This is a genomic window from Mesorhizobium sp. CCNWLY176 (assembly GCF_037153935.1).
Taxonomy (GTDB): domain Bacteria; phylum Pseudomonadota; class Alphaproteobacteria; order Rhizobiales; family Rhizobiaceae; genus Mesorhizobium_M; species Mesorhizobium_M zhangyense.
In genome coordinates, this window is the sequence record NZ_JBBBDZ010000004.1 from 1 (window position 1) to 57,671 (window position 57,671).

At 59.5% G+C, this 57,671-nt stretch carries 51 protein-coding genes and 1 pseudogene (1 of these 52 running past the window's edge); 19 read left to right on the plus strand and 33 right to left on the minus strand.

Going from position 1 to position 57,671, the window contains the following annotated elements:
• Positions 1-187: 187 nt before the first annotated feature.
• Together WBQ96_RS07730 and WBQ96_RS07735 are read left to right on the plus strand one after the other, a co-directional pair.
• Positions 188-1,402, plus strand: coding sequence for a pyridoxal phosphate-dependent aminotransferase (locus WBQ96_RS07730; protein ID WP_336548960.1), 1,215 nt, complete (start codon positions 188-190; stop codon positions 1,400-1,402).
• On the plus strand, positions 1,399-1,833 hold the full coding sequence (locus tag WBQ96_RS07735) for a RidA family protein (protein ID WP_165119446.1): 435 nt from the start codon (positions 1,399-1,401) through the stop codon (positions 1,831-1,833). The genes WBQ96_RS07730 and WBQ96_RS07735 overlap by 4 nt, the downstream gene beginning before the upstream one ends.
• 121 nt (positions 1,834-1,954) lie before the next feature.
• Here WBQ96_RS07735 and purU read toward each other — a convergent pair whose 3' ends face one another.
• From purU to WBQ96_RS07765, 6 genes and pseudogenes are all read right to left on the minus strand, one after another.
• Entirely contained in the window at positions 1,955-2,839 is an 885-nt protein-coding gene (purU, locus tag WBQ96_RS07740; protein ID WP_165119445.1) for a formyltetrahydrofolate deformylase, read from the minus strand.
• 52 nt (positions 2,840-2,891) lie between these two features.
• Positions 2,892-3,188 (minus strand): annotated as a pseudogene (locus tag WBQ96_RS07745) (bifunctional methylenetetrahydrofolate dehydrogenase/methenyltetrahydrofolate cyclohydrolase); the annotation flags it as partial.
• 459 nt (positions 3,189-3,647) lie between these two features.
• Entirely contained in the window at positions 3,648-5,789 is a 2,142-nt protein-coding gene (gene scpA / locus WBQ96_RS07750; RefSeq protein ID WP_336548963.1) for a methylmalonyl-CoA mutase, read from the minus strand.
• Positions 5,790-5,799: 10 nt separating this feature from the next.
• Entirely contained in the window at positions 5,800-7,803 is a 2,004-nt protein-coding gene (locus tag WBQ96_RS07755) for an acetyl/propionyl/methylcrotonyl-CoA carboxylase subunit alpha (protein ID WP_336548965.1), read from the minus strand.
• An 8-nt stretch (positions 7,804-7,811) separates the two neighbouring features.
• Positions 7,812-9,344, minus strand: coding sequence for an acyl-CoA carboxylase subunit beta (locus WBQ96_RS07760; protein WP_165119442.1), 1,533 nt, complete (start codon positions 9,342-9,344; stop codon positions 7,812-7,814).
• Positions 9,344-9,925 (minus strand): biotin transporter BioY, encoded by a 582-nt coding sequence (locus WBQ96_RS07765; protein ID WP_165119441.1) that lies wholly within the window; start codon positions 9,923-9,925, stop codon positions 9,344-9,346. The genes WBQ96_RS07760 and WBQ96_RS07765 overlap by 1 nt, the downstream gene beginning before the upstream one ends.
• A gap of 132 nt (positions 9,926-10,057) precedes the next feature.
• Between WBQ96_RS07765 and WBQ96_RS07770 the strand changes: the two genes are divergently transcribed.
• Positions 10,058-11,470, plus strand: a complete 1,413-nt coding sequence (locus WBQ96_RS07770; RefSeq protein ID WP_165119440.1) for a helix-turn-helix domain-containing protein — start codon at positions 10,058-10,060, stop codon at positions 11,468-11,470.
• Between the two features lie 360 nt (positions 11,471-11,830).
• Here WBQ96_RS07770 and WBQ96_RS07775 read toward each other — a convergent pair whose 3' ends face one another.
• Both WBQ96_RS07775 and WBQ96_RS07780 read right to left on the minus strand, forming a co-directional pair.
• Positions 11,831-12,643: an SDR family NAD(P)-dependent oxidoreductase gene (locus tag WBQ96_RS07775; protein WP_165119439.1), complete on the minus strand. Its 813-nt coding sequence runs from the start codon at positions 12,641-12,643 to the stop codon at positions 11,831-11,833.
• Between the two features lie 18 nt (positions 12,644-12,661).
• On the minus strand, positions 12,662-13,090 hold the full coding sequence (locus WBQ96_RS07780) for a tautomerase family protein (RefSeq protein ID WP_336548972.1): 429 nt from the start codon (positions 13,088-13,090) through the stop codon (positions 12,662-12,664).
• 130 nt (positions 13,091-13,220) lie between these two features.
• Between WBQ96_RS07780 and WBQ96_RS07785 the strand changes: the two genes are divergently transcribed.
• Both WBQ96_RS07785 and WBQ96_RS07790 read left to right on the plus strand, forming a co-directional pair.
• Entirely contained in the window at positions 13,221-13,790 is a 570-nt protein-coding gene (locus tag WBQ96_RS07785) for a TetR/AcrR family transcriptional regulator (RefSeq protein WP_165119437.1), read from the plus strand.
• A gap of 76 nt (positions 13,791-13,866) precedes the next feature.
• Complete coding sequence (locus tag WBQ96_RS07790) at positions 13,867-14,016, plus strand: hypothetical protein (protein ID WP_165119436.1); 150 nt, start codon at positions 13,867-13,869, stop codon at positions 14,014-14,016.
• A 404-nt stretch (positions 14,017-14,420) separates the two neighbouring features.
• On the opposite strand, the gene WBQ96_RS07795 is transcribed toward WBQ96_RS07790, so the two are convergent.
• The 10 genes from WBQ96_RS07795 to WBQ96_RS07840 form a co-directional block, all read right to left on the minus strand.
• Complete coding sequence (locus WBQ96_RS07795) at positions 14,421-15,854, minus strand: aldehyde dehydrogenase family protein (protein ID WP_165119435.1); 1,434 nt, start codon at positions 15,852-15,854, stop codon at positions 14,421-14,423.
• Positions 15,855-15,936: 82 nt separating this feature from the next.
• On the minus strand, positions 15,937-16,842 hold the full coding sequence (kdgD, locus tag WBQ96_RS07800) for a 5-dehydro-4-deoxyglucarate dehydratase (protein WP_165119434.1): 906 nt from the start codon (positions 16,840-16,842) through the stop codon (positions 15,937-15,939).
• 77 nt (positions 16,843-16,919) lie between these two features.
• Entirely contained in the window at positions 16,920-18,125 is a 1,206-nt protein-coding gene (locus tag WBQ96_RS07805) for a pyridoxal phosphate-dependent aminotransferase (RefSeq protein ID WP_336548977.1), read from the minus strand.
• Between the two features lie 72 nt (positions 18,126-18,197).
• The gene (locus WBQ96_RS07810; RefSeq protein ID WP_336548978.1) at positions 18,198-19,835 is read right to left on the minus strand and encodes a hydantoinase B/oxoprolinase family protein; all 1,638 of its coding nucleotides are present in this window, start codon (positions 19,833-19,835) and stop codon (positions 18,198-18,200) included.
• A gap of 14 nt (positions 19,836-19,849) precedes the next feature.
• Entirely contained in the window at positions 19,850-21,940 is a 2,091-nt protein-coding gene (locus tag WBQ96_RS07815; protein ID WP_165119431.1) for a hydantoinase/oxoprolinase family protein, read from the minus strand.
• Between the two features lie 176 nt (positions 21,941-22,116).
• Positions 22,117-22,962 (minus strand): transporter substrate-binding domain-containing protein, encoded by an 846-nt coding sequence (locus WBQ96_RS07820; RefSeq protein ID WP_336548979.1) that lies wholly within the window; start codon positions 22,960-22,962, stop codon positions 22,117-22,119.
• A gap of 38 nt (positions 22,963-23,000) precedes the next feature.
• Positions 23,001-23,651, minus strand: coding sequence for an amino acid ABC transporter permease (locus WBQ96_RS07825; RefSeq protein ID WP_165119429.1), 651 nt, complete (start codon positions 23,649-23,651; stop codon positions 23,001-23,003).
• A 9-nt stretch (positions 23,652-23,660) separates the two neighbouring features.
• The gene (locus tag WBQ96_RS07830) at positions 23,661-24,329 is read right to left on the minus strand and encodes an amino acid ABC transporter permease (RefSeq protein ID WP_165119428.1); all 669 of its coding nucleotides are present in this window, start codon (positions 24,327-24,329) and stop codon (positions 23,661-23,663) included.
• Positions 24,330-24,339: 10 nt separating this feature from the next.
• On the minus strand, positions 24,340-25,095 hold the full coding sequence (locus WBQ96_RS07835; protein WP_165119427.1) for an amino acid ABC transporter ATP-binding protein: 756 nt from the start codon (positions 25,093-25,095) through the stop codon (positions 24,340-24,342).
• Between the two features lie 24 nt (positions 25,096-25,119).
• On the minus strand, positions 25,120-25,593 hold the full coding sequence (locus WBQ96_RS07840; protein WP_165119426.1) for a RidA family protein: 474 nt from the start codon (positions 25,591-25,593) through the stop codon (positions 25,120-25,122).
• 478 nt (positions 25,594-26,071) lie between these two features.
• Here WBQ96_RS07840 and WBQ96_RS07845 point away from each other — a divergent pair, with 478 nt between their 5' ends.
• Together WBQ96_RS07845 and WBQ96_RS07850 are read left to right on the plus strand one after the other, a co-directional pair.
• On the plus strand, positions 26,072-26,812 hold the full coding sequence (locus WBQ96_RS07845; protein WP_165119425.1) for a FadR/GntR family transcriptional regulator: 741 nt from the start codon (positions 26,072-26,074) through the stop codon (positions 26,810-26,812).
• Positions 26,813-27,077: 265 nt separating this feature from the next.
• Complete coding sequence (locus tag WBQ96_RS07850; protein ID WP_165119462.1) at positions 27,078-27,449, plus strand: nuclear transport factor 2 family protein; 372 nt, start codon at positions 27,078-27,080, stop codon at positions 27,447-27,449.
• Positions 27,450-27,499: 50 nt separating this feature from the next.
• Here WBQ96_RS07850 and WBQ96_RS07855 read toward each other — a convergent pair whose 3' ends face one another.
• The gene (locus WBQ96_RS07855) at positions 27,500-28,423 is read right to left on the minus strand and encodes a LysR family transcriptional regulator (protein WP_165119424.1); all 924 of its coding nucleotides are present in this window, start codon (positions 28,421-28,423) and stop codon (positions 27,500-27,502) included.
• Between the two features lie 266 nt (positions 28,424-28,689).
• Between WBQ96_RS07855 and WBQ96_RS07860 the strand changes: the two genes are divergently transcribed.
• From WBQ96_RS07860 to fhuB, 7 genes are all read left to right on the plus strand, one after another.
• Positions 28,690-29,835, plus strand: coding sequence for an MFS transporter (locus tag WBQ96_RS07860; protein WP_205826744.1), 1,146 nt, complete (start codon positions 28,690-28,692; stop codon positions 29,833-29,835).
• Positions 29,836-29,872: 37 nt separating this feature from the next.
• Positions 29,873-31,069: a serine hydrolase domain-containing protein gene (locus tag WBQ96_RS07865; RefSeq protein WP_165119422.1), complete on the plus strand. Its 1,197-nt coding sequence runs from the start codon at positions 29,873-29,875 to the stop codon at positions 31,067-31,069.
• A 554-nt stretch (positions 31,070-31,623) separates the two neighbouring features.
• Positions 31,624-32,112 (plus strand): RNA polymerase sigma factor, encoded by a 489-nt coding sequence (locus tag WBQ96_RS07870; protein ID WP_165119421.1) that lies wholly within the window; start codon positions 31,624-31,626, stop codon positions 32,110-32,112.
• 51 nt (positions 32,113-32,163) lie between these two features.
• The gene (locus WBQ96_RS07875) at positions 32,164-33,165 is read left to right on the plus strand and encodes a FecR family protein (protein WP_165119420.1); all 1,002 of its coding nucleotides are present in this window, start codon (positions 32,164-32,166) and stop codon (positions 33,163-33,165) included.
• A 134-nt stretch (positions 33,166-33,299) separates the two neighbouring features.
• On the plus strand, positions 33,300-35,690 hold the full coding sequence (locus tag WBQ96_RS07880; RefSeq protein WP_337035875.1) for a TonB-dependent siderophore receptor: 2,391 nt from the start codon (positions 33,300-33,302) through the stop codon (positions 35,688-35,690).
• A gap of 4 nt (positions 35,691-35,694) precedes the next feature.
• On the plus strand, positions 35,695-36,627 hold the full coding sequence (locus WBQ96_RS07885; protein WP_336548989.1) for an ABC transporter substrate-binding protein: 933 nt from the start codon (positions 35,695-35,697) through the stop codon (positions 36,625-36,627).
• The gene (gene fhuB / locus WBQ96_RS07890; protein WP_165119417.1) at positions 36,617-38,617 is read left to right on the plus strand and encodes a Fe(3+)-hydroxamate ABC transporter permease FhuB; all 2,001 of its coding nucleotides are present in this window, start codon (positions 36,617-36,619) and stop codon (positions 38,615-38,617) included. Before WBQ96_RS07885 ends, fhuB begins: the two co-directional genes overlap by 11 nt.
• A gap of 513 nt (positions 38,618-39,130) precedes the next feature.
• Here fhuB and WBQ96_RS07895 read toward each other — a convergent pair.
• Genes WBQ96_RS07895 through WBQ96_RS07905 form a run of 3 tightly spaced genes read right to left on the minus strand, consistent with a single transcriptional unit; the run spans position 39,131 to position 42,048 of the window.
• Entirely contained in the window at positions 39,131-39,928 is a 798-nt protein-coding gene (locus WBQ96_RS07895; protein WP_165119416.1) for an enoyl-CoA hydratase/isomerase family protein, read from the minus strand.
• 45 nt (positions 39,929-39,973) lie between these two features.
• Positions 39,974-40,900, minus strand: a complete 927-nt coding sequence (locus WBQ96_RS07900; RefSeq protein ID WP_165119415.1) for an acyl-CoA dehydrogenase family protein — start codon at positions 40,898-40,900, stop codon at positions 39,974-39,976.
• Positions 40,897-42,048, minus strand: coding sequence for an acyl-CoA dehydrogenase family protein (locus WBQ96_RS07905; RefSeq protein ID WP_165119414.1), 1,152 nt, complete (start codon positions 42,046-42,048; stop codon positions 40,897-40,899). Before WBQ96_RS07905 ends, WBQ96_RS07900 begins: the two co-directional genes overlap by 4 nt.
• A 231-nt stretch (positions 42,049-42,279) precedes the next feature.
• Between WBQ96_RS07905 and WBQ96_RS07910 the strand changes: the two genes are divergently transcribed.
• Positions 42,280-43,098 (plus strand): SDR family NAD(P)-dependent oxidoreductase, encoded by an 819-nt coding sequence (locus tag WBQ96_RS07910; protein ID WP_165119413.1) that lies wholly within the window; start codon positions 42,280-42,282, stop codon positions 43,096-43,098.
• A 25-nt stretch (positions 43,099-43,123) separates the two neighbouring features.
• On the opposite strand, the gene WBQ96_RS07915 is transcribed toward WBQ96_RS07910, so the two are convergent.
• From WBQ96_RS07915 to WBQ96_RS07965, 11 genes are all read right to left on the minus strand, one after another.
• The gene (locus tag WBQ96_RS07915; RefSeq protein WP_165119412.1) at positions 43,124-43,879 is read right to left on the minus strand and encodes an IclR family transcriptional regulator; all 756 of its coding nucleotides are present in this window, start codon (positions 43,877-43,879) and stop codon (positions 43,124-43,126) included.
• Between the two features lie 57 nt (positions 43,880-43,936).
• Complete coding sequence (locus tag WBQ96_RS07920) at positions 43,937-44,641, minus strand: ABC transporter ATP-binding protein (protein WP_165119411.1); 705 nt, start codon at positions 44,639-44,641, stop codon at positions 43,937-43,939.
• Positions 44,634-45,398, minus strand: a complete 765-nt coding sequence (locus WBQ96_RS07925; protein WP_165119410.1) for an ABC transporter ATP-binding protein — start codon at positions 45,396-45,398, stop codon at positions 44,634-44,636. The genes WBQ96_RS07920 and WBQ96_RS07925 overlap by 8 nt, the downstream gene beginning before the upstream one ends.
• Positions 45,395-46,387, minus strand: coding sequence for a branched-chain amino acid ABC transporter permease (locus WBQ96_RS07930; RefSeq protein WP_165119409.1), 993 nt, complete (start codon positions 46,385-46,387; stop codon positions 45,395-45,397). Before WBQ96_RS07930 ends, WBQ96_RS07925 begins: the two co-directional genes overlap by 4 nt.
• Positions 46,387-47,259: a branched-chain amino acid ABC transporter permease gene (locus WBQ96_RS07935; protein ID WP_165119408.1), complete on the minus strand. Its 873-nt coding sequence runs from the start codon at positions 47,257-47,259 to the stop codon at positions 46,387-46,389. Before WBQ96_RS07935 ends, WBQ96_RS07930 begins: the two co-directional genes overlap by 1 nt.
• Positions 47,256-48,914: an AMP-binding protein gene (locus WBQ96_RS07940; protein ID WP_165119407.1), complete on the minus strand. Its 1,659-nt coding sequence runs from the start codon at positions 48,912-48,914 to the stop codon at positions 47,256-47,258. The genes WBQ96_RS07935 and WBQ96_RS07940 overlap by 4 nt, the downstream gene beginning before the upstream one ends.
• Positions 48,915-48,980: 66 nt before the next feature.
• Positions 48,981-50,225: an ABC transporter substrate-binding protein gene (locus WBQ96_RS07945; protein WP_336549000.1), complete on the minus strand. Its 1,245-nt coding sequence runs from the start codon at positions 50,223-50,225 to the stop codon at positions 48,981-48,983.
• Between the two features lie 271 nt (positions 50,226-50,496).
• Positions 50,497-51,621: a thiolase family protein gene (locus WBQ96_RS07950; RefSeq protein WP_336549002.1), complete on the minus strand. Its 1,125-nt coding sequence runs from the start codon at positions 51,619-51,621 to the stop codon at positions 50,497-50,499.
• Between the two features lie 17 nt (positions 51,622-51,638).
• A complete protein-coding gene (locus WBQ96_RS07955) occupies positions 51,639-52,421 on the minus strand; it encodes an enoyl-CoA hydratase/isomerase family protein (protein ID WP_165119404.1) in 783 nt (260 codons plus the stop codon).
• Between the two features lie 11 nt (positions 52,422-52,432).
• Positions 52,433-53,398, minus strand: coding sequence for an NAD(P)H-dependent flavin oxidoreductase (locus WBQ96_RS07960; protein WP_336549004.1), 966 nt, complete (start codon positions 53,396-53,398; stop codon positions 52,433-52,435).
• A 10-nt stretch (positions 53,399-53,408) separates the two neighbouring features.
• Entirely contained in the window at positions 53,409-54,254 is an 846-nt protein-coding gene (locus WBQ96_RS07965) for a TetR/AcrR family transcriptional regulator (protein WP_337035876.1), read from the minus strand.
• Between WBQ96_RS07965 and WBQ96_RS07970 the strand changes: the two genes are divergently transcribed.
• The 4 genes in view from WBQ96_RS07970 to WBQ96_RS07985 are tightly spaced (at most 49 nt apart) and all read left to right on the plus strand, a layout consistent with a single transcriptional unit that may run on beyond the window.
• Complete coding sequence (locus WBQ96_RS07970; protein ID WP_165119401.1) at positions 54,229-55,368, plus strand: acyl-CoA dehydrogenase family protein; 1,140 nt, start codon at positions 54,229-54,231, stop codon at positions 55,366-55,368. The two genes, WBQ96_RS07965 and WBQ96_RS07970, sit on opposite strands and share 26 nt — an antisense overlap.
• A 23-nt stretch (positions 55,369-55,391) precedes the next feature.
• A complete protein-coding gene (locus WBQ96_RS07975) occupies positions 55,392-55,715 on the plus strand; it encodes a DUF4286 family protein (RefSeq protein WP_165119400.1) in 324 nt (107 codons plus the stop codon).
• A gap of 49 nt (positions 55,716-55,764) precedes the next feature.
• Positions 55,765-56,916: an acyl-CoA dehydrogenase family protein gene (locus WBQ96_RS07980; RefSeq protein WP_165119399.1), complete on the plus strand. Its 1,152-nt coding sequence runs from the start codon at positions 55,765-55,767 to the stop codon at positions 56,914-56,916.
• Positions 56,913-57,671, plus strand: the 5' portion of a protein-coding gene (locus WBQ96_RS07985; RefSeq protein ID WP_165119398.1) for an acyl-CoA dehydrogenase family protein. Its footprint extends 258 nt past the window's final position; 759 of the gene's 1,017 nt are visible here — the first part of the coding sequence; its start codon is at positions 56,913-56,915; the stop codon falls past the right edge of the window. Before WBQ96_RS07980 ends, WBQ96_RS07985 begins: the two co-directional genes overlap by 4 nt.

Here is a 57,671-nt window from a genome sequence, read left to right on the forward strand (position 1 = left end):
GTCTGAATTATCGTGAGTTTCGAGTGCTTTAACCGCATCATGCCATCCTAAGAGAACAAATCTCCTAGGACAGCCCCTTACTTTTTCTATCTTCTAAAGAAAGAGGCAAGCATATTTTATTGTTTCATATAGGCCATAGAGTGGCGTCGCGTTCCAGCAGCCGAAGGGCTGTCAATCGGGAGTTTCCATGACCATCCAGAGTAAATTCAGCCGCCTCGGCACTGACGCAGCGCCCGGACAAGAGGTGCGCCAACTGTCCGGCAGCCTCGACTCAGTGTTGCGTGGTGACACGATCGCCGGGCGGCCGGTGGACTTCTCGCACGGTGATGTGGACGCGTTCACCCCAACACCCCACTCATTCGAGGTCTTTTCAGCAGGTGTCGAAGCCGGCGGCAAGCAGGCTTACACAGAATACCGCGGCGATCTGGGTATCCGCGAAGAACTCGCCGAGCGGCTGGCCAGCTTCACCGGAACGCCTGTCGATGCCCGCGATGGCATGATCATTACCCCCGGCACCCAGGGCGCGCTATTCCTGGCCGTCGCCTCGACCGTATCGCAGGGCGACAAGGTGGCGATCGTCCAGCCCGATTATTTTGCCAACCGCAAACTGGTGGAATTCTGCGAAGGAAAAATGATCCCCGTTCGAATGGATTATGCGACGACCGAGGGTGCTGCGGGTCTCGATCTTGGCCAGTTGGAAGACGCGTTCAAATCGGGGGCAAAGGTGTTTCTGTTCTCGAACCCCAACAATCCGGTCGGCGTCGTCTATTCTCGCGAAGAGATTGAAGAGATTGCTGTTCTGGCGAGCCGATACAACGCGACAGTCATCGTCGATCAGCTCTATTCGCGCCTTCTGTATTCTGGCGTGAATTATACGCACCTACGCGCACAGCAGGTGGATGCGGAAAATGTCGTGACCATCATGGGCCCGTCAAAGACGGAATCGCTCAGCGGCTATCGGCTGGGGGTAGCCTTTGGCTCAAAGGAAATCATCTCCCGAATGGAGAAACTGCAGGCAATCGTATCGCTGCGTGCCGGCGGCTATAGCCAGGCCGTTTTGCGCACCTGGTTCAACGAACCGGCTGGATGGATGGACGAGCGCATTCGCAAGCACCAGGCGATCCGCGATGATCTGTTGAAGGTTTTCCGCGCGACTTCAGGCATTCAAGTCCGTACGACCGAAGCAGGTAGCTACATTTTTCCGGCACTGCCGCATCTGTCCGTGGCGGGCAACGATTTTGTCCGTATCCTGCGCCTGCAAGCAGGTGTCATAGTGACACCGGGAACAGAGTTCAGCCCGTTTTCCGAAAGCAGTGTGCGCCTGAACTTCTCGCAGGACCACGCCGCTGCCGTTGCAGCCTCCAAGCGTCTCGTAACCCTTGTCGACCGGTACCGCGCATGATCGGCAACGCGGCGGATAAAAAGAACCCGGTGCCGCAGGGGTTGTACCTCCCCGCGACACGGCACGGCAGCATGATATTCACGGCCGGAATGACCCCGCGCAAGGATGGCGTACTGCAATTTACCGGACCAGTGCTCGCCGATGCAGACCCAGGCCTACATAAGGACGCGATGATCCTGGCCTGCAGCAACGCGCTGGCGGCAGCCGAAGCGCAGCTTGCGGAGGGCGAAAGCCTTTCCGCCATCCTGAGCCTCACGGTCTACATCGCTGCCGAGCCCGGTTTTACGGCACACTCGAAGCTGGCGGACTTCGCGTCCGAGTTTCTGAAATCCAGGCTTGGCGAGCGGGGAATAGGCAGCCGCGCAGCAGTCGGCGTCGCGACGCTGCCGGGCAATTCCCCCGTGGAAGTGCAACTGGTTGCAGCGGTATAGGCCGGCTATTCGCGACTACGCCGAGCGTATGTTTTCTAAAAAAAATGCGCCGTACCTGACAAGTACGGCGCATTTTTTTATTCGGCTGTCAAAAGTCTGCCGTAGCGCTTGCCGACAGCCCTTACCCCATCCGCTCGGAAGCATAGGATCCGGGTGAGGCCGGAAAAACGACGGTTCGATCACCGTTGAGGAAGACGCGGCGATGAATATGTGCATGGATCGCACGGGCCAACACCTGGCTTTCCACATCGCGACCAAGCGAAACATAATCGCTTGGGCTCTGGGCATGCGTCACCCGGACAGTGTCCTGATCGATGATCGGACCCTCGTCGAGATCTGCGGTGACGTAATGCGACGTGGCGCCGATCAGCTTCACGCCCCGATCATGGGCCTGCTTGTAGGGATTGGCTCCCTTGAAGCTCGGCAGGAAAGAATGGTGGATATTGATGATCCGCCCCGACATCTTCCGGCACATCTCATCCGACAGCACCTGCATGTAGCGCGCGAGAACGATCAATTCCGCACCGACTTCCTCGACAATGCGCATCTGCATCATCTCGGCTTCGGTCTTGTTGGCCTTCGTCACCTTGATGCAGTGAAACGGAATATCGTGGTTCACGACCACTTTCTGGTAATCCATATGGTTGGAGATCACCGCCACGATGTCGATCGGTAATGCGCCGATCCGCCAGCGGTAGAGCAGATCGTTCAGGCAATGGCCAAAGCGCGAAACCATGATCACGACCTTCATCCTCTCGGTCTCGTCATGGAAGGCATAGGTCATGCCGAACGACTTGGCGGTCGCTGCAAATCCGGCGCGTAAGCCAGCGAGATCGGCGCCAGTTTCCGACTTGAAGCTGGTCCGCATGAAGAAATTGCCGCTCTCGCTGTCATCGAATTGCGAACTGTCGGTTATGTTGCATCCATTCTCAGTCAGGTAGGTGGTGATAGCGGCAACGATCCCGCGTGTGGACGGGCAAGTCACGGCTAGGGCAAACTGAGTCATGAAATCTCCTGGAAGGTCATCGGGCACGTCCTAGAACGGCGTAGCAGCACTTTCAAGCTGAAAGGATATCCGGCTCGCCGAGACCATGGGCACGGCAGCAGGCAGTGAGGGTGTTAACCAGCAGGCAAGCGATGGTCATGGGACCCACCCCACCGGGCACCGGGGTGATCGCACCTGCCACAGCGGCGGCACTCTCGAAATCAACGTCGCCGACCAGCTTCGGCTTTCCATCGCGCTCTATGCGATTGATACCGACATCGATTACCGTGGCACCCGGCTTCACCCAATTGCCCGGAATCATTTCAGGGCGCCCAACGGCAACCACGAGGATGTCCGCTGCGCTCACGATCGAAACCGGATCTGTCGCAAATGCACCATCTCATGACCACCAGCAGGATTTGCAATAGAAGAACGCCAGCCAAGTTGCATGCGGAGCTTGGCGAATCCTAAGCATTAGCGCAGGAAAGGTGAGAAAGGCCCTGTGTCCTCCCAAGCGTAGATATCCGTACGGAGATAGCGGAGCTCGTCGTCGTAGAGGGCCTTGTCGATTTCGACCCAGCATGCCGTCCGTCGCTACCGCCCAACCAGCGACATCCCCTGTCCTTCAGACGATCCTTCATGTCGAGGGGTGAGTTTGCGCGAACGGCGAGGCGGGCAGAGGACCAGCAGCCGAGCCATCCATACCGGTTCTTCGGGATTGACGAAAAAAGTCCGCGAGACTTGCCACCGTTAGGCGGCCTTACAGCGCATATTCGTGTCTTCCACCTCGCCGAGAACGCTAACCGTTCTTTTCCCGAATGCTTCCAGGTCAGGTGTTCCGACGCTTACCCTCCATAAGATCAAGTACGGCGCGCGCAGCGTCGAGCACATTGGTGCCAGGCCCGAACACCGCCACTACGCCATGGTCGAGCAGGAACTGATAGTCCTGGCGCGGCACGACACCGCCGCAGATCACGATGACGTTCTCAGCGCCCTTCTGCTTCAACGCGTCGACCAGTTGCGGCAGCAGCGTCTTGTGGCCGGCCGCCAGCGAAGAGACGCCGACGACATGCACTTTCGAGGCGATGGCCAGATCGGCTGCCTCAATCGGCGTCTGGAACAGCGGCCCTGCAACGACGTCGAAGCCGATATCGCCGAAGGCGGAGGCGATGATCTTGGCGCCGCGGTCATGTCCGTCCTGACCGAGCTTTGCGACCATGATCTTCGGCTTGCCACCGAGCGAGTTTGAAAAATTTTCGAGACGGGAAACCAGCGTCTTGAACTCCGGTTCGCTGTCATAGGCCTTGCCATAGACCTTGCGGACCACTTCCGGAACGGCGGTATGGTCGCCGAAGACCTTGCGCATGGCGTCGGAAATTTCCCCGACTGTGGCTCGGGCACGCACTGCCTCCACTGCCGCTTCTAGGATATTCCCTTGGCCGCTGGCCGCAACTTCGCCAAGTGCAGCGAGCGTTTCGGCTACTCGATTGGGATCGCGCTGCCGTTTCGTCCGCTCGATGCGGGCAATCTGCGACAGCCGTACGGCGGCGTTGTCGATGTCGAGAATGTCGATCTGGTCTTCGGTCTCGAGGCGGTATTTGTTGACGCCGACGATGACTTCCTCGCCTTTGTCGACGGCGGCCTGTCGGCGGGTCGCAGCTTCCTCGATCATGCGCTTGGGCAGGCCGGTGGCAACGGCCTTGGTCATGCCGCCCCTCGCCTGGACGTCCTCGATCAGCGCCCAGGCCTTTTCAGCCAGCTCATGGGTCAGGCTTTCGACATAGTAGGAACCGGCGAGGGGATCGACGACCTTGGTGACGCCAGTCTCATGCTGGAGGATGAGCTGTGTGTTGCGGGCGATGCGGGCGGAAAACTCCGTTGGCAGCGCAATCGCCTCGTCAAAGGAATTGGTGTGCAGCGACTGCGTGCCGCCAAGGGCCGCCGACATGGCCTCGAAGGCGGTGCGCACGATGTTGTTGTATGGGTCCTGCTCCTGCAGGGATACGCCGGAGGTCTGGCAATGCGTGCGCAGCATCAGCGACGACTGTTTCTTCGGCTGGAATTCTTCCATGATGCGCGACCACAGCAACCTAGCCGCCCGCAGCTTGGCAGCTTCCATGAAGAAGTTCATGCCGATGGCGAAGAAGAAGGAAAGTCGGCCGGCGAATTCATCGACATTCAGGCCCTTGGCGATGGCCGCCCGCACATATTCGCGCCCGTCGGCCAGCGTGAAAGCCAGTTCCTGTACCAGCGTCGAGCCCGCTTCCTGCATGTGATAGCCGGAGATGGAGATGGAGTTGAACTTCGGCATCTCCCTGGCTGTATATTCGATAATGTCGGCGATGATCCGCATCGAGGGCTCAGGCGGGTAGATGTAGGTGTTGCGGACCATGAACTCCTTGAGAATGTCGTTCTGGATGGTTCCCGACAGTTGAGCGCGTGGCACGCCCTGTTCTTCGCCGGCGACAATGAAACTGGCGAGGATCGGGATCACCGCGCCGTTCATTGTCATCGAAACCGACATCTCCTCGAGCGGAATGCCGTCGAACAGGATCTTCATATCCTCGACCGAGTCGATCGCGACACCTGCCTTGCCAACATCGCCTTCGACGCGCGGATGGTCCGAATCGTAGCCGCGGTGAGTGGCGAGATCGAAGGCGACGGAGAGGCCCTTCTGTCCGGCAGCGAGCGCCTTGCGGTAGAAGGCATTGGATTCTTCGGCTGTCGAAAAGCCGGCATATTGCCGGATCGTCCACGGGCGGCCGGCATACATGGTGGCACGCGGGCCGCGCAGGAACGGCTTCAGGCCGGGCAGGGAGTCAAGCTGGTTTATGCCTTCGAGATCGTCGGCCGTGTAGAGCGGCTTGACCGCGATGCCTTCCGGCGTCTGCCAGACAATGCTCTCCGGCGAGGCTTTCAACTCGCGCTCGGCGAGTTTCTGCCAGTCATCATAGGTTACGCGGTCGCTCATCGATTTGCTCTCACTCGAATTCCATGATGAGTTCGTCAACCGCCAGGCTGGCGCCGGCCTCCGCCGCAATGCGCGCCACGACGCCCCGACGCTCGGCGCGCAGCACGTTCTCCATTTTCATGGCTTCCACAGTGGCAAGTGCTTGCCCGGCCTCGACCTGGTCTCCAGCCTTTACGGTGACTGCGGTGATCACGCCGGGCATCGGACAAAGCAGCATCTTCGACGTATCCGGCGGCAGCTTTTCCGGCATCAGCAACGCCAGTTCGGCAACGCGCGGGGTGCGCACATAGGCCACGACATCCATGCCGCGCCAGCGCAGGCGCATACCTGTTGCAGCAGGCACGGTCTTCACACCGATCGTCTCATTATCGACGGTGAATTGCGCGTGGCTGCGGCCGGGAAGCCAATCGCTGGCGACCGAGATCGAAGGGCCGTCGCCGAAACTGACGATGGTCTTGCCGCCTTCTTCCCTGACCGTGATTGCAAAGCTGTCGCCGGCCAGCGTCGCCACCCAGTCGCTGCCAATGATGCGGCGGTGATTATCCATTGACCCGGAAATCAGCACGCTGCGCTTCTGAGCCCTGAGATTGATGAAAGCAGCGATTGCCGCGAGCTTCCTTGCATCGTCCGATGACGGCTCGACGCCTGCAAAGCCGTCCGGATATTCCTCGGCGATGAAGGCGGTGGTGAGCCGGCCTTCGCGAAAACGCGGATGGTCCATGACTGCCGACAGGAATGGCAGATTGTGGCCGATGCCTTCGACCTCGAAATCGTCGAGAGCCTTGCCCATGGCGTTGATGGCTGTCAGCCTGTCGGGCGCCCATGTGCACAGCTTGGCGATCATCGGGTCGTAATACATCGATATCTCGCCGCCTTCGAAGACGCCGGTGTCGTTGCGCACGACGATGCTATTTTCGCGAATACCCTCCGCAGGCGGACGATAGCGGCTCAGCCGTCCGATCGACGGCAGGAAATTGCGATAGGGATCCTCCGCATAGAGCCGGCTTTCCATCGCCCAGCCATTCAGCTTCACATCAGACTGGGTGAGGCGCAGCTTTTCGCCAGCGGCAACGCGGATCATCTCTTCGACCAGATCGATGCCGGTGATCAGCTCCGTCACCGGATGCTCGACCTGAAGCCGTGTGTTCATTTCGAGGAAGTAGAATTTCTTATCGGCATCGACGATGAACTCGACCGTGCCTGCCGAGAAATAGCCGACAGCCTTGGCCAGCGCCACCGCCTGCTCGCCCATGGCTTTGCGTGTTGCAGCATCCAGAAATGGCGAGGGAGCTTCCTCGATGACCTTCTGGTTGCGCCGCTGGATCGAGCATTCACGCTCGCCGAGATAGATGAGATTACCATGCTGGTCGCCCAACACCTGAATCTCGATATGGCGCGGCTGGGTGACGAACTTTTCGATGAAGATGCGATCGTCGCCGAAGGAAGATTTCGCCTCATTTTTCGACGACTGGAAACCTTCACGGGCCTCGGCGTCGTTCCAGGCAATACGCATGCCCTTGCCGCCGCCGCCAGCCGAGGCCTTGATCATCACGGGATAGCCGATCTCGCCGGCGATCTTGACGGCCTCGTCCGCGTCCGCGATCAGGCCCATATGGCCGGGCACCGTCGAGACACCGGCCGATGCGGCGATCTTCTTGGAGGTGATCTTGTCGCCCATCGCCTCGATCGCCACCGGCGGCGGGCCGATGAAGGCAACGCCTTCAGCCTTCAGTGCCTCGGCGAAATTGGCGTTCTCCGACAGGAAGCCGTAGCCCGGATGCACGGCATCCGCCCCGGTTGCCTTCACCGCATCAAGGATCTTGCCGATGACGATGTAGGATTGGTTGGACGGCGGCGGGCCGATATGCACGGCCTCGTCGGCCATCTTCACATGCAGCGCCTCGCGGTCGGCATCCGAATAGACGGCGACGGTGGCGATGCCGAGCTTCTGCGCCGTCTTGATGACCCGGCAGGCGATTTCGCCGCGATTGGCGATGAGGATTTTCTTGAACATCTGCGGCCTCACAGCGGTATCGTGTCGTGCTTCTTCCAGCGCGTCTCGACGCTCTTGCCGCGTAGCGCAGCAAAGGCGCGGGCGATGCGTCGGCGCGAGGAATGCGGCATGATCACCTCGTCGATGAAGCCGCGTTCGGCGGCCACGAAGGGATTGGCGAAACGCTCTTCATATTCCCTGGTACGGGCGGCGATCTTGTCCTTGTCGCCAAGTTCGGAGCGATAGAGGATTTCGGTCGCGCCCTTGGCGCCCATCACCGCGATTTCTGCGGTTGGCCAGGCGTAGTTGACGTCGGCGCCGATATGTTTCGAGGCCATGACGTCGTAAGCGCCGCCATAGGCTTTGCGCGTGATCAGCGTCACCATCGGCACGGTCGCTTGGCTATAAGCGAAGAGCAGCTTCGCCCCATGCTTTATGACGCCGCCATATTCCTGTGCCGTTCCCGGCAGGAAACCCGGCACGTCGACCAGCGTCAGGATCGGGATGGAGAAGGCGTCGCAAAAGCGCACGAAGCGTGCTGCCTTGCGCGAACTGTCGATGTCGAGGCAACCGGCGAGTACCATCGGCTGGTTGGCGACAACGCCGACCGTCTGGCCTTCGATGCGCAGGAAGCCGGTGATGATGTTTCTGGCGAATGCTTCCTGGATTTCGAAGAAATCGCTCTCGTCGGCCAGCGCCAGAATAAGCTCGCGCATGTCGTAAGGCTTGTTGGCGCTGTCCGGCACGAGCGTATCGAGCCGCATTTCCAGCCGCGACGGGTCGTCGTAGAATGGGCGAAGCGGCGGCTTTTCACGGTTGTTGAGCGGCAGGAAATCGAACAGCGCGCGCACCTGCTCCAGCGCCTCGATGTCGTTGTCGTAGGCGCCGTCGGCGACCGACGATTTTGCCGTATGGGTGCGTGCGCCGCCGAGCTCTTCGGCCGTCACGATCTCGTTGGTGACCGTCTTCACCACGTCCGGACCGGTGACGAACATGTAGGAACTGTCGCGCACCATGAAGATGAAATCGGTCATGGCGGGCGAGTAGACCGCACCGCCCGCACATGGTCCCATGATGACCGAGATCTGCGGCACGACGCCCGAGGCATCGACATTGCGCTTGAACACGTCGGCATAGCCGGCGAGCGAAGCCACGCCTTCCTGGATGCGGGCGCCGCCGCTGTCGTTCAGTCCGATCACCGGCGCGCCGTTGCGCACGGCCATGTCCATGATCTTGCATATCTTCTGGGCGTGGGTTTCCGACAGCGAGCCGCCGAGAACGGTGAAATCCTGGGAGAAGACATAGACCAGACGGCCGTTGATCGTTCCCCAGCCGGTGACCACACCGTCGCCGGCGACCTTCTGGCCGGCCATGCCGAAATCGGTGGCGCGGTGGGTGACGTACATGTCGTATTCCTCGAACGATCCCTCATCGAGGAGAACGTCGAGGCGTTCGCGTGCGGTCAGCTTGCCCTTGGCATGCTGTGCATCGATTCGCTTTTGCCCGCCGCCGAACCGGGCTTCTGAACGGCGGTCTTCAAGCTGTTCGAGAACGGCGCGCATCAGCGGTTGCCCCGCGCGTCGAGCCACTTCCAGGCGACCGGAAATACGAGAGCTGCCAGCAATGCCTTGGCGATGTCGCCGGGGATGAAAGGGATAAGGCCGAATTGCATAACCGGCCTGTCGAAACCGATTACACTGCCCAGCCAGATCAGGCCCGGCACATAGATGACAGCGGCAGCCAGAAGAGCAGCAGCCATTGCGGTCAAAGGGTTGCGATCCCATCCCCGCTCAGCAAGCCAGCCGGCCAGGGCGGCTGCCAGCAGAAAACCGATCAGGAAGCCGCCTGTCGGTCCCGTCATATAGGCAAGGCCCAGACCTTTCTCCGGTGTGCCGGCGAAAACCGGCAGACCAGCCGCACCTTCGGCAAGATAGAGCAGCACGGTGCACCACCCCAGGCTTGAACCAAGAGCCAAACCAAGGCCGATGACGACGAATGTCTGCATGGACATGGGGATTGGATAGAACGGCACCTGAATCTTGGCTGAAAGCGCAAGGAGAAGCGATCCCGCCACAACGACAAGAACATTGGTCGCAGTGAGGCGGGCGCCGGATTTCGCCGTGATTGCGGTGTAGAGGGTCATCGTTTCGCTCCCCGAGATAGGATTGGCCACCGAGTGGCTTCCATAAATCGCGGTCGGCTAGGCGGAAATGGTTGAAGAGGTATGCTTGTGTAATGTAAGGTTTTGAAAATTGTAAATTGCGAAATTGCAAACATGGCGACTCGAAAACTTTATGTAGGCCGCAAGATCCGGGAAATCCGCGAATCTCATAAGGTTACGCAAGCCGTCTTTGCCGAGCGCATCGGCATCTCGACCAGCTACCTCAACCAGATCGAGAATAATCAGCGGCCGGTTTCGGCGGCAGTGCTCCTAGCTTTAGCCGAGAACTTCCAGATCGATATCGGCGCCATCTCACTGGGAGACGACGACCGGCTGCTTTCGGCAGTCACCGAGGCGCTGGCCGATCCCGTATTCGACAACTACAAGCCCAATCTCCAGGAATTGAAGCTGATCACCCAGAATGCGCCGGGGTTGGCGCGCGCGCTGATTGCCTGTCATCAGGCCTTTCGGCGAAGCAGCGAGCAGCTTGCAAGCCTCGATGATCGTTTCGGCCAATCGAGCGCATTCAACGAGCCGACCCCTTACGAGGAGGTGCGCGACTTCTTCCATTTCGTCGACAATTATATTCACGAGCTCGATATCGCAGCCGAGCGGCTGGCCGGCGAATTGGGCATCGGCGAACGGGAGACCGGAGCTGCCCTTGGCGCCCATCTTGAAAGCCGGCACGGGGTACGTGTGGCACGCGCGGCGGCAGACGAGGATATCATCCGGCGCTTCGATGCCAGGTCAAAGCTGCTCTTCCTGAACCCTTATTCGCCAACTGCAACCCGCAATTTCCAAATAGCTTTCCAGATCGCCGAGTTGGAAATGGGTGAAGAAGTGACGGCATTGGCGCGAAAGGCGAACTTCCGCTCCGCTGAAGCTTTCGAGATATGCAGGATTGGCCTCTACAACTATTTTGCCGGCGCACTGATCCTGCCATACCAGTTGTTCCTTTCTGAGGCCAAGGAACTGCGTCATGATCTGGAACTTCTGGCCGCGCGCTTCGGCGCAAGCATCGAACAGGTCGCACATCGCCTTTCGACCCTGCAGCGACCGGAACTGAAAGGCGTTCCGGTCTTCTTCGCCCGCATCGACCGGGCCGGCAACATAACCAAGCGTCACAGTGCTGCGAAATTGCAGTTCGCCCGTTTCGGCGGAGCCTGTCCCCTATGGAATGTCCATCAGGCATTCGAAACTCCGGGCCGCCTCATCCGTCAATTGGCCGAGACCCCGGACGGCGTGCGCTATCTCAGCGTCGCGACCGAACTGGCCAAGGCCGGTGGCGGCTTCAACGCGCCGCAGCGCCGCTACGCCATCGCGCTCGGATGCGAGATCGCCTATGCCGGCGCCTTCGTCTACGCCGACAAGATCGACCTCGGAAACCGGGCAGCGTTCGATCCGATCGGCATCTCCTGCCGCATCTGCGAGCGCACCAACTGCCAGCAGCGTGCCGTACCACCATTGAAACGCAAGATCATGGTCACTCCACACAGTCGAGGTGCAATACCTTACGAGATCGTCTGAGTGAAAATATCACTGCGGCATTTGGGTCATAGTACGAATTTCGACGACAAGATGGACTGATCGATTCAGTAAGGACGCTTCGCAGACCACAGTCGGCTTGCGAATGCGTAGTTTGAGGCACGATTCCAGGAGCAAAGGACGATCCGGCCGCGTGCGACGACTGTCCTGACGTTCGCAGCGAGGGAACGACGAAAAAGCCGTGCACCCCAAAATATCCTCTGCTCGTGGTCGGATAACGCCCTGCGCCTATACAATAGAGTTTCAGAGCGCTTTCGAAGTTGCGCATCCGAGCACCGGGCCGCCGGGGCGGGTTTGTCGCCACTCAAACCCGTAGCGATCGTTTTGCAAGCTAACTGTCACTTATTCCAAAGCTGGGTCTCCAGCCCCATATCGGTCAGCGACTTTGCCTGACATCGTCGCGGCCAGGAATTCCCGTCGAATGGTCTCCAGGCGTTCCCAGCTTTGCAGGTCAGGAAGAGACGGTACGGTAACAAGCTCCCGATTCTCCAGACCCGCCAACGCCGCTTCGACGAGTTCATCAGCACTGAGGTAGGCGGCGGCGGGAAAGACAGATCCGTCCATTCCCTGACTGGAAAAGAATTCAGTCCGGACAGGCCCCGGCATGACAAGCTGGATACTCACATCCGTCTCGGCAAATTCCATTTGCAGGGAACGTGTGAAGTTCAGCACAAATGCTTTCGAGCCGCTGTAGATGGCACCGCCTGGAGACGGCGCATGCGCAAGCACTGAGCCGATATTTACGAGCAACCCTGCGTTCTTGCGTTTGAAAGCAATCAGAGCGGCCCGTGACAACCGCGTAAGAGCAACGATATTCAACGTAACGGTTCGCTCGACACTTTGCGTGGACGAGTCTGCAAGGAAACCGAGACCGCCAGCACCGGCATTGTTTATAACGCCAGAGAAGTCGTCGCGGGTAAGGCGCTCTTCTAGGCGGCCGAGATGAACGGCGTCTTCGAGGTCAGCGACAATGGTTTCCGCATCAGCGCTGAAATCGGACCTCAGCCTTTGTGCCAGCGCTTCAAGGCGATCCTTTCTCCGCGCGAGAAGGCTCAGTTTGTGCCCGCGTCCGGCAAGTTTTATGGCGTACGCTTCTCCGATCCCGGAAGATGCGCCGGTGATGAGAATGCGACCGTCTTTTGGTATGATAGACATCTGTGTCTCCCAGAAGAACTATGCGTGGGTGCGGGGAGAAGCGCGGTTCTCGCTCATCCAGCGCTTTTCATCTTCGGTGCCTTCCCGTGGTGGAAAATGCCCCTGGATGGTCCAGAGATCGAACGGCGTTTCATCGATGTGGATTTCCCAGTCGTAACCGCGTTGCGAGATCCAGGGAGCCAGGATTTCGTTGATCCTGTTGAAGAAGCCGACCTTCATTGCATCGGATGTGAAGGTCCGGGCAACATGATCGACCCAGATACGGACAAACTGTGCGTTAGGCTCTCCCCCAATGTAGAAATTGTCGGCACTGACCTCCTGGAAGATCACGCCGACATAGAAGCGCGGCATCATGCGGCCATAGAGGTCAGACAGCGACTGCGAGATCGCCTTCTTGTCTTTCTGCGAATAGGCGCCGACCGGATGATAAACTTTCCAAAGTGGCATTCTCGTTCTCCACGCATGTTGAATGGGTGCCCCGCTTCAGCACCTGCGGGGACCACAAGCATCCTTAAAGATGTTGTTTGACATCTAAATATCTGTTAGATGTCAGTCAACATCTTTTTGGAGCAAGGCCATGCGCGTGAGCCGTGAACAAGCCCGCCAGAACCGGGAACGAGTTGTATCTATGTCCAGCGCCCTCTTTCGCGAGAAGGGCATGGATGGCGTGGCTATCAATGATCTGATGAGCGAGGCCGGACTGACCCATGGCGGCTTCTACAAGCAGTTCAATTCCAAAGCGCAACTCGTTGAGGAGGCTTGTACGGCTGCGCTTGCGCAGACATTTGGCTTCTGGGAAGACTATCTGGAGGACACTGCGGATCGTCGCGCCGCGTTCATCCACGCTTACCTGTCGGACAGGCACCGCGACAATGTAGCTCAGGGATGTCTTCTGCCGGCGCTGGCAGGCGAGGCAGCCCGACAGCCGGAAAACATCCGCAGTGTATTCACGCAGGCGATTCAAGCCTATGCCAGCTTGCTGGACGCGCCATCCGAAGAGCAGACAAAGGACAGTCGTTCACAAGCCCTCCGGACCCTCTCTGAGATGGTAGGCGCGGTCTTGCTGTCCCGCACCTCAAATGATGCAGCGCTATCGCAAGAACTGCTTCAAGCGGTTCGGACGCATCGTAACGGGGCTGCTGGTTGAAGCGGATGTCGCGCGAGGACGGCAGGACGATTTTCTGAGTAGCAGTAGCCATCGGGATAATCTCGATTCGGAAAAGATGCTCGAAGCTCTCAAAGCAGCCTACGATCACCTCATCAAGACAAGCGACTATACGAAAATCCTTGAGAAAACCGACACAGCCTACGGCGCCACGGACGCCGCAGTGATCTACAAGGAAGGATCGACACCGCCGAAATACGGGTTCTAAAGATCGGAGGCCCCATCCATCGGCGGGGCCTTTCGATGTTGATTTTCGCAGAGAGCTGATACCGCACCAAAAAGCCATACAGCTTACTGACCTCGCGTCGGGAAATAGAGAAAAGATGCTTGGCTGCGAACTGCGGCGCACCCAGCATGCTGATCAGATCGCGGGAGATTTCTGTAGCGAAGATTGCCTTCCACACTGCATTTTATGCGACTTTCGAGTGCAAATCACGAGCACGGAAGGCGTGATGGGTTGGATTCCAATTCGCCACTTAAGTTAGCTTCGAGCCCGACAGCAGCCAAGCGGGCCTAGCACCTTCAACGGAATCGAACGGCCACTAGGATTACTTGGCACCGGGATGGCTAAGCGAGTTTCGCTTTTGCTCTGCTTCTGCGCCTGCTCAGGCTTCACGCCAAAGTGTAGGCGGTCTTGATGGTTGTATAGAACTCGTTGGCGTTTTTGCCCTGCTCGCGCGACCCGTACGACGAGCCTTTGCGGCCCCCGAACGGCACATGGAAGTCGACCCCCGCCGTCGGCAGGTTAACCATCACCATGCCGGCTTCCGCATTGCGTTTGAAATGCGTCGCATGCTTGAGGCTCGTCGTGGCGATGCCGGAGGAAAGGCCGAATGGCGTGTCGTTGGCGACGGCCAGCGCCTCCTCATAATCCTTGACGCGGATGACCGCGGCAACTGGGCCAAAAATCTCTTCGCGCGAGATACGCATGTCGTTCGTCGCCTCAGTGAAGAGTGCCGGCTGAAGGTAGAAGCCAGGCGTATCGCGCTTCAGAAGCTCGCCGCCGAAGGCAAGCTTTGCGCCTTCTTGTCTGCCGATTTCGATGTAATCCGTGTCCTGTTTCAACTGCGTCTCATCGACGACCGGACCGATATGGGTGCCTGCCTTCAGGGCATCGTCGATTACGACGCTTTTCAGGCGCTCGCCCGCGGCGGCAACGAACCGGTCATGGATAGCTTCCGTGACGATGATTCGCGAGGAGGCCGTGCAACGCTGGCCGGTCGAGAAAAAGGCCGAGTTGACGGCAGCTTCGACCGCGACATTGAGATCCGCATCGTCGAGCACGACGAAAGGATTCTTGCCGCCCATTTCGAGCTGGTACTTGCGGTTATGTTCTACGGAGGCAGTGGCGACGCGCTTGCCGGTACCGGTAGAGCCGGTGAACGTGACGGCATGGACGTCTGGACTGTCGAGCATCGTCTGGCCGACGACGGAGCCCTTGCCCATGACAAGGTTCAGCACCCCCTTCGGCAGGCCGGCGCGGACCAAAATGTCGACGATCGCCCAAGAGCAGCCCGGGACGAGTTCGGCCGGCTTGAAGACGACCGTGTTGCCGTAGCAGAGCGCGGGCGCGATCTTCCAGGCGGGGATGGCGATCGGGAAGTTCCACGGCGTAATGACGCCGACGACGCCGACCGGCTCACGGGTAATCTCGACGCCGATGTTCGGGCGCACCGAGGGCAGCAACTCGCCGGCAAGGCGCAGGCACTCGCCTGCGAAAAAATCAAAGATCTGGCCGGCGCGCACGGTCTCGCCGATTCCTTCAGCGAGCGTCTTGCCTTCTTCTCGCGACAGCAGGCGACCGATTTCGTCCCTGCGAGCGAGAATCTCGTCGGCGGTCTTGCGCAGGATGGCATGGCGCTCGAGGATGCCGGAGCGCGACCAGGATGGGAAGGCAGCCTTGGCCGCCGCGATTGCCGCCTTGGTATCTTCAACAGAGCCCCGAGCGTACTCGCCCACTACGTCGCCGGTATTGGACGGGTTGATGTTTTTGGTCGCATCGCTGCCGACCCATTCGCCGGCAATCAGGTTCTGGTGGATCGTCATGTTATCTCCGACTGCTGGGTGAACTGGCGCATAGCGGCAGGCCGAGCCGCCCCTGTCAATGACATGGATGGCCCTTTCCTGGCTAGCGCTTGTGTTGCTCAATCAAGGCTTCCATCATCGAAATTTCCTCGGCTGTCAGATCCTGCAGCGGCGAGCGAACGGGACCTGCATCAAAGCCCTGAAGGCGTACGCCGGCCTTGATGGCGGACACGGCATAACCCTTCGCACGGTTGCGGATCGCCATAAACGGGTAGAAGAAGCCGTTCAAGATTTCCTCGCATCTGGCGCGCTCACCGGCACGCAGTGCCTTGTAGAATTCCAGCGCCAGGCCCGGGACGAAGTTGAAGACGGCGGAAGAATAAGTGGTGAAGCCGGCTCCGAGATAGGCTTCGGCAAAGAGTTCAGCCGTCGGCATGCCGCCCAGATAGGTCAGGCGATCACCCATCTTCGCGGTAATCTGGCGGACGAGGCCGATGTCGCCAGTGCCGTCTTTGAAGCCGACGAGGTTCGGGCATTCATCGCAAAGCCGAGCAAGGGTATCGGCCTGAAGAACGGAATTGTCGCGGTTGTAGACCATCACACCCATGCCGGTGGCCTGGCACACCGCCTTGATATGCCGGTAAAGACCTTCTTGCGGCGCATCGATGAGATAGTGCGGCAGCAGCAAGATGCCATCTGCACCCGCCTTTTCGACGGATTTGGCAATCGAGACAGCAATATTGGTGCCGTAGCCACAGCCGGATACGATTGGCGTCTTGCCGGCTGCTTCCTTGGCGACACGTACGATCTGCGGAATTTCCTCCGGCGTCAGCGAAAAGAACTCGCCCGTCCCGCCGGCGGCAAACAGCGTGGCCGCCTCGAAGCCGGAAAGCCAATTGACATGCTCCGCATAGCTTTTGGCGTTGAAGTTTCCCTCGGCATCGAAATGCGTTACCGGGAATGAGAGAAGGCCGGCGCCCAGCGCGTGCTTCAGGTCTTCGGTTTTCATGGATGTAACCCTCCGTTAGAGGCCGCAGCGAAGAATGCCGATGCGGCCTGATTGAAACTGGTTGTTGTCGACTTTGCTCAGCCCTCGAGTGAACGCACCATGGTGGCAAGGCGCGCGCAGGCGCTCTCCAATTCAAGGTCGGAGGCCGCGATCGAGAGGCGTATGAACCCCGGTGCGCCGAACGCGGCACCGGGCACGCTCGACAGGCCGAAACGATGCAGAAGATGCGAGGCGAACGCCGTGTCGTCGGCGATGATCTCTCCATTCGCCGTCTTCTTGCCGAGCAGCCTTTCGACGCCGATGAAAGCGTAAAAGGCACCGTCCGGCGGGGTAAAGTCGAGCTCTTCGATCTTGCTTAGATGTCCGACAATGATTTTCGCCCGTTTGGCGAAGGTTTCTGCGGCCTTGCCGACAAATGCCTGATCACCGGTGATCGCCGCCAGGGCAGCCGCCTGCGCTACGGTCGAAACCGATGAGACGCTCTGCGATTGCATCTTGTTGAGCGCTGCGATCAAGGCCTTCGGGCCTGCGGCATAGCCGACGCGCCATCCGGTCATCGCATAGGCCTTGGAAACGCCGTTGACGATCAGCGTACGTTCCCGCAACTCCGGGCAGGCTTGGCCGAAAGAAACGAACGGGACGTCCTTGAGAAGGATGTGCTCGTATATCTCATCCGAGACCACCAGCACCTGAGGGTGGCGTTCCAGAACGCCGGCAAGTGCCCGGTATTCATCAGCCGTATAGATCGCACCGGTCGGGTTGGACGGCGAATTCAGCATCAGCCAGCGGGTCTTTGGCGTGATCGCTGCGTCGAGTTTCTCGGCGGTGAGCTTGAAGCCGGCATCAGGTCCGCAATTGATATAGACCGGCTCGCCACCATGCAGGGAGACGATGTCGCCGTAGGATACCCAGCACGGCGTGGGAATGATGACCTCGTCGCCCGGCTCCAGCGTGGCCAGAAACACGTCAAACAGTATCTGCTTGGCACCGTTAGCCACCGTGACCTCGTCGACCGTGTAATCAAGGTCATTCTCGGTCTTGAATTTACCGACGATCGCCTGGCGCAGGCTCTCCATGCCTGCCGGCGCGCCGTAGCGCACCCTGCCCCTGCGAATGGCTTCGCAGGCTGCTTCGGTAACATGGACCGGCGGCTCGAAATCCGGCTCGCCCAGAGACAGATCGATAATGTCGTGGCCTTCAGCCGGCAGTTTCTTGGCGGCCATGGCGATTGCCATGCTTGGCGACGACTTTATGCCCGCTGCACGCTTGTTCTCGAATTTCATCTCCGGTTCCCCTAGTTATTCCGGTATCTGGGACCGGGCGAAGCCTGCGCTCCTCCCGGCCTCCGGAAGGTCTTACTTGGCGATGACGTAGTCGAAATCTCTGTCACGCCGGGCAGCATCCGGATCGCGCTTTTCGGCTGGGCCATAGCCGCCGCCACCCGGCAGCTGCAGGATCAGCCTGCGTCCGGCGGGCACATGCTGGCGCCCCTTGGATGCAAGACGGGTCCCGTCGTCAAGCAGTACGGCACCGGCTGCGCCGCTTTCTCCGCCCTCGCGACCGCATGCCGGATGCTCGACGCGGTCGAACATGGCATTGAAATGCATTTCGTGGCCTTTGGTCGGCGAGATTTCCACCACCTGGCCGAGCCCACCGCGGAACTGGCCGGCGCCACCGGAACCGTCACGCAGCTCCTTGCGCCAGAAGATGACCGGGCCGACATGCTCCGTCGCTTCGATCGACATCGAATGCACGCCGCTAGGGAAAGCCGTGGCGCTCAGACCGTCGAGCGCCGGACGGGCACCCGCGCCGCCGCTGTTGAACAACAGGACCTCTGCGCGCTGGCCGCCGTCGGCCGGCGCCTGCTCGCCATGCAGCGGGCGAACGCTGACATGCAGGTTCCAGAGCGCGCCCGCCCCTTCCGCCGGCACGCGACCGGGCAGCATCTTGTGCACGGCGCCCAGCACGGCGTCGGGAACGAGGTGACCGAGCACGTGGCGCACCGACACCGGTGCCGGATGCTGCGCGTTCAGAATGCAGTTTTCAGGCGCGGTTACGCGAAACGGCAGCAAGGACGCGTGGTTGTTCGGGATTTCCGGTGCGATCGAGCACTTCAGGCCATAGCAGGCATAGGCCGCGGCATAGATGATCGGGCAGTTGATACCCTTCGGGCTTGGCGGCGAGGTTCCCTCGAAATCGGCGAGGATGTGGTCCTCTGCCACGTCGAGGCGAACCGCGATATCGATCGGCGAACCGTAGCCGTCGACGCGCATGACGTTCGAATAGGTGCCCTTCGGCAGCGCTGCGATCAGTTCCAGCGTGGCATCGTAGCTGCGCTTGAAGATAAATTCGCCCAGCGTCTCCAGATCCGCAAGATCGAACTCGCCCATCATGTCCATCAAGCGGCGATGGCCGATCTCGTTGCAGGCAGCGAGCGAATAGACGTCGCCGACCACCTGGTGGCTCTCGCGCACATTGTTGCGCAGGATGTTGACCAGGTCCTTGTTGACCTTGCCGCGCTCCGCGAACTTCATAATCGGAACGAAGATGCCCTCTTCATACACCTCGTTGGCATCCGGGCCGAAACCACGGCCGCCGACATCGACGACATGCGCCGTGCAGGCGAAGTAGCCGACCAGCGCTCCATTGCGGAAGCTGGGCGAGACGACGGTGAAGTCGTGCAGGTGGCCGGTGCCCTTCCAAGGGTCGTTGGTGATGTAGACGTCACCTTCGAAGATGTTTTCAGGGCCGATGTCACGGATGAAGTGGCCGACTGCCTCGGCCATGGCGTTGACGTGGCCGGGCGTGCCGGTCACGGCTTGGGCGATCATCTTGCCGCCGCGGTTGAAGACGCCGGCCGAAAGATCCCCCGATTCACGCACGCTGGTGCTGAAGGCGGTGCGGATGAGGGTGACGGCCTGCTCCTCGACCACGGAGATCAACCGGTTCCACATGATCTGCATGTGAACGTCGGAAAGTACGTTGGTTTTCATGGGTAATCCTCCGTTCAAGCTGTCTGCTTGACGCGTAACAGCAGGCAGCCATCGGCCTGCATGATGACTTCGCGGCTCGCCGTGATGATGGTCGAGGTCTCGCGTTCGGTGATGACGGCGGGACCCGAGACCCAGTCGCCCGGCTGCATTTCGTTACGGGAGACGATCGAGGCCTTCTGGAACTTGCCCTCCTGGACATCGAAGATTTCACGGTTGCCGCGGACGGCCGCCGCGGCTCTCCCGGCAGTCTTGCCGATCCGTTGCGGCGCGGTCACCTTGGAGGCCGCGCGCAGCGACCAGCTGACGATTTCGACGTCGAGACCATCGATAACGCGGCCGAAGAAATGTTCGTACTGTTCATCGAACAGCTCGCGGAACAATGCGCCGTCGCCATCTACGTAGTCACGCACCGCGATCGTGACCGGCACCTCCCAGCCCTGCCCGACGTAACGCATGTAGGCCGTGCATTCGAGATCGGGATCGGCATCCGGCGCGCCGGAGCGCACGAAGGATGTTGCTTCCGCAATCAGGTCCGCGATCGTCTGGTTGATACCTGCCGCATCGAAACGGCTAAGGCGGCTATAGGCGCTGCGGACGGATTCGAAACCGAAGGGGGCACGCAGGAAGCCGATTGCGGAACCCACGCCTGCGCCCGGCGGGATCAGCAGTTCCGATATGCCGAGCTTTTCGCAAAGGCGGGCGGCATGAATGGGTGCGGCACCGCCGAAAGCAATCATGGTGAATTCGGAGAGTTCCTTGCCGTTTTCCACCGCATGCATGCGGGCGGCATTGCTCATGTTCTCGTCGACCACCTCGCTGAGGCCGTAAGCGGCCGTCACCTCATCCATGTCGAGTTTGACCGCCAGGCCAGCGCGCATGGCCTGGTCGGAAGCGGGCCGGTCGAGCTTCATTGCGCCACCGGCAAATTCCTCGGCATCAAGACGGCCGAGGATCAGGTCCGCATCGGTAACCGTCGGGTTCGCACCGCCGCGGCCATAGCAGGCGGGGCCCGGTTCGGAGCCAGCGCTGTGTGGACCGACGCGGATCTGGCGCATGCTGTCGACCGTCGCGATCGAGCCTCCACCAGCGCCGATCTCGACCATCTCGATGACCGGGATGGAGATCGGCATACCGCTGCCCTTCTTGAAGCGCCAGGTTCGGGCGACCTCAAACGTCTTCGATGTCTTCGGCGTCTGCTTCTCGATCAGGCAGATCTTGGCGGTCGTTCCGCCCATGTCATAGGAGAGCACCTGGTCGAGACCATAGCTGTTAGCGATGTGGGCCGCGAAGATCGCGCCGCCGGCCGGGCCGGATTCGAGCAGGCGAACCGGAAATTCGACAGCGCTCTCGATACTGATGATGCCGCCACCGGAATGGATCATGAAGACCTGGCAGCGCGTGCCTTCTTCGGTCAACCGCCCGACGAGGCGATTGAGGTAAGATGCCATCAACGGCTTGACGAAGGCGTTAGCGCAGACCGTGTTGAAACGCTGGAATTCGCGCATCTGCGGCGAGACTTCCGAGGAGATGGAGACGGAAATGTCCGGTTTCCTGGCCAGCAGCCGCTCGCGCACCACCTTTTCGTGAGCGCCGTTGAGGTAAGAATGGATGAAACCGATCGCCACGCTTTCGTAGCCGGCGGCGATGATGCGGTCGCAAAGGGCATCGACCTCGAGGAGGTCCAGTGCCTTCAACACTGATCCGTCGGCCCCGATACGCTCGTCGAGCACGAAGCGCTCATCTCGCGAAACCAGAGGCGCCGGCAGGACGATGTTGAGGTCGTACTGCTCGAAGCGGCTTTCGGTCCGCATCTCGATGACGTCGCGAAAACCCTTGGTGGTGATGAAGGCGGTCCTGGCGCCGCGCCGCTCTATCAGAGCATTGGTGGCGAGCGTCGTGCCGTGGATGATCGTGTCGATTTCGGAGAGCTCCACTCCCGCGACCTCGGCAACCTGATGTATCCCCTTGACGATCGCATTTTCAGGGAAGGAATAGTCCGTCAGCACTTTGATCGAATGGAGCGTGACGCCTACCTCCATTGCAACGTCGGTGAAGGTGCCGCCGATATCGACACCGACCCTGATCTGCTTGCCATCTTTCGCCATTTTCTTGCTCATGCTCCGTAAGCGAGCTTTTGTTGCGCCGCGCCCGTGAAGGCTTAGTTTCGACGTGCAGCGGCCTACCCCCGCCCGCACCAACAGGCGGGGGCCAAAAACTCTTCAGTGGTTGATGTATCTGGTGCCCTGCGCGGCAGTCCTCGCGGTCGCGCAGGGCTCCAGCGTTACTGCTTGCCGGTGAAATCGACCCCCGGCAGCGTGGTGGGAAGCTTCGCGCGGTCGACACCGATCCACTTCTTGTAGAGCGCGTCCAGCGAACCATCAGCGGTATGACGGGTCACGAAATCCGTGAGAAGGTCGAGCATCTCCTGATCGCCCTTGCGCACTGCCATGCCTTGGAAATTGTCGGCAACCTTGTACTTGCGCTCGAACTGGGCATCGTTTCCGGTCTGCTTGATGACGAGCCCGTAGGTCACACTGCCCAGGATCGCATCGACCTGGCCGGAAAGAAGCGCCTGGACGGTCGTCGCATCGTCGTCGAACCGCTTGATCTTCGTGTTCGGCGGCGCGACCTTCACGAGCAGCGGTTCGAAGGCACTGCCGCGATTGACGCCGATGACATATTTCTCAAGATCGTCGTTCCCCTTGATGGCGGCATCCGTCTTGCCCCAGACCGTGATATCGTTCGACGAATAGGGAATGACATACTGGATGACCTTGGCACGCTCTTCGGTGATCGTCATCGACGGCACCAGGAAATCGACATTGCCGTTGATGAGGAGAGGAATGCGGTTCTGGCCGGTGATGCGCTCGAACTTCGCGTCAACGCCGAGCTCCTTGGCGATCATCCTGGCGATCTCGATGTCGAAGCCGTCATTCTGACCGTTCTGGTCGATGAAGCCCCATGGAAACTGATCCATCTGCACGCCGATGGTGGCGGTACCCTTGGCCTTGAGTTCTTCGGGCGTTACGGCCAGCGCCGTCGTTGCGAAGGAGGACGCCGCGAGAAGCACGGCGGCAAACCCGCCCAGCACTTTCGAACGCGAAAGGATCAATGCTGTATTCAACATGTAGTCACCTCTGGTTGGTTTTTGTGATGCGTTCTTGTTTACCGCACGGCGTGGAGGCGCCGTTCGATGCGTGCACTGCAGTAGGTCAGGGGCAGGCAGATGAAGAAGTAGATGAGCGCAACTGCGCCGTAGACCTGCAGCGGCTGAAACGTGATGTTCGCCATCAACTGACCGGAGCGCGTGAGTTCCGTCAGGCCAAGCAGAGCGGCGAGTGCGGTGCCCTTGATCAGGTTGACGAGGAAGCTGATGGTCGCCGGAAGACCAATACGGAAGGCTTGCGGCAGAACGACATCGACCATCCTGTGCACATAACCGATGCCCAGAGCGCGGGCAGCTTCGCTTTGGCCGTCTGGCACCGCCTGGATGCTGCCGCGCCAGATCTCGCCGAGAAACGCGCTGGTATGGAGCGACAGACCGATGGTCAGCGCCACCCAGACATCCACCTTCATGCCCAGCATGGGCAGCCCGAAATAGACGAAGAACAGCTGGACCAGCAGCGGCGTGCCCTGGAAAATCTGAATGTACGTCGCCATCAGGACGCGCAATATCTTCCACTTGCTGGTGCGGCCGAGCGCCACGGCCAGCCCGAGCGCGCCGCCGACGGTAAAGGCGAGAAGCGAGAGAACGATGGTCCACCGCGCTCCTTCGAGCAGGAAGACGAATTCTCCCCAACCAAATTGACGGATCATCGCAGTGCCTCACTTTGCCGGGTAGGAGAAATAGACCCTGCCGATCATGCTCAGAGCGGCAGAGAAGAACTGGGACAGAACGAGATAGATGACACCGAGCGTGAGATAGATCTCGAAGCTTCGGAAGGTCTGTGAATCCAGGGTTTGAGCAAAGTAGGTCAACTCTTCCGCGGAGACCGATGAGACGAGGCTGGAATTCAGCATCATCAGGATGAACTGGCTGCAAAGCGCGGGATAAACGGCCCGGATCGCCGGCCTGAAAACGATGAAGCGGTAGATGTCGGCCGTATGCATGCCGAGTGCCCTGCCCGCTTCGATCTGGCCGGGCCGGATGGATTGAACCCCGCCGCGCACGATCTCCGCCGCGTAGGCCGCGCAGTTCAGCGTCATTGCAAGGATCGCCGCTTGCTCTCCGCTGAGCCGGATGCCTATCGCCGGCATGCCGAAGAAGACGAAAAAGACCTGGACGAGGATCGGCGTGTTGCGGATCAGCTCGATGTAACCGATGGCAATGATGCGCAGGACTTTCTGATTGCTCAGGCGCATCAGCATGAACACGATACCGAGGCTCAATCCAAAGACCATGGAGAGCGACGACATCCTCAGCGTCCCGATGACGCCTTCCAGAAGTGTTGGCCATGCAGCAAGAACCGGGCTGAAGTCGAATGTGTAGTTCATCGCCCGCTCCTCAATGATCGAGGATCTGGCTGAGGAACGCCCTGGTGCGTTCATGGCTCGGATTGCCGAAGAACGCGGCGGGCTCGGCGCTTTCGATGATCTCGCCACGGTCCATGAAAATGACACGGTGGGCCACCGCACGGGCGAAACCCATTTCGTGCGTGACGCAGATCATAGTGATCCCGTCGTCGGCAAGGGAGATCATGGTGTCCAACACCTCCTTGACCATTTCCGGATCAAGCGCCGAGGTGGGCTCATCGAACAGCATGATCTTCGGATCCATGCAGAGCGCCCGCGCAATCGCCACGCGCTGCTGCTGACCACCGGAGAGTTGCGCGGGATATTTCAAGGCCTGTTCGGCGATATGGACGCGCTCCAGGTGGCGCATCGCCTTTTCCCTGGCCTCGGCGACGGAGACCTTGCGCACACGCCGCTGAGCCAGCATGCAGTTTTCGAGTACGGTCAGATGGGGAAAGAGGTTGAACTGCTGAAACACCATGCCGACGTCGCGCCGGATATGGTCGGCATTCGCGCCGCTCTGGCTGAGCTGCGTGCCATTGACGAAGATGGTGCCTTCCTGAATTTCCTCCAGGTGATTGATGCACCGGATCAGCGTCGACTTTCCGGAACCCGACGGACCACACAAAACGATATGCTCGCCGCGCGCGACGTTCAGGTTTATGCCCTTCAATACCTGCAGGGAGCCATACCACTTGTTGACGCCGATCATATCGATGGCTTTTTCGGACTTCGCGATCTCGCTCATGGCCAGTTCCCCTTCCTGTTATCATCAGGATTGCGTTGCGACTTCAAACACGCCGTCGACCTCTACGGATGAGCCGCGTGGGAGTGACCCGGCGCCGAGCGCCGTGCGCACATGGCGACCGCTTTCTCCAAAGATTTCGACGAGCAGATCGGAAGCGCCGTCAATTACCGCCGGATGCCCCTTAAAATCCGGCAGCGCATTCACGAAACCGCGAAGCTGCACGCAGGCGAGCACTCGATCGAGGTTTCCGTCGAGCGCCGCATTCACCCGTGCCACCAGATTCAATGCGCAAAGGCGTGCAGCTCGGTAGCCGTCTTCGGGCGACACGTCCTGCCCGACCACGCCGACGAAATGCTCGACGCCATCGATACGCGGGATCTGGCCCGATACGAACAGAAGGGACCCGGCGATCCGGTGAGCAATGTAGTTGCCAGAGGCCGGGGCAATCGAAGGCAACACGATGCCGAGCTCGGAGAGGCGCGCAGAGACGACACCCATAGCAGTTTTCCACCTGTTTTGTGCGCGCGACACGGCGCAAATATCGTTCCCGGAACCATTCATCACAGTCGCCCTACCGGTCGAACTGCGTCACAGGCCCTCTTTTCTGACACCAAAGATTATTGAAATAGTATCTCTTGTCAATATGAAATTTAGAGATACTACCTCTTGAGATTACCAAGAGTCGCCATCTGAAAAACCCCTTTATTTTCAATTATATGTACGAAAGTAGATCGGCGCCGACAGAACTGAACGCCTCCTTACGGAAAAAAATTAATTTGCGGCTTAGTGTAAAAAATCTGAAGTGTGCGTGCCGTCAGAGAGGCGATCTCAACAGGTGTGCGCACACGTGGGAAAAATCCACATATCAGAGGTAGCATCTCTTATCCAGGTAGTGATACCTTGTCAGAGAAGTCGCGAATCCTTATCAATCGAATGAAGGTCAAGGAGACGGCGGCACTAGTTAAACGGGTGAACCTTGGACACACTGACAAGCCGGACAATACAGGCACTGAAAGCCCTTATTATCGAGGGTCAACTCGACAAGGGACACAAGCTTGGGTCGCTGAATGAATTATCCCAGCAGTTCGGCGTGAGCCGTACTGTTATTCGCGAGGCAATCTCCGCACTGCGGTCCGATGGGGTCGTCGAAGCACGCCATGGCGTTGGCGTGTTCGTACACGATGTGCCGCAGCCGGAAGATTCGAGCGGTTATGATTCCGAGCTTACGCTGGCACCGCTACGCCAGCTGAAGACTTCGTTCATGGACCTCCTGGAGCTGCGGATGGCGTTCGAGGTGCACGCCGCCGGTCTTGCCGCGACCCGGCGCTCTTGGGCGCAGGAATCGAATATCTGGAACGCCGCTCGCCAGTTCGAAGCATCGATCGATGACGAAGCTGCGCTTGACCATCTCGACTTTGTCTTTCATCGCGCGATCGCAGAAGCGACGAATAACGGCGCCTTCATCGAGTTCTTCAACTTGATGAGCCTTCAGATAATTCCCCAGCCCGCCTTCTCGAAAGAGCTCAATCCAGCGCTCATCACCCCCGAATACATTCAGAACACGGTAAGAGAGCACAGGGCCATCTGTGAAGCGATCAGCAGTGGAAATTCCGGCGAGGCGCGCGAAGCGATGCGCGCGCATCTGAACCGCAGCCACCTCCGGTATAGGGGCTTTTCGGACGGAGGCTCCTCGCCATTGAGCAATCTGGCCCAATAAGCACTTACGCCGAAGCTGTTCTGACTTTCGCTCAACCGTGAAAGGGGAAATCGTGGCGTTTCATCAAGGTCTGACGATTTTTCGGATTCGACCGACGGGAGAACGACGCCCTTCATCTCGACTACTTGCACTAAGACCGCCAATCCAGGTCAGACCGTTGCGACCCAGCGGCATGCCCGCATGACAGCGGACCCCTTTACAGGAAGCTTCGACTTTGACCTATTTCGGAGATCGAACGCTCACGGACAATGGCTGGACAGCGCAAATGGACATTCGATCGACACTGAAGGAGCTAAGTGAGGCCTTCAACGCGCACGATCTTGATCGTATTATGGCGTTCTTTTCCGACGATTGTGTCCTCGAGATGCCGAGGGGAAACAAGCCTTGGGGATCTCGGTTCGAGGGCAAACGCACCGTACGGGAAGCGCTGGCAGCACGCTTTGAAGGCCTGCCTGATGTCCATTATGGCACTGACGAGCATTTTGTGGATTCGGCTGCCGATACTGGTATCTCGAAATGGACCCTCACCGGCACGACCCGCGACGGGACGACGGTGGAAGTCCGAGGTTGTGACTTCTACACCTTTCGAAACGGCAAGGTGATCCGCAAGGACTCATACTGGAAAATTGTGGAGTAAGAGTCGGATGCTGATGCTGTCCGGCCGCGGCCGATTGATGGCAAACCGGCTTATATGTGGGCGACCTCCATGTCAGCCACGGCGCTTGGCAGCGAAAAAAGATTATCGGCCAGGAAGTCGACGAATACGCGAAGCTTGGGAGAAAGCTGCCTTGTTGACGGCCATAGCATCCGGAACGTGACGGAGTGGTCGATATAATCCTCCAGCACACTCACGAGCGTGCCGTCGGCAAGCTGGCGGTGGATCGCAAACTCGGGAACATAGATCAGGCCCAGGTCCTGCTCGGCCATAAAGATCAGAGGCTCGAGACCGCTTGAGACGGCGGCCGTCGATATCTCGACCTCCGCCTTCCGCCGTTTGCTTCCCAACGGCCACGGCTCGATGAGCCCGGTGCTCGGATAACGGTGCCGCAAGCCGATGTGATTCTTAAGATCGGCCGGATTTGCGGGAAAGCCACGTTGATCGAAATAGCCGGGCGAGCCCGCCAACAGATAGGGCGAGGCCCCGAGAACGCGTGTCATTAAGCGCGAGTCAGTGGCGTCACCGGTCCGCACGACCGCATCGAAGCCTTCCTCAACAACGTTCACCAGACGATCGTTGAAGTCGAGATCGAGTTCGATCTCGGTATAAGTCCGTACGAAAGCGCTGATCGTCGGCATCATCAACATTCCCACGATGGGCAGGCTGACGCGCAGCTTGCCCTTTGGCGCACCTCGGGTCTGTGAAAGTTCGAGTTCGGCAGCCTCGATCTCGCCGAAGATCCGCCGGCAACGTTCCAGGAAGAGGCTGCCCTCCGGTGTAAGCGCGATCGATCGGGTGCTGCGGTGGAACAGCCGAACGCCGAGATGTTCCTCCAGCCGCGCGACGGCCTTTCCGGCCGCTGAGGGCGAGATGCCGAGATGCCGGCCGGCGATGGTGAAACTGCGCGCTTCGGCTGTGAGCACGAACGCTCTCAGTGAGCCCAGGCTCTCCAATTTACACCTCAGATTATGGTCAAAAATGTCCAGCTAGTTATGAATTCTAGCACAATTCTCTTTCATCGATAGTGAATTTATCCTGCCGGTCAATGCTGTAGCCGGAACTCTCTCATCGTTGAGTGATGTGGAATTTCGGTTGCAGGCGAACATTCACCTTTATCCTGGACGGCCTCATGACTTCTACCAGCGACCCGATTTGCGCCAATTCTCCATCACTTGGGCCCGCTAAATCCTCCGGTCCGGCGGTAACCGAACGCCTACCGATGTCGGGCCTCCTTGCGCTGGCGATGGCTGGGTTCATCACCATCCTGACAGAGGCCCTTCCGGCCGGACTGCTTCCGATGATGAGCGCGGATCTCCAAGTCTCGGAGGCGCTGGTCGGTCAACTCATCACGATATACGCGACTGGATCGCTGGTGGCGGCAATCCCATTGACTGCAGCCACGCAAGGGTGGCGGCGGCGCCCCCTCCTGTTGATTGCTATCGGTGGTTTTGCCGTTGTAAATACGGTAACGACGATATCCGACAGCTATGTGCTGACTCTAGTCGCACGCTTCTTCGCCGGCGTCTTCGCTGGCCTGCTTTGGGCACTACTGGCTGGTTACGCAAGCCGCATGGTTGCGGACCACCTGAAGGGACGCGCCATCGCGGTTGCAATGGTCGGGACGCCGATGGCCCTGTCGCTCGGCATCCCAGCGGGCACGTTGCTCGGCGGCACCGTCGGCTGGCGCCTCACCTTCGGCATCATGAGTGTCCTGACCGCGGTGCTTATCGTCTGGGTGTTGGCGAAGGTGCCGGACTTCCCCGGACAGGCGAAAAACAAGCGCTGGTCGCTCGGCAAAGCCTTCACCCTGCCGGGTATCCGGCCAGTGCTGTTCGTCACGCTGGCCTTCGTGCTCGCACACAACATCCTCTACACCTACATCGCCCCCTTTCTCGTTCCGGCCGGTCTCGCAGACAGGGTCGACGCAGTCCTGCTTGTCTTCGGCGTGACGGCGTTACTCGGCATCTGGGGTGTCGGTGTACTTATCGATCGTTGGCTGCGCGAGCTGGTGCTGGTCAGTACGCTTCTCTTTGGGCTCGCGGCGCTGGCGCTGGGGTTTTGGAATACCGTCCCAGCAGTCGTCTATGGCGCGGTGGGTGTATGGGGTCTCGCATTCGGCGGCGCTGCAACACTATTCCAGACTGCTTCGGCCAAGACTGCGGGCGATGCAGCCGATGTGGCACAGTCCATGCTCGTTACTGCCTGGAATACTGCGATTGCCGGTGGCGGTCTGGTTGGCGGCGTTCTCCTTGAAACCCTCGGCGTCGCTTCCTTCCCGTGGGCGCTGCTGACGTTGCTGGCTGCAACGCTCGTGGTTGCGTGGGCCGCGAGCGGCCACGGTTCTCCAGCAGCAATGCCGAAGTAATCACCGCAACTCCAACAATGACCAGAAGGAAACCCTCATGTCTCACGACGCAAAGACGCTTGCCCTCCTCAACCCGACTAGCGATCCGCAGCCCATTTCGGAGCGTATAAATGCTGTAATCGACGCAGCGTTGGCGGAACAGCGGATCGTCGGAGCGACTGTCCTCGTGGCTCTCGACAGCCAGAGTATCTATGCCCGCGCGGCCGGCCTTGCCGACCGGGAAGAGCAACGTCCCATGCGTCTCGACACCCTGTTCAGGCTGTCCTCGGTATCGAAAGTGTATGTCTCTGTCGCCGCTCTGGTACTCGTCCGGCAGGGGCGCCTCACATTGGACGCGCCCGTCACGGCCTGGCTTCCGGAGTTCACGCCCGAGGGACCGAGCGGCACTGTGCCTTCAATCACTGTGCGCCATCTGCTCAGTCACACTGCCGGTCTCGGCTATGGCTTTCTCGAGCCCGCCGACGGCCCTTATCATCGCGCTGGCGTTTCGGATGGCATGGATCGAGCCGAAGTCACGCTAGCCGAGAATGTCCGGCGCATCGGCACAGTGCCGCTGCTGTTCGAACCGGGGACATCCTGGGGCTATTCGCTTGCAACGGATGTGCTCGGGGCCCTGGTGGAGCGCGTCAGCGGCCTGCCGCTCGACGAGGCGGTCAAAATTCTCGTCACCGGACCGCTCGGCATTGCGGATACCGGCTTCACGGCTGCCGATCCCACCCGGCTGGCGACCGGCTATGTCAGCGAACCTTCGAGACCGCGCCGAATGGCGGGCATGGAGATCGTTCCGCTACCCTTCATGCCGGAAGCCGAGGGGCTGCGGATGGCTCTCGACCGGGCGTTCGATAGCAAGGCTTTCCCTTCGGGTGGAGCCGGAATGATCGGCACGGCCGGCGATCTGCTGCTTTTGCTTGAAGTGCTTCGCACCGGCGGCGAGCCTTTGCTGACTGGTGCGCTGATCGATGAGATGACAACCGATCACACAGTTGGAATGGACCTGTTGCCCTGGCCCGGACGCGGCTTCGGTCTCGGTTTCACAATCCTGCGCAACCCAGGGATCGCGCACTCGGCGGAAACCGCGGGGACGTGGCGTCTCGGCGGGGCCTATGGCCACTCATGGTTTGTCGATCCAGACCGGAAGCTTACGATGGTGGCCTTCACCAATGCGGGCCTGGAGGGGCAATCTCCCGGCGGTCGCTTTCCCGACGAACTTGCCAAGGCTCTCTACGCAGCGTGATGCACGCTCCAAATGGGAAGCTTGCGGATGCGTGACTGAGATCTTCTGATATGCATCAGACGAGTGGGAGGAGACATTTGACACATCCGCCGACGGCGCAAGAAGAACTCTACGGCCAGTGGATGATAGAGGAACTTGCGCGGCATGGTTACAAGCTCAGCGCCGGGACGCTTTATTCGGTCTGGACCAGCGCCGTCCTTGGACCGCACGATTTTGCCCTTGCGCTTGCTGGCATTCTTCTACTTACCGTGTGGAAGGCTCCACCATCTACCGCTCGGATCAACGCGTGCACTTGCGGCAAAGGAAGGCGTCTCCCAAATGCAACACTCCGCTTGATAATTCACCCGGCTCGAGTGTCTCGTGGTGCGCTCCGCTCCGGTCAAAATCAGAAACGTGAGCGATTTCACATAATTGCTGAGTATTTAACACAAGTTTATCATAGGGGATTGAAATCATTAGAATTCTTCCAAAAGATAGCAGTTGAAGGAGCGCGCCGGGGTCACTAAACGGGAATCGGCACCTCTACGAAAGACGGGTGCATGGAGCCAGCACCGTTGACCAGCAGCCGTGAAGATATCGAGCATCTATATATTTCGGAGCGAAGTCGCCTTGAACGCGTCGCCCTTCGCAGGGTCGGCGAAGCCCACGCGGCGGATATCGTTCAGGACGTCTTTGCCGCTCTTTGGTCGCGTGCGGTCGAGCACATCACACTAACGCCCGCCTATCTTTCCCGAGCGACAAAATATGGCGCCATAAGCCACTTTCGAGCCGAGCAGCGGAAAAGGAAGTTCTTTGGTGCGATTACCGAAGAGCAATATTCAGTGCCTGTGGCAACGCCCGACCAGATAGTGTCTGCGCGGCAGGATTTGCAGCGGCTTGCAGAGACCATCCACACATTGCCGGCACGCACGCGCCAGATTTTCATTCTGAACCGATTGCACAATTGCACCTATGACGAGATCGCTGAAAGTCTTGGCCTGTCTTATAGTACAGTCGAGCGCGAAATAGCCCGGGCGATTGTCGCGTGCAAAGCTTGCCAGTAACCGCTTCACACCATTGAGAGTTCATTTTATCGCATATCCGGAACGATCCGAATGATGACCGGCGGCGAACCCGCATCGCGAGACAAGGCGCTCATCGAAAAGGAAGCGGTGGCTTGGTTCACTCGCCTGAACGGCAAGCCGTCGGGCCGCGAGGAGCGTGATTTCAGGACATGGATCAAGGCCTCGACACAGCACGAACAAGCGTTCGAAGAGGTTCGGACGCTTTGGTCGGCTCTCGGGCCTGTCGCCGATATCGTTGGGCGCAGGCCGGATGACAATTTGGCTGAACCGCTCGAAAAAATCAGAAAATTGCGGGAAGGACACCGGGTAAACAAGGCCGGTGCGGCGGTCGTTGTCGGTCTTGCCACGCTTCTCGTTGGGTCCTGGGTCTGGCTGGAGCACCCGCATATACTTGAGGACCTGGAAGCGGACTATGTAACGGCACGCGCTGAAAGACGCAGCATCGCGCTTTCGGACGGCTCCGAGGTGCTTATGGACGCCGACACCGCTCTTGAAGTCGAGATGACCGGGAGCGAACGCCGGGTGCATCTCTTGCGGGGAACGGCCTATTTCCGCGTCAATCGAGCGGACGTCCCATTCATCGTCGAAGCCGAAAATGGCGAAGCTCGCGTGCTCGGAACCGAGTTCGATGTCGCCCTTGGCGGCGAACGCGAGGTTACGATCACTCTTGCCAGCGGCAGTCTTGAAGTCAGTCTCCTCAACAAGCAACAGGAGACCGTTCTCAAGCCGGGAGAAAGCGTCGATTATGGTCGAACCGGGTTGGGGGAAATCCGTTCGGTCAGCATAGACGAGAGCACCGCCTGGCACTCAGGCCGGCTGATTTTCACCAATGCCCGCTTAGGGGACGTTCTGGCGAAGATCGGAAGGTATCGCAGCGGGCGCATCGTCGTTCTAGGTTCTTCCGTCGGCGAAACGCGCGTCAGCGGAAATATCTCTCTCGAAAATACCGATGCCGCCCTGGCCGCGGTACAATCCTCCGTTGGGTTTCGGATGACGGCAATCGGCGGGATGGTGACCGTCATCGGCCCTTGAAACCGTCATTGCATAAATTTTTACCGGCGATGTGAGGGTAGCCCCGTTCCTCGAACGATAAGGAAAGTGAGAGGGCAAGGACGCTTCTTCGGAACGGTTCCTTCCACAGGTTTTCGAGGAAAAAGGGGCGTCCGATGAAGGGCAGGCTTATGAGCGGCAGAATGGTTTTTCTGCTGGCAACAACGGTGTTTGTGGGGATCGCTGGCGACAGGGGCATTGGCCAGAAAGCATTCGCCCAGACCGCCAAACAGAAGACCCATAATTTCAATATTCCGGCAAAACCGGTTCGTCAGGCAATGAACGATATCGTCCGCATTTCCGGCATCGATGTTGTTTTCCCGGAAACCTCCGCAGCATCGTCGACGGGCAAACCGGTGCGCGGTTCAATGACTACCGGACAGGCTATCGCTACGCTTCTTGCAGGCACGAACCTCAGTTACTCCTTTGTCAACGACAACACGGTAACAATTACCAGCCGGGCGCAAGAGAGCGGCGCCGGCATCAGCCAAGATGGCTCGATACTGCTCGATGCGGTCACGATCAGCGGGCAGGGTTCGGGAACAAACGGTTATGTCGCAGGCAGCAGTTCGACCGGCAGCAAGACGGACACCCCTTTGGTCGAGGTGCCGCAAGCGATTTCCATCGTTACCAAGGACCAGATTCGCGACCAGGGAGCACAGACGGTTTCGGAAGCACTGCGCTATACGGCCGGTGTGACAACCGGATTGTTTGGAACCGACCCGCGTTTCGACCAGATGATGCTGCGCGGTTTCAATTCGCATCCTTCAGGCGATTTCAAGAACGGTTTGCGGCAGCCAACCTATTCCTTCTCCTATTTCAAGACCGAAGCCTACGGGCTTGAACGCATCGACGTCCTGAAAGGCCCATCCTCTGTCCTCTACGGGCAAGGTGCTCCCGGCGGCGTCGTTGACCGCGTCACCAAGAAGCCGACTGAAGAGGTGATCCGCGAAGTGCAGGGGCAGATCGGCAGCAACGACCGGTATCAGGGGGCATTTGATTTCAGCGGCCCGGTCGACGCGAACAAGGAGTTCCTCTACCGGCTGACAGGCGTCTTGCGAGATGCCGATAGTTTTCAACACGGCGATATGCCCGATGACCGCCGTTACATCGCGCCTTCACTTTCGTGGCAGCCTTCCAGCGATACGAAACTGACGATTCTTGGCGACTACATGAAGGATAATGTCGGCTGGAATTTTTATCATACGCGACCGGACGGAACGCCAACGCACATATTTGTGGGCGAACCGTCATTCGACCGATACGCCCAGGAACAATACTCCGGTGGATATGAGTTTGAACACCGGTTCAGTGAGGTCTGGCAAGTCAAACAGAATCTGCGATGGGGACGCATAGATTTCGACGGCCGGTATGTAGTTCCCGGCCCGCTCGCAAGCGACGGGCACACGCTCAACCGCTTCTGGGAGCACCGCGAGGAGAACCTTACCTCCTTCACGGTCGATAATCAGGCGATCGCCACCTTCGATACCGCAAGTCTCAGCCACAAAGTTCTTCTGGGTCTCGACTACCAGCGGATGGATGGAAAATCGAATGTCCATAATGGCTATGGGCCGTCGCTTGATCTGGACAATCCGGTTTACGGACAACCGGTCTCAACCGACTTCTCGATCGAGATGGCAAATACCCGGCAGAAGCTGAGTCAAGTCGGCATCTATTTGCAGGATCAGATCAAATACCAGGATCGTTGGGTGCTGACGCTGGGCGGCCGTCATGACTGGGCCGATCTCGACACCAGCAATTTTCTCACATCCGAGACTTTGAAAACGACAGACAGCGCGTTTACCGGCCGCGTTGGCCTTACCTATCTGTCCGATATCGGACTGGCACCTTACGTCAGCTACTCGACCTCGTTCCTGCCCCAGGTCGGAACGACATCTGCCGCCCGGGGCAGCAAGCCGTTCGAGCCGACGACGGGAGAACAGTACGAGGCCGGCATCAAGTATGAGCCGACAGCCGATAGTCTCGTGACACTTTCGGTATTCTCTTTGACGCAAGGCAACATGCTGTCGTCCGACCCAGATGATGCCAATCAGAAAATCCAGACAGGAAAGGTACGTTCGCGCGGCGTTGAGCTCGAAGGAGCAGCCAACCTGACAGAAAATCTGCGGCTCAAGGCGTCGTACACCTACCAGGACATGAAGGTTGTCGAGAGCACGGACGGCGATGTCGGAAAATGGCCGGTCAGCGTTCCCGCCAATCAGGCATCGCTCTGGGCCGATTACACGGTGAACGAAGGCATGTTCGACGGCCTTGGCTTTGGTGCCGGCGTACGGTTTACCGGCAAGACCTACGCGGATGCACAAAACACCCAGAAGAACGACTCCTCGGCATTCGTCGATGCGTCGATCCACTACGAGCGCGACGGACTGCGATTGGCTGTTAACGCAACCAATCTCTTCGACAAGCAAGTGGCCACCTGCTCCTTTGGCTATTGCTACTGGCAGGAGGGACGCACCATTCTGGGCACGCTGACACGTCGCTGGTAGCGGTATGAAGGCCGGCAAACATAGCGGGCACGCCATGTCATCAACGCAGACCCGCCGCGATTTCATCGCTGCAGGTATCATGGCAGCCTCCGCCGTTCTTGCACCCGCATCCGGGTTTTGCGTCGAGCAGGCGAGCGGTCCACAGCGTATCATCGCGCTCGATTGGGGGCTCGCGGAAACGCTGCTCGCACTGGGTGTCAAACCACTGGCGATCCCCGAGGTCCGTGGCTATCGGAACCTCGTCGATCCAGACCTGCCGGAGACAGTTCAGGATATCGGCCTGCGTACGGAGCCCAACCTCGAACTGATGCGCCGGCTCGATCCGGACCTTATCCTCGTTAATCCCGGTTATGCCGGTATCGCAGACATTCTGGGCCGCATTGCCTCTGTCGAAACCTATTCGATCTTTGACGGGAGCGGAAAGCCATTCGACAACGCCCGCAAGGCGCTTGTGCAAATAGCCACCGTTACCGGACGGTCCGAGCAGGCGCGGCTCTATCTAGAGGAGACGACAGTTGCGCTTGAACAACTGAAGGCTTCCGCCAACGATTTTAGGGGTCGGCCGGTATATCTTGTCACGATGATCGACGAACGCCACTTAATGATCCATGGCAACAACGGGCTGTTTCAGCATGTCCTTGATGTCGCGGGTTTGCGCAATGCATGGGACCAGGCGGGAAATATCTGGGGCTACTCCAACGCCGGCATCGAGCGGCTAAAGAGCGAACCGGACGCACTGGTCATCAATCTGGGACCGGTTCCGGCCTATGTTCAGATCGCGCTGAAATCCAGCCGATTGTGGAGCAGCCTTCCTTTCAATCGAAGAGGACAGTTTCATACCATCCCGTCGCTCTGGACTTTTGGGGCGCTTCCAAGTGCAGTTCGCTTTTCCTGGTCGCTGACAGATATTTTGCGGGGCATTCCCCATGCCGGGTGAGGTGGCGTACCGGCAACGGGCCCAATGGCGAAGCTTCGGGTTTGGAGGGCCAGCTTTTCTCACCGTATTTTTCGGCGGATTGGCGGCGTTTCTTACCACTCTCAACGGGCCAAATTTAGCGAACTGGGCCGCTGGAACAGCCGTGCAAGGCGAGTATGAGCGGGTCTTGTTTTATTATAGCGATCTCCCACGGTTTTTCGTCAGCTTGCTTGCCGGCGCATCGCTTGCTTTAGCCGGTGCGATTTCTCAGATGGCCTTGCGAAATCCGCTGGCCTCTCCGACAACGCTCGGGACGGCCTCCGGCGCGCAACTAGCTCTCACCCTTGCATTCACATTCGCGCCTTCCGCCCTTTCCTATGGCAGCCCGTTGATTGCATTCGCCGGCGCGGCCGCCGCGACCGCGCTTGCCTTTGGGCTGGCCTCACGTCGAGGTTTCTCCCCTGTCGTATTGATCCTGGCAGGGCTTCTCATCAACTTGTACTGCGGTTCGGCTCAATATGCCCTTAGCTTGTTCCGGCAAGAGGAAGCGTTGAGCGTCTATATCTGGAGCGCCGGTTCTCTCCTTCAGAATGGTTGGTCGGGAGCAATCATTCTGACACCGGCTTTTCTCGTTGCCGCTCTTGTCACTGCGATATTCCTTCGTCCACTAGCGCTGATCGGGCTTGGGGATGACAGCGCGCATAGCCTCGGCATCTCGGTCCGGACAGTCCGGCTCGCCCTGCTGCTTGTCGCAACGGTGCTCACCGGGCTGGTGGTCAGTGTCGTCGGCGTGGTCGGTTTTGTCGGGCTGCTCGCGCCCTGGCTCGCCCGTCTGACCGGAGCCCGGACGGCGTCGAGCCAGTTGCTCTGGTCTCCTGCTATCGGTGCAGTATTCTTGTGGGTTGCCGATCAGGCCGCCCAACTGGCCGGCGGTGGGCACTACGAAGTTCCTACCGGCATTATTACCGCCTTTCTGGGCGCACCGATCCTTCTCGTTCTCCTGTCGAGGCTCAAGAGGGAGCAGTCCGTCGAAAGCGAAGGTTCGAATCTCGTCAGAAAGCTGCCCCATCCTTGGCTATGGATCGCGAGCATCCTCACCCTGCTCGTTCCTGCGATTCTGTTCGGCCTGTCGGCAAATTGGGTGCCTGCAAGTTTCGGGTTTGTCTTCGACCCGGTCTTCGGCGATCTTTTCGAATGGCGTGCGCCACGCTTGTTCGCGGCACTGCTGGCCGGAATGCTGCTGCCTTTCGCCGGCACCGCGCTACAGCGCTTGTTCAGCAACTCCATGGCCAGCCCCGAGCTTCTTGGTGTGTCGTCAGGCGCCGCTATGGGCATGGTGCTGGTCCTGCTGCTGGTTCCCTCGGCGGAATACCAATTACAGCTTGGCGGCGGCGTAGCCGGTGCGGTCATTCCCTTGGCGATGATGCTCCTTCTCGGTGCGCGCAGCAAATTCGCTCCGGAGCGCATGCTGCTCGCAGGGGTTGCCACAACGACAGTGTGCGGCGCTGTGCTCACAGCCCTCATGGCTTCCGGTGATCCACGATTGTGGTCGATCAGAGGCTTGTTGGCCGGCTCGACCTATCAGACGACATGGGATCAGCTTCTTGCGGTATCGGCGGTGGCTTTCCCCGCAATGTTCGGCGTTGTCCTTTGCTTTCGCTGGCTGGATATCCTGCCGCTTGGCGTGCCGACCGCTTCCGCCCTGGGAGTGAGAATCTCAGGGACCCGGATCGCTATTCTTCTTATTTCGTCGGTACTGTCCACGGGCGCTACCTTGCTGGTCGGCCCGATCAGCTTCATTGGGCTGATGGCGCCTCAGATCGCGCGCCTTCTTGGATTACGAGGGTCTCTCCAGCAACTTGCCGGGTCGGCTGCCGTCGGCATGATGATTATGGTACTCGCCGACTGGTTTGGCCGGTATTTGATGTTTCCATACCAGATACCTCTCGGACTCGTTACGACCTTTATTGGTGGTCCCTATCTGATATGGCTCCTTTGGATACGCCGATGACAAGAAATGTCAGCCCAATATTGAATCGCTGTTCTGGAAATAAAAATTCGACTTTTAGAGACTCTATTCTCACATCTCCATCCTGCATATTATGCAACTCGAGATGAATTAATCTTAAATCCCACGTCGGGATTGGCGATTCCGGAACGATGCTGTCTCGCTAGATAGGCGGCGGCCTCTTCGAAAGACAGATCGTTCGTCATGGATCAGGCTGCCTCGTTCAGATGACAAGCCGACCAACGATCCGGAGCAGTTTATTTCAGTACTGGGACAACCTCCCGGCAGCGCGTCATTGTCTGCGGGCAACGCGGATGGAAGGGCGTCCTGAGGGCGGATCGAGGGGGAAGGCAGTTCGCCCGGTAAGGGACAATAGTCGCGTCGATCGCGTTAAAGGTCCAGATCCAATTGAGCGTGGCTGTCAAGCCGTTGAGCGAGACGGGAAATGTCGGCAAGACGTTCGAGGCGTTTCCACCAGGCCGGGTGTAGGCCTGAGAAGGACGCTATCAATGCCATTCACTTGAACACAGGAGGCCGCTTCTCCCGGAAGGCGGCAACGGCGGCGGCGTGATCGGCGGAGTAGGCCGTGACCGTCTCATAGGCCATGCCGGCCTGCATCACCGCGGCGGCAATCCGCTTGAGTTCGATGTTGACGATGGTCTTCGTCCAGCGAATGGCTTGGGTAGAACCGGCGGCGAGACGGTCGCAGAAGGTGTCGATCGCTTCATCCAACCTGTCAGCGTCCACCGCATGATTGACGAGACCGATCTCGGCAGCGCGCGCAGCGTCAAGCAGATCACCGGTCATCAGGAATTCCTTGGCGCGCGAAAACCCGACAAGATGAGGCCAGACGACGGCCCCGCCGTCGCCTGCCACGAGGCCAATGCCGACGTGAGGGTCGCCGATTTTGGCTTTTCGCGACATGAAGGTTACATCGCACATCAAGGCAAGCGTGGCGCCGAGACCGACGGCGTGGCCGTTGATCTTCGCTATGATCGGCTTCTCCAGGTCGAGCAGCGAAAAGATGATCCGCTTGGCAATTTCGGCCTCGTGGAGAAAGAGCTCTGGCTTATCGACGACGGCCTGCATATGGGCGATGTCCCCTCCGGCGGAGAATGCGCGGCCCGCTCCGGTCAAGACGATGATATCACTTTCCTCGTCAGCCGCCGCGTCGGCAAACACGCAACCGAGTTCATCGTGCATCTGCTTGCCGACGGCGTTCAGGCTGTCCGGATTGTTCAACTGTATGGTGAGGATCCGGCCGCGACGCGAAAATGCAATCGCGGCGTACTTGTCCTGCCAGTTCTCCGACATACAATGCTCCTGCTCAAAAATGTATTCAACCAGCCGTGCGATTGACTAGGCGGTCTCTGGCCAGGTTATTGCCGCGACATCACGCAACTGCCGCGATGCCCCACCCAGATCGGACAGAAGCAGCTTTGCCCGATACGACCACCGGTATAGTGGGTGTTCAAGCGTCAGCCCCATTGCTCCCATGAACTGATGCAGATCGTAGAGTATGCGGCTGGTGCTTTCCTGAAGATAGCCGGCGGCCATGACAGCATCCTCCAAGGAACCGGAAACAGCGGCCCTGCGTGCGAGCCACTCGCCTGCCGCAATCGTGCTCGCACACATTGCAAGCCGATGCTGGACTGCCTGAAACGACCCGATCGCGCGACCGAACTGGCGGCGGTTCTTGACGTAGTCTGTGACACTGAACAAAGCGCCTTTGAGGATGCCACTCAGTTCGCATGCCGTCGCCACAAGCAGCAACCGCCGCACGAGCGCTGCGTCCGCCACCACCTCGGACCGCGCCAGGCATGCGGCAGGGTCCGCCAGCCGCGCCATCGGGTATGCGAAGAACGGCGCGGTGGCGATCGTGTCCTTGCCTTCGATCCGGCAAACCCGCGCCTCGTTTTCGCCGAGCAGGACGACCGATCGCGCCACACCGAGAAATCTGGTCGCCTGGTCGAACTTACCCGTCAACACGGCGACCGGACGCGGCCACTCGGGCAATGCCAGCGCCCGCAAGAACGAAGAATGGGCGGCCTCGACAATCACAGGCCTTGAGGAAATCTCCTGAACGACCATGGCGGCGGCCATCGGCCCGAACTCTTCGAGCCCCGCCGCATCGAGGAAGCCTGAGTCCTCAAGTGCCGAATCAAGATCGCGACTAAAGAACGACCTGCTTCCGTCGACAGGCGCAGCTGTCGCTTCCGCCTGCATAAGCAGCTTCTCAAGAGCGCTGATGAGCGCGGTACACTCCTCCGGGACAGCAAAATTCACGCGCGAGGCTCCCAAGGAAGTTCCAGGTAAGATTGAGCGACAATGCCAAGCTGGATTTCCGCTGCCCCCGAGGCGATCCCCGATGCGATCGCGCGTTCATGGTGGGGCTTCAGCGAGGGTATGTCGTCGTTCGAATATGAAGCCGGCAGGAACTCGAGACCGAAATTCGAGACGGCATGATCGGCGGTAATGACGGCAAAGCGGGCGAGGCTCGACTCCGCGCTCGGCGGCGCGCCCCGGGACCGCTCATCCACCACCCGGTAGACAAGCAGGCGTGCTGCTTCGCATGCCGAAAGCGCCTGCCCCGCGCGGTAGCGGATATATTCGTCGTTCCACCGACCTTCTTCCTTCAATCGCGCGACAAGCGCGTCGAGGGTGCGGCGTGAAAACTCATAACGAGGAATGCCGACGCGCTCATTGCCCAAAGAGTAGGTGATGATCGACCAGGCCTTGCCCTCTTCGCCGAGCATCGCCGATGCCGGAACAGTCACATCGTTGAAGAACACCTCATGGATATCGCCTTCGCCGACGAGACTGGGGATCGGCCGTACGGAAATGCCAGGCGTGTCCATCGGCACGATGAAGATGCAGATGCCGTCCTTGCGCTTGCCCGATGTACGCGCGAGCAGGAAGCAGTGATCCGCCAGGCCCGCATAAGACGTCCAGATCTTCGAGCCGTTGACGACGAAGTTGTCCCCGTCGCGCTCGGCTGATGTTCGCAGCGACACGAGGTCGGATCCCGCCGAAGGTTCCGAGAAGCCCTGACACCAGATGGCTTGACCCTTGGCCGCACGCGGCAGATGCAACTCTTTCTGCTCATCGGTACCGAAGCGCATGATCGTCGGGCCGATCCAGTTGACGTTCATATATTGCGGCCCGCGCGGCTCGCCGGCCGCCCACATCTCTTCGCCAAGAATGAAGTGCTCCCAAACGGTTGCGCCTTCACCGCCGAATTCCTTTGGCCAGTGCGGAACCAGCAAGCCGGCCTCGGCAAGCTTGGGGCAGAAGCGGAGGGAGAAATCCGTCTGCTGACGCGATCCCGGTCCGTGCCGCGCGATCTCGCTCCAGTCGTCGGGCAGTTCCGACTTCAGAAAGTCAACGACACGCGCGCGAAATGCGCTTTGCGGACCAGACCAGGAAAAGTCCATAACTCAAAACCTGTCTCATATAATGGTACATCGCCAATCAACGGATTGAACTCGAAAATCAGCATAATTTGCTTCTATGTCAATAGAACTTCTGCTAGCAATATCAATCAGGCGAAAACAATCATCATATATTTGTCCTACTATACGGGATGATCCATACAAAGCGCTACAAGTTGGCGGTGCGAAGCAACCAGCGTTAGACAGACAGCTTCAAGAGGGAGGTTCTGGAATATGAAAGTGGCACTCATAACGGGAGCGGGAAGCGGCATTGGCCTGACAACCGCGCTGGCCTTTGTGAATTCCGGCATTGCCGTCGTTGGTTTGGGCCGTCGCAGCGAGAAGCTTGACGCGCTGGTTTCGGCCGCCGGCGAACGGCGCGACCTGGTCGCTGTGCTGGCCGCAGACGCCACCCTGGACGACACTCCATCCCGCGCCGTTCAGCTGGCCATGTCGCGCTTCGGCCGCCTCGACTACCTCGTCAACAATGCAGGCAGTGGCCGGCCAAAGCCGGTGCATGAAACCGACGACGCTACGCTCGACGCCAGCCTGAACCTGATGCTGCGCGCGCCGTTCCGGTTCATTCGCGAAGCCTTGACCGTCATGCAGCCGGGCTCGGCTATCGTGAACGTATCCTCGACATACGCTTTGGTCGGCGGGCTTCGGGGTGGAGCCTATTCGGCTGCCAAGGCAGGTCTGCTTGGCCTGACGTCGCATGTCGCCTGCCAGTATGGCAGCAGCGGTATTCGCTGCAACGCCATCGCCCCGGGAGTCATTCCGACGGAAATGACGGAAGGCCGCTTCGAGGACGAGCGGTTCAAGCGCATGAACAACGATATGACGCCGTCGCCGCGCCTGGGCACTGCCGATGACGTCGCCAACACGATTGCCTTCCTGTGTTCGGACGCCGCCGGCTGGATCAACGGTCAGTGCATCGCAATCGACGGAGGCTGGTCGGCTACCAAGTTTCTTTCAGAGACGGCGCTCGTTGCCACCCGCACCGAAGTGCAGCCGGATTTCAGCCATTCGGGAAAGCCCGTGGTTCACGGTTGACATCAAATCCCGATGAGGAACCTGATCACTGAAGGGAAGCAGCGGCTTTCAGAAGGCGCTTCCACTTCTGGATATTCTCTTCCGTAGCAAGCGACTGATGGGTGGCGATGCTGAGAGCCAGCATGCCGCCTTTGTCCGACGGTACGGCGATGCCGAGGCCATAGACCCCTTCGACCACCTTTCCCCAGCTCTCTGCGACACCGCTGGCCCGCGCGTCTGCGACGGCCTTTCGCAAATCGTCGGCAGTGGCACGCCCATATCGATGCAGATGGGGCTCGATTGCGGCGATCGTGGCTTCGCATTCGGCTTCGGGCATTGCCGCCAGAATGGCCGTCGCGCCGGCACCGAGGCCGAGCGGGCGGCGCTGGCCGACCTCGACCGGAATGACCCTTATCACCGAAGAGCCTTCCGCCTTGTCCAGGCACACGGACTCGCTGCCGCTGCGTCCCATGAGATAGGTGGTCGCCCCGGTATCTCTTGCCAGCGCTTCAATGGCGGGCCGCCACGTCAGGATAACGTCTTTTCGTCCCCTCACGGCCAGGCCAAGCTCGGCCGCCAATTCACCGATCGAGTAACGCTTGGCGTCGTCGCTCTGGGCTACGAGCTTTTCGCTGACAAGACATTTCAGAATTCGGTGCGTCGTCGAACGCGAGAGTTCCATCGCTTCCGAAAGCTCGCGCAGGGTGGACCCGGTCTGGGGCGTTTTGGCAATCTGCTTCAGGATCGAGGCAGCGCGGCGTATCGCCTGCGTGCCATCATTAGGGACATCCGTTTTGGTCACCGGTCGCACCACACTGCCATGCCGGCGCAATGAACATGATTGCTCTTGTTGTCTGCGCTAAATCGCAAGATGCCGCTGCACCCTCTCTGCATTTTCATCGAAGTCCTGCCAGCTGCCCGAAAAGACAATCCGCCCCGTGTCTATAACCAAAACCCGCTCGGTACATTGCCGCGAAAACCAGATACTCTGTTCAGCGAGCAGGAGACCAATTCCGTAGTCCCGGCAACAGGCGGCCACCTCATGTGCAAGTTCCGCCACGATAACAGGCGCCAACCCTTCCGTAGGCTCATCCAGTAGCATTATGTGCGGACGTGCCGCAATTCCCCGCGCAACCGCAAGCATCTGCTGTTGCCCGCCACTCATCTGCGATCCTGGGCGATTCCTGAGCGGCACAAGCATGGGGAAGCGGCCAATCAAATCGTCGATCGGCACCTTCTCGCGTTCGGGCGATGCACCATACTGCGCGATCTTCAGGTTTTCGTAGGAGGTCAGGTGTCCGAACACGCGCCGATCTTCCGGAACGAAAGCCAGCCCGAGACGCGCCCGCTCATCCGGCGAAGCATTCGCCAGCGCCCTGGACTTGAAGCGGATTCCCCCCTGCACCCGAGGCCCGGCATTCATGATGCTCTTCAGAAGCGTGGTCTTGCCGGCGCCATTGCGGCCGAGAATGGCAACGCGGCCGCCCTCCTCCATCGAGAAACCGATGTCGTGCAGAATATGGCTCTGGTCGTAGAATGCGTTCACGCCTTCCAGTTCAAGCATGCCCGACACCTTTCCCGAGGTAGACCTGCTTGACCATCTCGTCCTCGCGCACCGTGACCGGATCGCCCTGGCTGACCACCGCACCGTAGTTCAAGACCATGAGACGGTCGGCGAGATCGAAAATGACGTCCATGTCATGCTCGGTCATAATGATCGTTATCCCCTTCGCCTTCAGGTCGCGAAGCAGATTGGTCGTGCTTTTGCGATCAGCAGCCGACATGCCCGCCGTGGGCTCATCAAGCATGAGAATGCGCGGCTTGCCGGCAAGAGTGACGGCAAATTCGAGGCGCTTTTTATCGCCATGTGACAGCAGGCCCGCTTCCTCGTCGCCCTGACGACCCAGGCCGACACTCTCAAGCAGTGAACGTGCTTCGTCGCTTGTATCTGCCGATGGGCGCCAATCCCACCAGCGGCCGCACGACTCGCCGCCGTTCACCTTGCGCGCTTCGATGGCCAGTACGACGTTGGTAAAGATCGACAGCTCCCCGAACACGCGAGCGACCTGAAACGTCCGGCCAAACCCCATGCGGGCGCGAACGAATGCCGGCAGCCTGGTGACATCCTTGCCGTCAAAACTGACCGATCCACCCTGCGCGCTGACCTCTCCCGTCAGCACCTTGAACAAGGTCGTCTTGCCGGCACCGTTTGGCCCGATGATGGCAAAGGTTTCCCCGGCCCCGACCGAAAGATCGACACCCTTGAGCACTTCCAGACTGCCATAGGTCTTGCGAATGCCCTTCGCGACCAGAACGCTCATTGGTTGTGCTCCCGGGCACTGGCGGTGCGGGTTCGATTGCGCATCCTGCGGAGCATTTCAAAGAACCCGGCAATACCCGACGGGGCGAGCAACACGACGAAGAGAAGAATGCCACCGACCATGAACTCGGACAGGCCGACAAAAGTCCTCGTGAAGTAGTTCACGAGGATCAGGCCGAAGGCCCCTATCACCGGCCCCCAATAGGAGCCAGCGCCACCAAGCAGCGTGGCGAGCATGGGCTGCGCGGAATTGAACCACGACATGCTGTCGGTGGATATGATCTGCGCCCACGGAGCGGCCAGCGCGCCGGCAAAGGAGGCGATGGCGCCTGCCAGTGTAAAGACGAAAATACGTTTGCGCCGAACATCCACGCCCAGGAATGCGGCGCGCTCGCTGTCGATGCGAACGGCAAGCAGAACGCGCCCGAAGCGCCCCGAGACGAACCACAACAGGCCGGCAGTCACCAGGGCGAATGCAACCATGATGAAGTAGTAGAATGCGGTCGGGGACCGGAGATCGAGAGTGAAAAAACCGAAATCGAGAACCGGGCGCGCAAGGCCCGAAAGGCCGTCATCGCGTCCGAGGAAGTCGGTGTAGCTGACGAAGAGAAGTACCAGCTGCGACAGCGCCAATGTAAGAACCGCGAGCTGAATTCCCGCCGCTCGCTGGAGAACGATCAGCGCGACAACAAACGCAACGACGGCCCCGATTGCCGTCGAGAGCAGGATTGCGAGAAGAAACGGCAGCGGGAACCCATGAAAGATGATGGCCGCGACCGCATAGCCACCGATGCCATAGAACATCGCATGCCCGAACGATGCCAGGCCGGCATAGCGGAACATGAGATTCCACGAGAGCGCAAACATCGCCTGCAGCATCGCGATGCCAATGAGGAACAATAGCCCCTGATTAACCGCAAATGGGGCGGCAGCGAGAGCGGCAACGAAGAGCAAGATAACGGCTGGACGCATGAATGAGCTGCCGTTCATTATGTCCGCTCCGGGAAAAGGCCTTCGGGCTTCAACAGGATCACCGCGATGAGAACCATGTAGGACACGGTTCCCGGCATCGACGGAAGAAGGAGCGAGTTGAAGCTTTCGAACAGGCCGAAAATCAGTGCGGCAACAAAGGCGCCGCGTATGCTTCCAAGCCCGCCGACGATGACCGAGTTGAAGGCGAGCAGAAGGTATGAGTGTCCAAGGCTAAGCGAAAGGCTCTGGTTGGCTACCAGAAGACCACCGGCAAGACCGGCCAGCGCAAAGCTGACGCCGACGCTGACGAGCTTCAGGCGCTGCACGCGCAGCCCGATCACACCAGCCATCCACGGGTCTCGCGCCACCGTCTGAACGAGCTTGCCGAACCACAGCCTGTTGAGCCCCAGTTCCAGCAGCACGAACACGATTATCCCGCAGGCGACGATGAATACGGAATAATAGGTCAGCAGGATTCCGACATCCATCGTCTGATCGAGTACCGCTGGGGGATAGACAGCATAGATATCCTGGCCGAAGACCATTTTCGTGGCGCCGTCGCACAGAAGAAGAATGGCGAAGGTCGCAATCAGCGTATAGTCGTTCGCGACGCTGGAGAGGCGGCGCAGCACCAAGGTGTCGGTAGCGATCCCCATCGCACCAACGGCAAGCGCTGCAACGAAAGCCGCAAAAAGAAAATACGGTAGCGAGGAAGGATCCTGGCCGGTAATCGCATGTGCGATATAGGCACCAATCATGAAAAAGCTTCCATGAGCGAAATTGAAGACCTTCAGAATTCCGAAGACCAGCGTGAGGCCGGCGGCGACGAGGAATACCGCCATGCCAAGGACAATGCCGTTGGCTGCGGCGAACGCGATCTGCGCAGTCACTGTGATGCCTCCCAGCTGCCCACATCAGGCCGAGCAGGCCGGACCAGACTCGCCTTCAACTGCTCCTTGAGGATCTTTCCAATCGAATTCGTCGGCAGGCGATCCATGATGTGAAGTTCCTCCGGGAATTTCTGGCGGGCCATGCCAAACTCGGAAAGAAACGACCGCATCGCTTCCATCGAAAACGCCTTCTCCGGCTTAAGCGCAACGAACGCCACGGCGCGCTCGCCGGTTCTGGCATCCGGCACGCCGACGACGGCAGCACTTGAGATCGCCTCATGTGAGAGCAGCGCGTTTTCGATTTCGCGAGGGCTGATGTTCTCGCCGTGCCGAATGATGATTTCTTTCTTGCGGCCGGTGATCTCGAGAAACCGGCCGTCGATCCTGCGCCCGACATCGCCCATGACGAAATAACCGTCCGGGGTGAACTGTCCCGCCTCATCGTCGGTATCGATATATCCGAGAAACATCCGCGACGATCGCGCGAGAATGTCGCCGCTGTCGCCCGCCTTGACAGGCCTGCCGTCGGAGTCCACGATCACCAGCTCGACCCTGATCTCTCCATCCGTTGTTTGGCCATGGACCGCATCGTTACGCGTAAATATGCCCGGGCAGATGATGGGGACTTCGGACGAGCCGTAGGCGCGCGAGATGACCGCATTGCGGAAGTGGTCCTGCGCGCGGGCGATCAGGGAAACCGGCACGCTCGCGCCGCCGCAGACGAAACGCCTGAGAGTGGGAAGATGGCTGCCCCGAGATGACGCGGCATCCAGCAATCCTTGCAGGAAGGGCGTGGCCCCAGCAAAGAAAGTCGCACCTTCAGCGTCGATGACATCGACCGCTTGGTCCGCGTCCCACGTATCCGCCAGTATGGCGGTTGCTCCGGTGAACCACGGCATTTCGAAAGCGTAGATCGATCCGCCGACATGGCCCACCGGCGAGGGTATGAACATGCGATCGTTGCCATCGATGCCCCAGAAGCGCGCGCCCTCCTGCACGAACGCGTGCAGCGTATGGTGACTGTGCAGCACGCCTTTCGGCCGGCCGGTGCTGCCGGATGTGTAGATGACTATCTTCACATCCGCATTGTCCACTGCGGGCGGCTCGATAATATCATCACCTTCGCTCAGCAGAGCCTCGAAGGTGGGGACGTCCTCCCGCCCGCTCCTGACCCGGAATATGCGATCCTCGCGCTTCGTCTCGAAATCGACCCGCGCTAACAGCGCTTCGAAATCCGTGTTTCGAAAACTGGCCGGAATAAAAAGCGCGTCGCAACGGCATTGCGACAGGATGAAGCTCAACTCGTGCTCGCGATACATTGGCAGCAAGGGGTTGAGAACAAACCCGTAAAGTGCGCTCGCCAGGCCGATAACGCAGGCCTCGTGCCAGTTCGGCAGCTGAAACGACACCACCGAGCCAGGCCCGAGCCCCCGCCCGACAAGAGCGCTGCCAAGACGAAGTGCATCGGAATAGAGCGCGCTTCTGGTCATTCTGACGCGATCGTCGATCACCGCCAGATGATCGGGATCTTCACCGAGGCGCCTGAGCACGATGTCATGGAGGCTTTCAGAACTCCATTCGCCGGAAGAGAGATATTCCTGCGCACGCGCGCCAGCCTCCGGCAGCACCCAGCCAGTATCGGTTCGTCTCAGCATGAAGGGTCACTTACCCGTGTGCAGGACGGATAGCAGGCCTGGTCAAGGCCCGCTATCCAGCTCTGTCTATTGGAACTTGATTGCCACACCCGGCGTCGCCGGACCTGCGAGATCGGTGCCGTCCGTCTTGTAGAAGTCGGACACTTTCCAACCCAATTCGCCGTCATCCGGGCCGAGCTTGACATAGTTGACATCACAGAGCGCCTGGTGATCCTCGGCACGAAGCGTCACCTTGCCTTTGACGCCCTCGAAGGTCAGCCCTTCTAGCGCACCGACCAGTGCTTTGGTGGAAAGATCTTTGGCCTTGGCAGCAGCGGTAGCGACCGCCGTGATCGCGGTATGACCCATGCCGATGAAGCCGTCGGGGAATTTGTCGCCGGTGTCGGCCACATACTGATCGTAGAGAGCCTTGGAAACAGGGTTGTCCTGATACGCACCGAAATACCAATGGTGCCCGCTCCAGTAGTTTTCCGGAGTGCGCTTGCCCAAGGCCTTGGCAACCTGAAAATCGCTGCCGGAGCTCACGTAGACCTTTACCTTCTTCGACAGGCCAAGCTGCCCGGCCTGCTGAAGGAAGCCGACCTCGTCACCCCCGCCGACACCAATGAAAATTCCGTCGACATCGGAACTCATCAGCGTGGAAACGGCGTTGCGGAAATCCGTCGCTCCGAACTTGACCACCACAGGGTCGTTGATCGAGACCTCCTGGTTGTTCAGTTCCTTGTGATATTTCGGCAATCCATATTGGAAGGTAGCCATCGTCGAACGTCCGATCTCGGCGTCCGGGATGATCGCACCCCATTTCGTCACATGGGGATATTTCTCCGCCATGAGGCGCGATGCAGCGGAGATGCGCATTGCCGAATAATCGGTCACGCGGAAGTAATTCTTGCGGAAATTCTCATGCGTAAGGTTGTTTCCGTGAGAGGCCGCGTTGAGGAACACGACGTCCAGCTCTTCAGCGATGCCGCTAATGGCCAAAGCCACCGGACTTGCCAGAACACCGGCGAAGATGTTGACGCCATCGCCAGCGAGTTCACGAACGGCTGCAACCGCAATATCCGGCTTCGACTGATCGTCACGAACGACGATCTCGACCTGGCGTCCGAGAATGCCGCCCGCCTCATTCAACTTCCTGGCGGCAATCTCCATGCCCATATGCTGGGGCTTGCCGAGAATGCTGGCAGCACCCGAAAGCGTGGTTATGCAGCCGATACGAATGGGCCCGGATTGCGCGATCGCAGGAAACCCGCGCGCGACTGCCAAGGCCCCGACTGACGTCGCGATAAAAGACCGACGAGATAACTTCACCTGCACTCCCTCCCAAAAGTCGTAGCGTCAGTTTGTTCCAATATATGGTACGACTGAAAAGCAAATCTGCATCAATTCATCTATTCCGTCAACGGTATTTTGCCGAATCATGCCTCGAACGCGCGATCTCACGGCCAAGAGAAGAAGTTACAGCGCTCCAATTGTCCCACTATATGAACATCCTTCCTGCGGGCGAACACAGGCGTCCCCCGGAGCTCTCAACCCCGGATATAAAAGTGCTTTTGCGAGCCTGAGAACGCGAAACCGGCGACTAGGCAGCTTCCAGGATCATCGCGATCCCCATGCCGCCGCCGATACATTGCGTGGCAAGCGCGCGCTTTGCCTTCTCGCGCTTCAGCAGCATCGCGGATTTGCCCACCAGCCGACCTCCCGTCGCACCGAGCGGATGGCCGAGCGCAATGGCCCCGCCATCGATGTTGAGCTTTTCCTCGGCTATGCCGAGTTCACGGCGGCAGGCTTCGGCCTGCGCGGCAAACGCCTCGTTCATCTCAACGAGATCGATATCGCGCATTGAAATGCCGGCGCGTGCCATCGCCTTGCGCGAGGATTCGACAGGCCCCATCCCCATGATGCCAGGCGCGCAGCCCGAAACCGCGAATGCTTCGACGCGCGCCAGCAACTCAAGACTATGCCGCAGCGCGAATTCCTCGCTGCAGACGAGCACCGCCGTAGCGCCATCGGTCATTGGCGAAGACGAACCTGCGGTTACACTCCCCTCTTCCATGAACACCGTCTTGAGTTGAGCAAGGCGCTCCATCGATGTTTCGCGCACGCAACCGTCCTGCGTGACCTCGCCCACCGCAGAAATCTCTGCAGCAAGCCGCCCGTCCCGCTGCGCCGCGAGCGCCTTGGAATGGCTCGCAAAGGCGAAGCTGTCCTGCTGTTCACGCGACACCGCGAATTGCCGCGCCACGCGCTCGGCCGTGAGGCCGACATTCATGTAGGCTTCTGTCGCTTGCTGATCCCAGCTCGGGTGAGGCTGTGGGTTGAAACCCATCATCGGCACGCGCGACATGCTTTCCGAGCCTCCGCAGATGAAGGCCTCACCCGCATTCATTGCCAGCATGCCGGCAGCCATCTGCACCGCCTGGATCGACGAGCCGCACCAGCGGTTGACGGTCGCGCCGGCGACCTGTTCGGGTAAGCCCGCGAGCATACCGACGATCCGGCCCATATTCAGGCCCTGTTCGCCCTCGGGAAAGGCGCAGCCCCAAATCACATCCTCGATCTCTTCGCCGGGCGCACCGGTTCGTTTCAGCAATTCGCGAACGGCATGCGCACCGAGATCGTCCGGGCGCACCGACGAAAGCGCGCCCTTGTTTGCAAAAGTGAAGGGCGTGCGGACATAGCCGGCGATAAAGGCGTGTTTGGTCATGAATTTGATCCCGTGTGCTAGCGTCCGGTAAAGACAGGCTTGCGCTTTGCGAAAAACGCATCGATTCCTTCGGCGAAATCCGCCGTCGATGCGCAAGCCGCGAATGCGTCCGCCTCGGCATCGAGTTGTTCGGCAAAACTGCTTTCCAGGCTTGAACGGAACAGCCGCTTGATATGCGCCTGCGCCGCTGGTGCGCCTGCCGCCAGTTTTTCCGCCAGCTGCCTGGTCGCGGTTTCGAGCTCTGCGCGGGGCATAACGCGGTTCACGAGGCCGAGCCTTAGCGCCTCGTCGGCACTGATGGTTTCAGACAGCAGCGCGATTTCCAACGCGCGCCGATACCCTATCAGCCGGGGCAAACTCCATGACCCCCCGCAGTCCGGTGATGTTCCGAGCCGCGCATAGGCAAGATTGAACGCCGTATCGTCGGCGGCTACGAGCAGATCGAGACTGAGTGCCAGAGACATGCCGCCGCCCGCGACCGCGCCTTTCAGACTGCCGATGACGATCTGTGGGGCCGCCGCCAACATCTTGATCGCCCCGTGCATGGAGCTGATAAGTTCATCAGCCGCCCTGCTCTTGTCATCCGCGGCTTGGAAATGGCCCAGGTCTCCGCCTGCGACGAAGCCGCGGCCTTCCGCCGATACGACGATGACACGCACCGACGGCTCGGCAAGCGTCGCAATGACCGCATCGGCAAAACCGTCTGCCAAATCCCGGTCCAGTGCATTCAACCGCTCGGGACGGTTGAAACGTATCTCGGCGATTCCGGCTTCGACCGACAGCAGGACAGGCTTTGTCATTTCAGCTCCATTCAGCCGATAGCCATTTTTTCGCGACGGCGTGAAAAGGGGTCGTTGCGGAACTGGCCGATTGCGGCATCGTACTCCGCGATGAGCCGCTCGCAGAGATCGGCTGCCCCCGGAATGTCGGCAACGCCGCCGACACCCTGCCCGGCAGACCAGACAGTCTTCCAGGCTCTGGCTTCATTGCTCATGTCGAGCTTTCCATGCGCGGGCAGATTGTCAGGATCCAGGCCAGCGGAAACGATGCTCTGCCGCAGGAAATTGGCGTGAATGCCTGAAATGTTTGGCGTGTACAGGATGTCGCTCGCCCGGCTTTCGACCATCATCTGCTTCTGCGCATCAGCTATCATCGACTCCTTGGTGGCAAGGAACCGCGTGCCCAGATATGCCATGTCGGCGCCCATAGCGCGCACCGCCGCGATCTGCCTGCCATTGCTCAATGCGCCCGAAAGAATGATGGTGCCGTCGAAGAACGACGCAATCTCCGACACCAGGGCGAAAGGACTTAGCGTTCCGGCATGGCCGCCCGCACCGGCGCTGACGGCGATTATGCCATCGACACCCGCTTCCGCCGCCTTTTGCGCGTGCCGCAGGTTGACGACGTCGTGGAACACCAACCCGCCATAGGAATGCACTGCCTCGACAATATCCTTCACCGCGCCCAACGACGTGATCACCAGCGGCACCTTGTGGCGGATGGTCACCTCAAGGTCGGCGGCAAGGCGTGGATTTGATTTGTGAACGATGAGATTGACGCCATGCGGCGCGGCGTGCGGGGCCGGAGCCAGCCGCGCTTCAATCTCTTCGAGCCATTCCGCGTAGCCGGCGCTGCTGCGCTGGTTCAACGCTGGAAAGGTGCCGACCAGACCCGAGCGGCAGACTTCCACCACGAGATCGGGCCCGGAAGCCAGGAACATCGGCGCCGCGATTGCGGGAAGCTTGAGGCGGCCTTCGAAATTCTGGGGAACCGGCATGAGACTGTCCTTAGGATCGCGGAGCCAGGCCCTGCACAAGGGTCTTTACGCATGAATCGGCGATCTGCTCAGCGGTCAAAGGCCCGTTCGGCTCGTACCATCTGGCGATCCAATTCAATGCGCCCGCCAGCGTAAATGTCGTGAGACGCGCATCGTCGGATGCGATCGAGCCGTCGGCAATTCCATCCTCAACGACGCGCCGAACGGTGATGTCGATTTCGCGCTTGAGCGCACGGAAGCGGGACCGGCTTTCCTCGGACAGTTCGTGATCGGCAGTGCGGGTCACGCACATGCCGAAATCCTTTGTCATGATGACTGCATACCCGCGCATCAAAGCCGTAAGCCGGTCCAGCCCGCTGCCGCCGGCATTTTCGACCGCCTCGGCGATCTGCCGAATCCCATCCAGCCCGAGCCGGACGCACTCGAAGAGGATCTCATCCTTGTTGGCGAAGTAATAATAGATTGTCGGCTTCGTGACGTTCAGCGAAGCCGCCACATCGTCGAGCGAGGTGGCATGGAAACCACGCTCGTTGAAGGAACGGACTGCCGCACTGAGAAGCGCATTGCGTTTCTCGCCACGCTCGCGTTCGCGGTCGGCGGCATTTGGCCAGGGCGATTTCTGCGGGCTTGCGTTCATTGGTTCTGTCGTGAAAAGGCAAGATTGATTTCTTCTTGTCAGTAGGTCATATACTGAGAAGTAAATAACCGTCAATCGCCGTCGGCGAATTTCTCGACAGGCCTTCACATGCGTCTCGATATGGATCTCGCCATTACTGCCTCCACCCGAACCATTGCAGTCGAACTGATTTGAAGAACCGGAGATCGTTGCGATGCTGCTAACGGAAGAACAAGCCATGGTGCGCGATATGGCGCGCCGTTTCGCGCAGGAGAGGCTGAAGCCATTCTCCGCCGAATGGGATCGTACGAAGACATTTCCGCGCGACCGCATACAGGAGATGGGCGAGCTTGGCCTGATGGGCATGCTCGTGCCCGAAACGCTGGGCGGCTCGAAGACAGATTTCGTATCCTATGCCTTGGCAATCGAGGAAATCGCTGCAGGCGACGGCGCTTTATCAACGGTGATGAGCGTTCATAATTCGGTCGGCTGCGGACCGATCCTGAGTTTTGGAACTCCGGCCCAGCAAGAGCGCTTCCTACAGCCCATGGCGCGCGGCGAATGGCTGGGTGCGTTCTGCCTGACCGAACCACAGGCTGGATCGGACGCTTCCGCAATCACGACGCGCGCGAAAAAGATTGGCGATCGATACATCGTCAACGGCGTCAAGCAGTTCATCACGTCCGGAAAGAATGCCGACGTGGCGATCGTCTTCGCCGTCACCGATCCTGCTGCGGGAAAGAAGGGCATCAGCGCCTTCATCGTTCCCACGAACACGCCCGGATATCGTGTAGCCAGCATCGAGCACAAGCTTGGCCAACACCTTTCGGATACTGCCCAGATCGCCTTTGACGATATGGAACTGACGCCGGATCTGCTGCTGGGCGAAGAAGGCCAGGGCTACAGAATCGCGCTGTCCAATCTGGAGAGCGGGCGCATCGGGATTGCCGCCCAGTCTGTCGGGATGGCGCGGGCAGCACTGGACGCTGCGATAGCTTACGCCGGAGAGCGGCGCAGTTTTGGCGTCAGGATCGCCGAGCACCAGGCCGTCTCCTTCCGGCTTGCCGACATGGCGACGCGGCTTGAGGCAGCACGGCAATTGGTTCTGCACGCCGCAGCGCTGAAGGAAGCGGGGCAACCTGTCCTGAAAGAGGCCTCGATGGCCAAACTGTTCGCTTCCGAGATGGCCGAAAAAATCTGCTCCGATGCGATCCAGATCCATGGCGGATACGGCTATGTGGCGGACTACCCAGTCGAGAAGATCTACCGCGATGTTCGCGTCTGCCAGATCTACGAAGGCACCAGCGACATTCAGCGGATGGTCATTGGCCGGGCTCTGATGTCTCAGGCCTGACGTTCACAGGGGAGGAGCGATCCATGGAAAAGAAAGCCTATAAATTCGTCGTCCTGACCAACGCCGTTGAAGGCAGGGATGGCGAGTTCAACGATTGGTATTCCAGCACCCACGTTCCCGACGTTCTGGCGGTTCCGGGTATCGTGAAAGCTGAGCGGTTCGAACTGGCCGAAGTTCAGCGCAGTGCGTTGCCCCTGCCCTACCGCTATCTCGCCATCTATGAGATCGAGACCGACGACCTGAAATCCGTCTCCGACGAGATCGGCAAGCGCGCCGGCACGGATGCGATGGTCCTTTCCAGCGCCATGGCGCTGGAAAAACTCGCGGCAATATTCAAGCCGCTCTGATCGCAGCGATGAACACCAGCAGCATCGAGACTTAAACGGAACATCGGATATGCAGTTTGAATTCTCCGAAGAGGACGTGTCGTTCCGGAAGTCGGCCAGGCGATGGCTGCTTGAGAATGTGCCCACTGAAACACCTCCTCACAGCGGTATCGAAGCGCGCGAATTCGCCCTCGCATGGCTACGCAAGCGCCATGCCGGCGGGTGGTCCGGCATCTCCTGGCCGGCGGAATTCGGCGGGCGCGGGCTTTCGTTCGAACGGCAGATCATCTGGCACGAAGAGTATGTACGCTCCGGTGCGCCGACGCCGCTCGACTCGACATTCGTGGCGCTGAACCATGCCGGACCGACGGTGATGGAATGCGGGACCGAAGAGCAGAAGACCTTTCATCTCCCGCGCATCCTCTCGGGCAACTCCATCTGGTGCCAGGGCTTTTCCGAGCCGGGTGCCGGCTCCGATCTTGCCGGCATCAGGACCAGCGGCAGGATCGACGGCGAGGACCTCGTCGTGAATGGCCAGAAGATATGGACGAGTTTCGCCGATATCGCCGACTATCAGGAACTGCTGATCCGCACCGACCCCGGCTCTCAGCGTCACAAGGGTTTGAGCTGGGTCATCTGCGACATGACCCTGCCAGGCATCACCGTGCGCCCCATCAAGAACCTTGCCGGCGCCACGCATTTCGCCGAGGTCTTCTACGACAACGTTCGCATCCCCTTGTCGAATGTTGTCGGAGCCCTGCATGACGGCTGGAACGTGGCGATGACCACGCTGGGCTTCGAACGCCGGACCGCTGCGATCACCTTGCAATTGATGATGGAGCAGAAGATCGAGTCTCTCGCCACCCTGTTTCTTTCGCGAGGCGGCGACGCAGCCTGCTCGTCGATTGGCCGCGACATAGCGATCGCACGCGCGGAAGCTGCAGCATTGCGCGCACTGACCTACCGGACCCTCTTCAAGGACCCTGCTACTGCATTCGACGGCTCGATCGTCCGTCTATTCTTTGCCGAACTCAGCCAGAGAATTTACGGCATAGCGATGGAGGTGCTTGGCCCCCGCAATGCCGAGGCAGAGCAGGATCAGGAGTGGGTGTATTCCTATCTGGAGGCGTTCAGCGAAACCATCGCCGGTGGGACCGCCGAGATCCAGCGCAACATCATAGGCGAGCGGATTCTCGGTCTTCCGCGCGGAGGTGCCCGATGATCGATCTTAACAACTCGGTCGAGCAGACACAGATCGTGGATTCGGTTCGCGCGATGCTGGCAGAGTCCTATCCTGTTGCCCGGCTCCGGGAAGGCAGCAGATCTGCAGTCGACAATCTCGACGTGATTGCACAATTCGGCGGCTTCACAATGTCGCTCCCCGAAGATGATGGCGGGGCGGGACTTTCCGTGGTCGAGGATGTGTTGCTTCATACGGAACTTGGGCGGCATATCGTTTCGCCCTCCGCCCTGGCAAGGACGATCGCGGTCCGATTTGCAGGCGAGACCGGACAGACAGAGCTTGTTGCAGCACTTCTCGATGGAACGAGAAAGGCGTGTCTGGCAAATCACCTTGGCGAATCCGCCCAATCTCAGACGGGAAGCGCTAATGGCGAGCATCTTCACCTCTATGATGTGGGCGATGCGGACCTTGCTCTCGTGTTGGGACCGCGCGGGGTAGCGCTTCTAGACGTGTCTTCGATCACTCATACGCACGTCGCCTCAACCGATCGCACGATAAGTCTTTCGCGCGCTGTCCTGGGGACAGATCACGCGCTCGAGTTCCGCGATGCCACCACCTCATCTGCCGCACGCATGGCAAGGCTGCTCATTTCGGCGCAGCTGCTCGGCATGTGCGAAGCGGTCCGCGATATGTCCGTCGAATACGCGAAGGTGCGGACCCAATTCGGTCAACCGATCGGCTCGTTTCAGGCGGTCAAGCATCGCTGCGCAAATATGGCGATCAATGCCGATGTC

Excerpts from the sequence above, each read along its gene's own strand:
- WBQ96_RS07825 (WP_165119429.1), bottom strand. The coding sequence starts at position 23,651 with ATGATCCGTCAATTTGGTTGGGGAGAATTCGTCTTCCTGCTCGAAGGA.
- WBQ96_RS07730 (WP_336548960.1), top strand. The coding sequence starts at position 188 with ATGACCATCCAGAGTAAATTCAGCCGCCTCGGCACTGACGCAGCGCCC.
- fhuB (WP_165119417.1), top strand. The coding sequence starts at position 36,617 with ATGCCGGGTGAGGTGGCGTACCGGCAACGGGCCCAATGGCGAAGCTTC.
- WBQ96_RS07815 (WP_165119431.1), bottom strand. The coding sequence starts at position 21,940 with ATGGCGAAAGATGGCAAGCAGATCAGGGTCGGTGTCGATATCGGCGGC.
- WBQ96_RS07970 (WP_165119401.1), top strand. The coding sequence starts at position 54,229 with ATGCTGCTAACGGAAGAACAAGCCATGGTGCGCGATATGGCGCGCCGT.
- WBQ96_RS07950 (WP_336549002.1), bottom strand. The coding sequence starts at position 51,621 with ATGACCAAACACGCCTTTATCGCCGGCTATGTCCGCACGCCCTTCACT.
- WBQ96_RS07940 (WP_165119407.1), bottom strand. The coding sequence starts at position 48,914 with ATGCTGAGACGAACCGATACTGGCTGGGTGCTGCCGGAGGCTGGCGCG.
- WBQ96_RS07755 (WP_336548965.1), bottom strand. The coding sequence starts at position 7,803 with ATGTTCAAGAAAATCCTCATCGCCAATCGCGGCGAAATCGCCTGCCGG.
- scpA (WP_336548963.1), bottom strand. The coding sequence starts at position 5,789 with ATGAGCGACCGCGTAACCTATGATGACTGGCAGAAACTCGCCGAGCGC.
- WBQ96_RS07760 (WP_165119442.1), bottom strand. The coding sequence starts at position 9,344 with ATGCGCGCCGTTCTCGAACAGCTTGAAGACCGCCGTTCAGAAGCCCGG.
- WBQ96_RS07905 (WP_165119414.1), bottom strand. The coding sequence starts at position 42,048 with ATGGACTTTTCCTGGTCTGGTCCGCAAAGCGCATTTCGCGCGCGTGTC.
- WBQ96_RS07975 (WP_165119400.1), top strand. The coding sequence starts at position 55,392 with ATGGAAAAGAAAGCCTATAAATTCGTCGTCCTGACCAACGCCGTTGAA.
- WBQ96_RS07820 (WP_336548979.1), bottom strand. The coding sequence starts at position 22,962 with ATGTTGAATACAGCATTGATCCTTTCGCGTTCGAAAGTGCTGGGCGGG.
- WBQ96_RS07895 (WP_165119416.1), bottom strand. The coding sequence starts at position 39,928 with ATGTCGGAGAACTGGCAGGACAAGTACGCCGCGATTGCATTTTCGCGT.
- WBQ96_RS07795 (WP_165119435.1), bottom strand. The coding sequence starts at position 15,854 with ATGACGATCCACCAGAACCTGATTGCCGGCGAATGGGTCGGCAGCGAT.
- WBQ96_RS07785 (WP_165119437.1), top strand. The coding sequence starts at position 13,221 with ATGCGCGTGAGCCGTGAACAAGCCCGCCAGAACCGGGAACGAGTTGTA.
- WBQ96_RS07735 (WP_165119446.1), top strand. The coding sequence starts at position 1,399 with ATGATCGGCAACGCGGCGGATAAAAAGAACCCGGTGCCGCAGGGGTTG.
- WBQ96_RS07765 (WP_165119441.1), bottom strand. The coding sequence starts at position 9,925 with ATGACCCTCTACACCGCAATCACGGCGAAATCCGGCGCCCGCCTCACT.
- WBQ96_RS07810 (WP_336548978.1), bottom strand. The coding sequence starts at position 19,835 with ATGAAAACCAACGTACTTTCCGACGTTCACATGCAGATCATGTGGAAC.
- WBQ96_RS07780 (WP_336548972.1), bottom strand. The coding sequence starts at position 13,090 with ATGCCACTTTGGAAAGTTTATCATCCGGTCGGCGCCTATTCGCAGAAA.
- WBQ96_RS07770 (WP_165119440.1), top strand. The coding sequence starts at position 10,058 with ATGGCGACTCGAAAACTTTATGTAGGCCGCAAGATCCGGGAAATCCGC.
- WBQ96_RS07885 (WP_336548989.1), top strand. The coding sequence starts at position 35,695 with ATGAAGGCCGGCAAACATAGCGGGCACGCCATGTCATCAACGCAGACC.
- WBQ96_RS07790 (WP_165119436.1), top strand. The coding sequence starts at position 13,867 with ATGCTCGAAGCTCTCAAAGCAGCCTACGATCACCTCATCAAGACAAGC.
- WBQ96_RS07955 (WP_165119404.1), bottom strand. The coding sequence starts at position 52,421 with ATGACAAAGCCTGTCCTGCTGTCGGTCGAAGCCGGAATCGCCGAGATA.
- WBQ96_RS07865 (WP_165119422.1), top strand. The coding sequence starts at position 29,873 with ATGTCTCACGACGCAAAGACGCTTGCCCTCCTCAACCCGACTAGCGAT.
- WBQ96_RS07910 (WP_165119413.1), top strand. The coding sequence starts at position 42,280 with ATGAAAGTGGCACTCATAACGGGAGCGGGAAGCGGCATTGGCCTGACA.
- WBQ96_RS07835 (WP_165119427.1), bottom strand. The coding sequence starts at position 25,095 with ATGAGCGAGATCGCGAAGTCCGAAAAAGCCATCGATATGATCGGCGTC.
- WBQ96_RS07920 (WP_165119411.1), bottom strand. The coding sequence starts at position 44,641 with ATGCTTGAACTGGAAGGCGTGAACGCATTCTACGACCAGAGCCATATT.
- WBQ96_RS07775 (WP_165119439.1), bottom strand. The coding sequence starts at position 12,643 with ATGTCTATCATACCAAAAGACGGTCGCATTCTCATCACCGGCGCATCT.
- WBQ96_RS07965 (WP_337035876.1), bottom strand. The coding sequence starts at position 54,254 with ATGGCTTGTTCTTCCGTTAGCAGCATCGCAACGATCTCCGGTTCTTCA.
- WBQ96_RS07980 (WP_165119399.1), top strand. The coding sequence starts at position 55,765 with ATGCAGTTTGAATTCTCCGAAGAGGACGTGTCGTTCCGGAAGTCGGCC.
- WBQ96_RS07850 (WP_165119462.1), top strand. The coding sequence starts at position 27,078 with ATGGACATTCGATCGACACTGAAGGAGCTAAGTGAGGCCTTCAACGCG.
- WBQ96_RS07930 (WP_165119409.1), bottom strand. The coding sequence starts at position 46,387 with ATGAACGGCAGCTCATTCATGCGTCCAGCCGTTATCTTGCTCTTCGTT.
- WBQ96_RS07960 (WP_336549004.1), bottom strand. The coding sequence starts at position 53,398 with ATGCCGGTTCCCCAGAATTTCGAAGGCCGCCTCAAGCTTCCCGCAATC.
- WBQ96_RS07830 (WP_165119428.1), bottom strand. The coding sequence starts at position 24,329 with ATGAACTACACATTCGACTTCAGCCCGGTTCTTGCTGCATGGCCAACA.
- WBQ96_RS07925 (WP_165119410.1), bottom strand. The coding sequence starts at position 45,398 with ATGAGCGTTCTGGTCGCGAAGGGCATTCGCAAGACCTATGGCAGTCTG.
- kdgD (WP_165119434.1), bottom strand. The coding sequence starts at position 16,842 with ATGAAAACCGAAGACCTGAAGCACGCGCTGGGCGCCGGCCTTCTCTCA.
- WBQ96_RS07805 (WP_336548977.1), bottom strand. The coding sequence starts at position 18,125 with ATGAAATTCGAGAACAAGCGTGCAGCGGGCATAAAGTCGTCGCCAAGC.
- WBQ96_RS07875 (WP_165119420.1), top strand. The coding sequence starts at position 32,164 with ATGATGACCGGCGGCGAACCCGCATCGCGAGACAAGGCGCTCATCGAA.
- WBQ96_RS07860 (WP_205826744.1), top strand. The coding sequence starts at position 28,690 with ATGTCGGGCCTCCTTGCGCTGGCGATGGCTGGGTTCATCACCATCCTG.
- WBQ96_RS07880 (WP_337035875.1), top strand. The coding sequence starts at position 33,300 with ATGAAGGGCAGGCTTATGAGCGGCAGAATGGTTTTTCTGCTGGCAACA.
- purU (WP_165119445.1), bottom strand. The coding sequence starts at position 2,839 with ATGACTCAGTTTGCCCTAGCCGTGACTTGCCCGTCCACACGCGGGATC.
- WBQ96_RS07840 (WP_165119426.1), bottom strand. The coding sequence starts at position 25,593 with ATGGGTGTCGTCTCTGCGCGCCTCTCCGAGCTCGGCATCGTGTTGCCT.